Genomic DNA, 55859 nt, shown 5'->3' with positions numbered 1-55859 from the left:
CCGGCCTTCCAGGTCGTCGTACACAGCCAGTGTGCGTCGAACTCGCGGCCCGTTCCGTCGACGAGGACCGTCCGGTCACCGCGGCGATCCCTGCCGAACAACTCGTCGACTGTCGCGACACGCTCGGTCATACCCGTCACTGGGTCCCGCGATGAAAAAAGCGCGCCGAAACGAGCGGCCGAGCGAGCGCCGAGTCGCCGCTCAGAACGCGCGCTTGATCCGCTCGAAGAAGCCTTCGTTGACCTCGATTTCGTCCCCGCCCGCCTCGGCAAACGCCTCCAGGGCCTCGCGTTGCTCCTCGTTGAGCGAGTCCGGCGTGACGACTTGCACCTTCACGTAGAGATCGCCCTGTCCGCGCCGGCGAAGCCGCGGCATCCCCTTGCCCTGTATCCGGAACGTCTCCCCGCTCTGGGTGCCCCGCGGCACGTCGAACTCGACGGCCCCGTCGAGCGTCGGCACCTCGATCGTGTCGCCGAAGGTCGCTTGCGGGAACGAAATCGGCAACCGGTAGCGCAGGTCGTCCCCGTCGCGCTCGAACTCGTCGTGCTCGCGGATCGCAACGTCGATCAGCAGGTCGCCGTGGGGCCCGCCATCGGGACTGGGCGCACCCTCACCCTCCATCCGGAGCGTCTGGCCCTCCTGAATGCCAGCCGGCACCTCGACGGTGAGCGTCGCTTCGTTGCGGACGTAGCCCTCGCCTCGACAGGAGTCGCAGGTTTCCGAGTAGAGGGTCCCCTCGCCCTCACACTGCGGGCAGGTCGTCGTCTGCTGGACGCGGCCGAGCGGCGTCTGCTGGACCTGCGTCACCTGCCCGCGACCCTGACACTCCGGACAGGTTCGAGACTCAGCGTCCGGCGGGTGGCCCTCGCCGCCGCAGTCATCGCACTCCTCGGGGCGCTCGACGGAGAACTGCTTCTCGACGCCCTCGAAGGCCTCCTCGAGTTCAATATCGAGTTCGGTGCGCAGGTCGCGGCCCTTCTGCGGTCGACGGCGACCCCGACCGCCGCCGCGGCCGCCGCCCCCGAAGACTTGCTCGAAGATGTCGCCGAGACCGCCGCCACCCATGCCGCCACCGCCCATGCCGCCACCGCCCATGCCGCCGAACGGGCCGCCGCCCATACCGCCACCCATACCGCCCTCGCTGGCGTCGAAGCCGTGTTTCTCGGCCTGTTCGTAGCGGTCGTGGCCCATGCGGTCGTAGGCCTGACGCTTTTCCTCGTCGGTCAGAACCTGTTTTGCCTTCTGGATCTTCTTGAACTTCTCCTCGGCGTCCGGGTCGTCGCTGACGTCCGGATGGTACTCCGTGGCCTTCTTCCGGTACGCCTGTTTGATCTCCTCGGTGTCCGCGTCCGGACTCACACCGAGTACGTCGTAGAAGTCCTCGCTCATTCGTTGTTCTACCGATACTCGGTTGAGCCACTTGAAACGACCGTTCCCCGAAAACGATCGACCGTGTCTCGTCTCCGGCCGGTACGCCCCGTCAACTGATCGGACACCCGGCGGCTGAACTCGGGACACTCCGTGCTGGGAGACGATCCGCCGCTGACTCTTTCCTGTCTGGATAGTCACGATCACAAGACACAATACGTAAGTGTATAGGTCGGGCCATCAGCGATAGTATGGCTCCCCAATCGGAGACACGAACGGTGATCGTAACGGGTTCGACGAGAGGGCTCGGACAACGGATTGCAGAACGGTTCGCGGAAACCGGCGATAACGTCGTTATCTGCTCGCGCTCGCTTTCTGATTGTAAACGGGTCGTCGACGAGTTCGAGGAGAACGACTACGACGGCACGGCTCACGCGGTCGAAGTCGACGTGAGCGAGAAGTCGTCCGTCGAAAATTTGATCGACGAAACCGTCGACCGGTTCGGTCGTCTCGACGTGCTGGTAAACAACGCGGGAATCAACATCCGCGGTCCGGCAGAGGAGATGTCGGCCGCGGACTGGCAGCGGGTCGTCGACGTGAATCTCACGGGCGTTTTCTTCTGTGCACAGGCGGCGGGCACCCAAATGATCGACCAGGGGGACGGCGGCCACATCGTCAATATTTCGAGCATGATGGGAAAGATGGGACAACAGGATCGAACGCCCTACAATACGACGAAAGGCGGTGTGAACAATCTCACCCGGTGTCTCGCCGTCGAATGGGCGGAACACGATATCCACGTAAACGCTCTCGCACCGGGATACATCATGACCGAGATGGTCGAGCAAGCCCAGGACGATACCGGATTCGACCAACAGGATATCAGGGATCGGACGCCGCTCGACCGGTTCGGGACGCCGGACGAGGTCGCAAACTGCGTCGCGTTCCTCGCTTCCGACGAGACGTTCGTGACCGGCGAAGTGCTCACCGCTGATGGCGGCTGGACGGCGTTCGGCTGGGGTTGCAAAGACAACTGAAAACCGCCGCTTCCGCCCCGCCGAATCCCGGGAATCGAGCGGCGCGTTTACCGATCACAAGCGGGAGAACGCGGCAGGAAGTGGGCGAAATAGGGAGAAAGAGGTCCGTCTCCCTATCCCGAGTTCACGTCACTGTCAACGCCGTCGCTGTCGGCGGATCGGGAACAGAGTTTATTTCGGCTCCCGTGACAGCCGCGTTGGATTCAATCGCGCCGCTAGAGTATCACGAAGAAAACCGCTCGAAATCCAAGTTAGAGACCGTTACTCGTCGTCTTCGTCCTCGACTTCGAAGTCAACGTCCTCGAAGTCGGCGTCGACGAACTCTTCGTCGTCACCGCCGGCAGTGCCGCTCGGGCCCGGGTTGGGGCCGCCGCCCATGCCACCCATGCCGCCGGCACCGGCCGCACCAGCACCGCCCGCTGCGCCGGCACCGCCAGCGCCGCCAGCGCCGCCAGCGCCGGCTTCCTGATACATCTGCTTGCCGATCTCCTGCAGTTCGGTGCTCAGGTCCTCGGTCGCGGCCTCGATGTCCTCGGCCGTCGCCTCGTCGTCGTCGATCGTCGCTTCGAGTTCTTCGATAGCCGCCTCGATGTCGCCGCGCAGGCCGTCGTCGACCGCCTCCTCGTTCTCTTCGAGGAGGGTTTCGGCCCGCTGAATCGTCGCTTCGGCCGTGTTGCGGGCCTCGATGCGCTGGCGCTTCTTCTCGTCTTCTTCGGCGTGCTTTTCGGCTTCCTGCTGCATCTCGTCGATTTCGGCGTCGGAGAGGCCAGCGCCGCCCTCGATGGTGATCTCCTCGGTTTCGCCGCTGCCCTTGTCCTCGGCAGAGACGTTGACGATACCGTTTTCGTCGATACTGAAGGTGACCTCGATCTGTGGCGTTCCCGCGGGTGCCGGCGGGATGCCGGTCAGGTGGAACTCGCCGAGCAGTTCGTTCTTCTCCGCGAGTTCGCGTTCGCCCTGGAAGACTCGGACCTGGACCGTGGTCTGGTTGTCCGCGGCGGTGGTGAAGATCTTCGACTCCTCGGTCGGGATGGTCGTGTTCTTCTCGATGAGGCGTTCGAAGAGACCGCCCTTGACTTCGATACCCAGCGAGAGCGGCGTCACGTCCAGCAGGACGATGTCGTCGACCTCGCCGCCGAGGACGCCGCCCTGGATGGCCGCGCCGAGCGCGACGGCTTCGTCGGGGTTGACGTTCTTCTGGGGTTCCTGGCCGGCGAGTTCTTCGACCTTCTCGGCGACCTGGGGCATCCGCGTGGAACCGCCGACGAGGAGGACTTCGTCGATGTCGTCTTTCTCGTAGCCGGCGTCTTCGAGCGCCTGCTCGGTCGGCTCGACGGTGCGCTCGATGAGTTCCTGGGTCAGGGATTCGAACTTCGCGCGCGTGAGCGATTCTTCGAGGTGGATCGGGCCGTCGTCGGTGGCCGTGATAAAGGGCAGGTTGATCTCCGTCTCCTTTCGGGAGGAGAGTTCGATCTTGGCCTCCTCGGCGGCGTCCTTGAGCCGCTGGAGCGCCTGGCGGTCCTCGCGGAGATCGATGCCGTGGTCGGCCTCGAACTCGTCGGCGAGGTAGTCGATGATGGCTTCGTCCCAGTCGTCGCCGCCGAGGTCGTTGTCCCCGTTCGTCGCGACGACTTCGTAGACGCCGCCGCCGAGGTCGAGAATGGAAACGTCGAAGGTCCCGCCACCGAGGTCGTAGACGAGGACGGTCTGGTCGGCGTCGTCTTCGAGTCCGTAGGCCATCGAGGCGGCGGTGGGCTCGTTGATGATGCGCTCGACGTCGAAGCCGGCGATTTCGCCGGCGTCCTTGGTCGCCTGGCGCTGGCGGTCGGAGAAGTACGCGGGGACGGTGATGACGGCCTTCTCGACATCGTCGCCGAGGTACTCTTCGGCGTCGCGTTTGATCTTCTGGAGGATCATCGCCGAGATTTCCTCGGGGGTGTACTCTTCGCCCTCGATATCGACGGTGTAATCGTCGTCGCCGATGTGGCGCTTGATCGAGGCGATCGTCTTTTCGGGGTTCTGGATCGCCTGGTTCTTCGCGGGTTTGCCGACGAGCCGCTCGTCGTCGTCGGTGAACGCGACGACGGAGGGGGTCGTCCGTTCGCCTTCGGCGTTGACGATGATCTCCGGATCGCCGCCTTCCATGACGGCGAACGCGCTGTTCGTCGTACCGAGGTCGATTCCGAGAATCTTGTTGCTCGCCATTGTGGAGGGTATTGTGCGCACTTTGTTTTAAGCGTTACTAGCCAGACTCGTGAGCCGAATAAAATTCTGGACACGCCGTTGTCACTGTTCTGTCGGGCGATTTCGCAGACGAGTACGAATGGAAGCGGATAAGCCTGGTGGCCGATATTGCGTTATCAATCGGTGAGACGTGGAATTGTCGTCCGTCTAGTTATTCAGCGGTAGATCAGAGTCGCTACCGTCCAATAAGTAGAACGGAAGCCGCTAAACCGGCGTACAGTGTCCCGGCTGTTGAGACAGCCGAGACGTAGCTTCCAAGCTGATGGGGTTTGCAGCCACGGTTGGGTACATTCTCACGAGATAGAAGGAACGCGGCTGCAACCGAACGGTACGACAGCTAGTGCCCTGGATCGCGTCGTTGACATCCTCCTCCGGCTAAAGCCGGAGGAATCCCAAGCGTTGGGATATTAGGGTTTGCAGTCTCCCTGTTCTCTCGTGTTGAACGACCCGCTCTCGCGGTCGAACAGGAAGACTCCGGGCTGTGCCAACCAGCCGTTACTCATATCCCCCGTCGGGGGACTCTGAGTTATCCTTCTGCGGATATTCACCGCACCGTTCACATCCGCGTTCATCGTCGTCTCGCACGATGAACAGACGTACAGACCACGCTCCACGCGATTACTGTCTCGAATTTGCCCGCAACACGAACACGTCTTGCTCGTGTTCTCCTCGTCTACGCGGTCAACGAGGATACCGTGTTCCTCGGCCTTGTATTCGAGTAGACGGGCGAAGCGGTCAAATTCCCATCCGTGGAGTTTCTTGTTCCCAGACGTACCCCAGTTCCGCGAGTCACCGTTCTCATCTTCGCGGATGTCGCTGAGATTGCCAACCGCGATTTTCTTCACACCTTCCTCGACACACCGCTCAACGATGTGTTTTGAGAGGGTGTGGAGGAAGTGGTCTTTGCGCCGGGAGAGTTTCCGGCGAGCCTTCAACGCACGTTTCGACGGCCCGTTCTCTCCCTCGGTCTGGTACTCCTCGCGGGTGAAGTAGTGCTTGTCCTCTTTCAGCGTGTTCCCTGGATACAACTCAGAGGGGCCATCCTCGTGGTCGATGGCGAGATAGTTACTGATACCGAGGTCGATGCCCGCCGTCTTGTCGCCGGGCGCGTCCTCGACGGGAATCTCTTTCTTGCAGACGAGGTGGAGTTCCCAATGGTCGCCGTTCCAGACGGCACGAACCTGCTGGATGTTCTCCACCTGTACGTCGGGACGAGTTTCGTATTCGGCGAGGATGAAGTCAGACCGCGACTCTTTCAGGTTGAACCCTTTCGAGAGGCGGAGTTGACCGTGTTTGTCGTCGTGCTTGATAGCCCGCTGTTTCCACGTTACGGTGGAGCGTGGGTGTCGGTCGCCACGTTTCCGGTAGCCCGGTGGGTTGTTGCCGTCGTCGGAGTTGTACCAGCCAGTGAACGCTTCAGCAAGTTCTTCGAGAACTCGCTGACTTGACTGAGAATGCAGGTCACTGTAGCGTTCGTGGTCTTTCAACTCCGATTTCAGTTCGGCTTCGCCGGGTATCTCACCGTCTTCGTCCCACCGTTGTTGGATGTAGTAGCGCCCGACGTTCCACAGTTTGGATGCGGAGAACCCGCACTGGTCGAGATCGCCACGAACCTGTTGGTGGTTCGTGATGCGTGCGACGTAGGTGCGGGTCGTCTCCAGCATCGTACTGACTTCATAACGTATTATGAAAAGATAGCTATTAAAATCAACGACTGTGCGTGGAATATCTGGGTGAAGTGTCGTCGGTGGGTTGCTGGTCAGAGTGTCGGATTCATCCCGCGCCTAAAGGCGCGGGTATTCTCCTTGCTCTCTATAATGATTTCAATCGTGGAGGCTTCGCAGTTTAATACCCGTGTCCCTGCCCGGATCGCACAACCAAGAACGGCAGTACAGAGGTGGTTTTGCCGTCAGATTCGATCTGTGAGTTCGGCCGAGAGCGACACGAGTTCTCTCGCGGACGAACGCTCCTTCCCGCCGCCCAGCGGTAGATATAAGTCACTACCAGTCAACAATTAGGACGGAAGCCACAACGGACATGAAAATGTCCCGGATGAGCCACCATCCGAGACGTGGCTTCCAAGCGGTTAGCTTGCAGCCATGTTTGCGTACATTCTCACGGGATATAAACATCCCGCACGATTGATGAATCGACGGAGTCGACCAGTAGCAACGCGTTCTGCCGAACGAACGAGCGAATCGGGGTGCCGATCGGTATGACCGACGACGCGGACGCGAGCGATGCGGCTAGCGACGGCACCGCGAGCGACGTGGGTGACAACGGCACTGCACCCGACACGGCTAGCAACGGCACCGAGACGACGGGCGAGCCGGAGACCGTCAGCCTCCCCCGCTGTCCCCGCTGTGGGACGCCGATCGCACGGAGAACCATGATCGGCCCCGGCGAAGCCGTCGCCGGCCCCTGCGGCTGTCGCGTCGCCCCGCCGGACCCCAACCGGTCCGACTCGAATTCCGACGCCGAGTAAGCCGCGGCCACCGCCAACCGAGTTCACCTACACTCGGGTCGCGGCGGCCAGCCGAGTTGTCGGCCGGTGTGCGAGACCACCATCACTCTCACCACTGCAGTCATCGAACCCACACCGACACCCACCACAACCATCACCACCGCCACAACTCGGCCCGCAAACGCGACGCTCGAGTGAACTTCGGAGTCAAATTCACCGCCGCCAGCGCTCGGCGCTGAAACCGTCGTAGCGAATCCCGACAATCGACGAGCACCCCACTCCCGCTGAACGCTCGCCGGGCGGTGTTGATACAGCGCCCCTCAGCCAGTCCCGTCAGTCGGGACCGCTGACGAAGGATTTGATAATCCGCGCCTCACCCCGCCGCAAAATCGTACTCGCAGTCGACTTGTCGATCCCGAGTTCGTCCGCCACCACAGCGAGGGTACACGTCCGCGGAATCTCGAAATACCCCATCCGAATCGCCGTTTCGATCACTTCTCGCTGGCGCGTCGTCAACAAGCGGTCCGCGTCCGGCGACTGAATCAACGAGAGGAGTTCGTACTCGTAGGGTCCGCCTTCGAGCAGCTCCTGCACGCGGTCCAGTTCCTGACGCGTCCCCGTGAGATCGAACTCGTACCAGCCGTCTTGTACCGTGATCGGGAACTCGATCGTGAGCGACGACCGTTCGACGAACTCGTACAGGGCGGTGTCGGTCGTCTCGTATTTGACGAGCGCGCGCCGCGCGTCCGATTCCAGCAGTTCGGAGATCTCTATCGAGGGATGGTCGGCCATCGCCGCGACGACGGCCGCCGGTCGGTCGGTGATCGTTTCGCCGAGTTCCAGCGCCCGCTCTTCGGTCCGGTATCCCGAGAGGAGCCTGAACGTCGCCTGCGGGAACGCGGTGGAGAGCTGAGCTACCCAGAGGGCTTCCGAGAGTCGTATCCGGAACGTCGCGCTAATCATCCGCTCCGTCATCGCGGGCTAGTCCGTCTCGTGTCATCGTCCACCGTTTCCGTAGGGCGTCGTGTAACTGCCTAGTACACGCCGATCGATATTAGTCTCCGGTTCCGGTTGCAGGCCGCGTGACGTACCCGCTGCCTGCGAGAACCTACCGACTCGGTCACGCGACCAGCGGCGCAAGCGCCAGCGAAAACGCCAGGAGTAAGAGTCCCGCGTAGAGGCCCCCGACGAGCCAGACGACCTTTCGGGGTGCGGTAATCCGGCCCTGTTGTTCGGCGCGCGCAGCCACGTAGCCTGCTAGCGGAAGCACCTGCAACGCGTGGAGGCCGGCGAAGTGTGCCACCCGAAAATCCCCGGCGAGCGTCCAGCCGACCGCCGGCAGCGTGTAGCCGCTACCGACGGAGTTCGTATTCAACACGCCCATCACCTGCCCCTCGAACGCGCCGACGACGAACAGCCCGCCGCCGAGTGTAATCCCCAGCGCGAACGCCGGATGAACGTCGAACCCGTTTCGCGTCGCGCGAACGAACAGCCACGCGACCAGCAGCGTCATCGCGACGATCACCGCGCCCATCGTCACGTAGATGGCCGTGTCGACCGTCGTCGCGTAGTTGAAATGCGACCGGGTGCCACGAGCGGCTTGGCCGGCGATTGCGACGATTTCGATGCCCAGCGCACCCGCGATGGCCCACGAACTCGATCGTCGGAATCGCCGCGAAACCGTCAGGTGCGGTGTAAGCCAGGCGAGGGTCGCGGTAAACAGACAGATCGAGACGGCAAACTTCGTCGGTTTGAGCCACGCGGACTCCCCGTTGACGACGCTGGGGTCTACCGCGAGCCCGACGAGAAAACCCAGACACAGAACGGCGTTCCCCGTGGCGGTCCAGAACAGGATCGGGTTTCTTCCGTGGAGGTCTCGCGGGAGCGCTGTCAGTCTATGTACGGACGTTCCGTATCCGGCGGTAACAGATACGTCGTCGCTCCCGTTCATACGGAATCGACGGGCGTCGATCGCTTAGCTGCTTCACCAACATGTTGGGTTCCTCAGTGACGGTTGCGATCCGACGGCTCGACCGACGAGCGCGTTACGACTGCCGCGGACCGACGAGTTCAGCGACCGCCATCGTTACGACGACCCGACCGGTACTGTCCGGTTGCATGAACCCACCAGTCGAAGGGGAGACGCGAACGTTCGAGCGGACGTTCACGGTAGCTGATGTCAAGCAGTTTGCCGAACTCTCCGGGGACGCGCAGCCGCGTCACACTGACGCGGATGAAGACGGTCGGGTGATGGTCCAGGGGTTGTTGACGGCGACCATGCCCACGAAGATCGGCGGCGACAACGAGGTACTGGCGCGGACGATGGAGATCGAGTTCATCCGACCGGTCTACACCGGAGAACACATCACGTGTCGGTCAACATACGAGACAGTCGCAGAACGAGACGACCGCTACGAGTTCACGTCGGCCGTCGACTGCGAGAACGAGGGTGGCGAGACCGTGTTGCGGGCGACGATTGAGGGGCTTATTTGGAAGGATGCCTGACACCGACAGGAGGGGAGTTCCTCGGTCTACGACGACTCGTCGCGCAGCCGTTCGAGAACGTCTCGTGCGTTCTCCAGAGCCTGTTCTTTCTTCGCCGGGTAGGCTTCGACCTTCGCCCGGAACATGATGCCGTCGCCGACGCGGACGGTTCCCCCGAAGGCGGCCTGCTTGTCCAGGCGCACGAAGAGTTCGGTGTTTTCGGTCACGCGGTCGTTGAGTTCGTCGAGCAGGGTGTCGAACGACTCGAGTTCGGTGAGTTGCGAGAGGACGTGGCGAACGTCGTCGGCGTTTTCGACGCGCGCCGAGAGGATGAGGATGCGGTCGCCGTAGTGGCCCTCGGTTTCGGCACGATCGATTTCGAACTCTTCGGGGAGGAAGGTACGCAGGGCTTGCTCGACGCGCTTTTCGTCTTCGGTGGCGTAGCAGAACGTTCGGATGTCGACGTAGTGAAGCGGGATCTGTGGCATCGGTGTCGGTGTCGGTTTCGGTGTGGGTGCGGGTGTCGGCGTCGGTCTCGGTGTGAGTGTGGGCCTCAGAGTCGAGTTCGATTCGACGTCGGTGTCGGTGCCGATCGTAGTGGCAGTCTCGGTATCGCCGTCAGCGTCGGTTCGGTGTCGGTGACAAAACGGGACAGCGCGTGAAGGAGGTATTCACACGGCCAGCGGCTACACCCGACAAGAGAGGCAGTCGTGTGCCGAGCGTCGGGAGGCAGATACTGCCCGTGTATCGCGTTAGTTGTCGGTGTCTGCGTCTGTGTCGGTGTCGGTGTCTGCGTCCTCCTCGGCAGCCGCCTCCAGATCGTCCTCCGGAATCCCCGTCTCCTGGCCGTCCTCGAAGCTCACGGTGTAGGTTACATCGCCGAACATCGACTCCATCGTCTGGGTGATGGTGCCGGTGTCACCGTCGAACTCGCTGTGCTTGTCGTTCAGCACGACTCTGTCGTCTTCCTCGAAGCTCATAGTCGCAGTTCCCCGCCACCGCGTAAAAAGGGACTGATTCGCGTCACGATAGCTCGGTCGTGCCAGTGACGATCTGGTGACGATCTCGAGGCGGCTGCCGCGAAAGCGTCCTCACAGCCGGCGGCGTTGTTCGTCCGCTGACTTCGTGCCCTCCGGCTCGGTCCCGACCGACCGAACACGCAGCCACTCGCATCCGGCTCCGACACTGACTGCGAGGCCGTAACAGCTTCCGAGGAACGGAATCCAGTACACCCAGAACTCGAATCGGGGAGCGAGGGCGTTACCGATTGCGGTGCCGACGCTGTAGAGCACGTAGCCCGGCAGCGCAAGCGGTGAGAAGAGTTCAGTCTTGAGCCAGCCGAGGGCGAACGGGACGACGAGCAGGATGTAGGTCGCGATCGTGACCGGACTGGTAAGGGCTCGTCGGACGAGCAAGAAGGGGCTTGTACGCAGCTCCCTCTCCTGTGGGTGTGAGACGGGCTCCGCGTTCGGATCGGACGAAGCGGTCATGAGTCGGCCCTCGTTTCTGAACTCGTCTCGGTCGAGTCTGCGGCCGTCTTCGCTTGCGTATTCGACGGGGTCGAGTTCGCTGGAGCCTGCTCGAACTCGAGTAAGCCGTGTAACGCGAGGACGTGCGCTGTGACGAGCCGTGCTTGCTGGGTTCTGGTCGCCTGGTTGAGGAGGAACTCGGTGGTTTCAAAGAGGTAGGTGGCGGCGTCGAGTTCGTGGGCGGCCTTCTGGAAGAGCAACGGACCGCCGGCGGTGCTTTCCTGGGCGGTAAATCGGTGGAACGGCAGGTACCACGGGACGGCGTCGTCGTTGAGCGCATCGACGAGTGGCTTGCCACGGGCGGCGGCCGAGTGAAAGACGACCTGGCCGACGTACTCTCGATGGAGGCCGTAGATACCCAGCGAGCGGTGCAAGTCGAGGACGACATCCGGGTCGTACCGTTCGACGGCATCCCAGATGCCGGCTGCGAGTGATGTCGTCGGCGACTCGTCGCCGGGGAATTGGCGATTGAGATCGCCACTGGTCCCCCTTCGAGTATCGTTTTCGACGGCGACGCGATTGGTTTCGGGGACGACGACGATCGTTCCCGCGTCGGGGTGCCAGTCGGCGACCTCGTGGGCGACTCGAATGCCGCTTCGCTCATCCCCGTGGATGCCGCCGAACACCATCGCTGTCGGCCCGTCTCGGTGGCTCTCGATCGCATACAGCGGTGTTTCGTGAACCGTCCCGGGGAGCAGCCGTTCCGTGCTCGTGCTGGCCTCGCCCCCCTCTCCGGGAGTGCGCGCCACGGAGAGTAGGCGATCGTTTCCCGTCTGTGAACTCGTGAGCCCAGCAGTCGCTGTGCCTGCGAGTGCAGTGACGGCGGCCAGAGCGCGCCGACGCCTCATCGTATGGATGAAATAGATACTGCCTAAAGCCCCTTCTCATTGGCGATTCCAGTGTCAGCCACGAAATCAAAGGGAGCCAACTAGTCGGTCGTACGATCTACCCGGTCACCCGAGATCAGCGTTCGAGTTCACTCAGCAGCGTTTCGGCTGCCGCACTCGAAGAGCCGGGGCCGCGGGCGGTGAGCAGGTCGCCGTCGACGGTGACGCTCGTGTCCTGGTCGAGTTCGGCGTCCCAGTTGCCGCCGGCGGCGATAACTTCGTCTTCGACCCAGTAGGGAAGTTTGCGCCCGCTCGGCATCAGATCGTTCTCGTCGACGATGGTCGCTTCCCACTCGTTGGGGAAGCCGGTCACGTCGCGGCCGTCGACGATGAACTCGCCGTCGCCGTCGCGGGCGAACGCGAGCAGGCCGAGGGCGTGACAGACGACGAGTGCTTTGCCGTCGCCTTCGATGGTGTTTCGGAGCAGTCGGCGGGCATCGCTGTCCTGGTTGACGTCCCATTCGGTTCCGTGGCCGCCGGGGAAGACGACGGTGTCGTAGTCGGCGGCGTCGGCCTGTGCCGTCGGGATCGGATCGTTGAGCCGTTCGTCGTTTTCGTGGACATCGCGGACGTGTTCGGCGGTCTCTTCGCCGACCTCGTCGGGGTCGAGCGAGCGGTCGTCGATTTCTGGCGGACTGCCGGACGGCGTGGCGACTGTAATCTCGATCCCGGCGTTCGAGAGCGTTTCCAGCGGTTCGACACACTCCTCTCCCCAGTAACCTTCCTCGCTAACGACAAACAGTGCGCGTGTCATCGATCGCGGTAGGGTCGGCAGACTCAAAACCTCCGTCCCTGCCAATGATACTGCCGGTACCGACACAACCTCTATGACACATGTTCGCATACGAAACCCTCAATCGATCCTGAAGTGGCCTTTTTCGCCGCTGAGAACGTAGCTGAATGCGACTATGGCAGACAGACCAAGTCCCTTCGATGGCATCGATGAACTGCTCGACAGACTCAATCGCCAGCTCGAGACGGCCGCACGCTCGTGGGAGTCGGGGATGGAGGATCGAAGCCGGTTCGACCTCTCGATGGGGAGCTCAGCGACGAGCCTCGACATGACCGACGAGGGTGATGCGTTCGTTGTCACCGTCGACGTGCCCGGCTACGAGACCGATGACCTCGACATCCGCCTCTCGGGAAAGACGCTGTCCATTCAAGGAGAACGAAAGCGGGCGACGGAAGACGAGGAGAGTGATGAGGGAGACGAGGGCGGCGATGTCTACATTCGCCGCGAGCGCGAGGTTCAGTCGTTCAGTCGACAGGTATCGGTTCCGGAACCGGTCGACGCCGAGAACGCCGATGCGACGGTCAACAACGGTATCCTGACGGTAGAACTTCCCAAACGCGACCCGGACAGTGAGTCACACCAGATCGACATCCAGTGAATCGATCACGTCGATGGTGACGACTCGTCCAGGTTCAACGCGTCGAAGAACCGCTGGGCGATCCGTCCGCTGACGAACGCGAGGAGTTCGTTCGCGTCGCCCTGCTCGTCGGCAAAGATACCGAGTCCGATGTGGCCGCCGGCCATGTCGTGATGCCCGCCGACCGACCCGAGTTCACCGAAGCCCTCGGTGAGCGTCTCGCCCATGTTGATCCGCGGGTCGATCGACCGGCCGCTGATCCGAATCGCGTCGCCGACGATGCCGTAGACGAGGACGGTGTCGACGCCCTCCAGGTTGAGGAGGTAGTCCGCCGCCTGGGGCAGCGCATCGGTCTCGCCGGTTTTGCCGACGCTGGCGATCATCGAGGAGCCACGGCGATCCCGGGTCGCAATCGCTCGACCGATCGCGTCGAGCGTCCCCGGCGAGAACGCGCTACCGTAGAGCTGTTCGAGCACGTCGAGTTCAGCGTCGGGATAGACGGTGAGTGCGGCCTCGTACTCGCGGCGGGTCGGGTCGCGGACGAAGTCGAGGCGTTCGCGGTGGACCGCAAAGAGCAGCGCCGAGGCGAGGCGGTTGGTCAGATCGATATCGAGGCTGTCGAGGTATTCGACGAAGATCGTGGCCGTCGCGCCGTATTCGGTTCGCACGTCGACGAAGGGCGCTTCGACCGCCTCGCCGGGGTGGTGGTCGACGATGATGTCGGGTTCGATGTCCGGGTCAAGCGCCGTGTTGCTCCCCGGAACGGTGTGATCGACGAACGCGATGGTTGTGAATTCGTCAATATCGCCGTCGAGTTCCTCGATCGGTTGCACGTCGACGGCGAGCATATTGACGAACGCCCGGTTCTGCTGGTGTGAAATTTCCCCGCCATACGTGATGGTCACCTCGTCGACGTCGTGCTCCTCGGCGATCGCCTCGAGTGCGATAGCGCTGGCCAGACAATCGGGGTCCGGATTGTCGTGACAGACGATCGCGAGCGACGAGGTCGACTCGAGCACCGAAACGAGGTCGGCCGCACGGGACATAGGCTGAACTCGTCCTACGGGAAACAGGGGTTTGAACCCAGTGACGGTAACGGGGACCGTTCCGACGCCGTCGCGGCGAAACTCGCCGTTGACCGGCGTCGCCTGCGGGTACGGAGACCGTACGAAGATGCCGCCTTCGAGTAGGCAGATCCGACTCGAGAACGCCCGGCCTACGTGCGGGGCCGAGATGAGCAACGGCTCGATACAGCGCGTGCGAACCGTTGACGAAATCTATTTCATACCGGGACGACCGTTTTCGTGTATGCGAGACGCCTATCTCGTCGGTGCGGGACAGTCGGCCTACGGGGCCTTTCCCGAGGAGAGCTACCGCTCACTGTTTCGAACGGCGTTCGACGCGGCCGTAGACAGCGTTCCGGACGAGTTCGACGCGGACGAAATCGACGAGGCCTTCATCGGTACGCTCGGCGTCGGCGGCCGGCAACTCGGCCTCTCGGGGCCCGCCGTAACCGAACACGTCGGTCTCGACGGCGTTCCCTGTACGCGGGTCGAAAACGCCTGTGCGGCGAGCGGCTTCGCCGTCCGCCAGGCCGTCCAGGCGGTCAAATCCGGCATGGCAGATGTCGCCCTCGCGGGCGGCTTCGAGGTCATGACCGACATGAGTTCAGACGCGACGAAGTACTGGCTCGGCGTCTCCGGCGAAACCGAGTGGGAACGCCTCTCGGGAACCACCTTTTCCGGCGTCTACGCCCAGATGGCAAGCGCCCACATGAACGAGTACGGCACCACCCGCGAACAGCTCTCGCGGGTCGCCGTCAAGAACCACGCGAACGGCGCGAAGAATCCCCACGCCCAGCTCGGATTCGAGTGTTCGCTCGAGGACGCCCAGTCCGCCCCGGTCGTCGCGGACCCGCTCAACCTCTATCACTGCTGTCCGACCTCCGACGGCGCGGCCTGCGCCCTGATCGTCAGCGAGGACGTCGTCGACGACTACACTGACGATCCGATCCGCGTCGCCGGCGTCGGCGCGGGCAGCGACAGCGTGGGACTGTTCCAGCGCGACACCTACACCGGCGTCCCCGCGAGCCGGCGCGCCGCCGAGACGGCCTACGAGATGGCCGACATCGATCCCGCCGACCTCGACTTCGCGGAGGTCCACGACTGCTTCGCCATCGCCGAACTGCTCGCCTACGAGGATCTCGGCTTTTGCGAACCCGGCGAGGCCGGCGACCTCATCGAGTCCGGCGCGACCGAACTCGGCGGCGACCTCCCGGTCAACACCTCCGGCGGCCTCAAGTCCAAGGGTCACCCCATCGGCGCGACCGGTGCGGGACAGGTCGTCGAGGCGTTCAAACAGCTCTCCGGAAAGGCCGGCGAGCGACAGGTCGAAACCCCGACGCGCGGACTCACGCACAACGTCGGCGGCAGCGGCGGTGCTGCGGTCGTTCACGTATTTGAGAGGCAACAGGAGGTGAGCGCCCGATGACCGCCATCACTGCCGTCGGCGCGTACACCCCTCGATTCCGAATCTCCGCCGCGGCCTTCGAGGAGGCCTGGGGCCACTTCCGGGCCGCCGGCATCTCCGAAAAGACCGTCCCCGCCGCCGACGAGGACGCCCTGACAATGGGCTACGAGGCCGCAACCCGCGCACTCGAGGCGGCCGAACTCGCGGGTGGCGAGGTGGACTGGCTCGCGTTCGCCACCTCGACTCCGCCCGTCGCCGAGGCGGACCTGACCGCCCGTCTCGGCGCGATGCTCGCCGTCTCCGAGTCGGCCACCCGCCACGTCTTCACGGGCAGCACGCGGGCCGGAACGCGCGCGATCTCGGCCGGCATGGACGCAATCGACGCAAACGCTGCCGAGGCGACCGCCCTCGTCGTCACCGCCGACGCCCCGATGGGCCACCCGGACGGCGAACTCGACCACGCCGCCGGCGCGGGTGCCGCGGCGCTCGTCCTCGAACCCGACGGCCCCGCCCACATCACCGACCGCGCCGAGTTCGCCCAACCCTATCCCGGAACGCGCTTCCGAAACACCGGGGACGACGAGACGCAGGGACTCGGCGTCACGCAGTACGATCGCCGGGCGTTCACCCAAACGATCGGCGGTGCCGTCGCCGAACTCGAGCGCGAGCGCGACCCCGACGTAGCGGTGGTCCAGGCACCGGACGGCAAACTCCCCTACCGCGCCGCCGGCGCAGCGGGCGTCGACACCGACGCTATCCGGGCCGCTGCGACCGTTCACGAACTCGGCGACCTCGGTGCCGCGAGCGTCCCCGCCTCGCTCGCCGCTGCACTCGCCGCCGGCACCGAGTCGATCCTCGCCGTCTCCTACGGCAGCGGAGCCGGGGCTGACGCGTTCGCGCTCGAGACCGCCGGGGACGTGCCAGCGCGAATCGACCTCGACGGTGACGCCACCCTCTCGTACGCCGAGTACTTGCGCCAGCGCGGCGTCGTCACGACCGGCCCGCCATCGGGCGGCGGCGCGTACGTCAGCGTCCCCTCCTGGCAGCGTTCGATCCCCCAGCGGTACCGCCTCGAAGCCGGTCGCTGTCCCGACTGTGGCGCGCTCTCGTTCCCACCGGCCGGTGCCTGTAATGACTGCGGGACACTCGATGCCGCCGAGCCAGTTGAACTCGCCGGAACGGGGACCGTCGAAGCCGTCACGACGATTTCACAGGGCGGCGCTCCACCGGAGTTCGCCCCACACCAATCCCGGAGCGGCGACTACGCAGCGGCGATCGTTGCACTCGACGCAGCGGCAAACGACCGCAATGGAGACGGAGACGGCAACAGAAACGAAACTGCAGACGCAAACACGAACGCGGAGACAGCCACGCTTCGCACAGTCAGTGTCCCTGCAATGGGTACCGACGCTGCACCCGATGCCTTCGCTGTTGGTGATCGCGTCGAGACGACGATCCGCCGCATCTACACCCAGGAAGGGGTGACGCGATACGGATTCAAAATCCGACCGCAAACGCCATAGCGGTCGACGCACGACTCATCGCGCACTCGGCAGTGCATCGTTTTCGACCCAGCGTGCACCTTCACTTGAGAGGACAGAGCCCCGACAACGACGAACTCGGGCTAAGCTATAACGAGGGTGACTGGAAAGAGACGACTAGTCCGCGTTGAGCGGCGGCTTTGCGGATCTCGCTTCGTCCGAAACATCGGCAGGCGTATTGATGAACATTGCGTGGCCGATGATCGCCATCGCGGCGAACGCACCGATAGGAACGGCAGCGATCAACGAAAGGCCAACGGCCGTTAGGGCTGCAGTGATCCCGAGCAATGCGACTGGGATGAGGCCAAGAACAAGGTCGTAGTATCCAGTCATAATCTGTTCTATAGTACGCGAAATAAGTATATAAGTGTTTCCCATAATCGCTTGATATTGAACTGGTTTCTAATTCATATTCACTACGTCGGGTTTGTATAACTTATGAGTTTCTTATAGACCAAACACCACCATTAAATACATGAGTATATGTATGATATAACTAGTCGTAGAATCGCCGTAGCGGTGGATATCGAGCACACATTCCTCTCTCAGAAACTATGTTTTTAGCTGTCACTGTTGAAGGCGGATGCACAACCACCTCACGTATCTTATGCATCGCTATCGCTGTGTACAATCGTTCGATCCATGAGATAGAACTCGGCGCAGGCGAGCCAAAGGGAAGCTCAGCTTCGGCGCATGGCGACGTACCCGAGCCGCCAGCTGACCAGTGCGAGCAGTCCGAAGCCGGTGATCACGAAGCTGAACGTCCAGTGGAACCCACCCTCGAAATAGGGCGAGGAACGAAGCGCAAGCCCGACGTTCGCCGCTGCGATCCACGTCAGTGCCGTAATTCGAATCGTCTCGACGAGCGATCGAGTCGCGACTCTCGTGTAGAGACCTGCCAGCAACGCCATCGCAAACCAGCCGATCAAAAACGGCGCGACGCGTTCGAGCGTTGCGAGTGGGCCGCCGAGTGACCCGTGGTGAGACTGCCCAAACATGATCAGTCCCGTGAGCAGGATGACATCGACAACTGCAATCGCGATTGTCTCGCGGTCGACGGTCACTCCCTGATCATCAACCCGAACTGCGGTATCCATACGTGCTCATCGGACCTGAACCACTATTGGTGTCCCGATTCTCCCGCCGTTTCACTCGCTTCGAGTAGCGGACTCGCCGACCATCGCAAACCCTTCGGTTTGCTCACTCCCGACGGAGGTACCCGATCGTTCCCGGATCGAAATAATACTGCGACCCGCAGTTCGCACAGGTCGTCGAGAGCGTTTGGCCGTGTTGGTGGAGTTTCCAGAGTTTCGTCTGGCTGCGCTTGATCTCGAGTGTCACCGGGTGGTTGCAGTTCGAAACCGTACACGGGAATCGGACGTACCAGTTCGGGACCGAGAGCGCGCCAAGCGGCGCGAGTTCACTGCGGAGCCGACAGAGCAGGTTGAAGATGGTCACCGACGGATTCTCGCGGTCGATCGCGACTCCTTCGACGTCGGTGATGAAGCCGCCGCGATTCTCCTCGCTGTCGTACAGCGGGAGGACGGGAATGCCCTTTGCGAGCGCGTAGCCGGTCTCTTGATTGATCCACTGGCTGGTCGCCGCCCGCTCGGTCAACACAGCAACGACCACGTCGCTGTTGGCGAGTCGCCCCTCGAGGCGCGCCCGCGAGCGGCCGGATTCGATCTCTTCTAAGGCGATGTGGACGCCGAACGGGAAGTTCTTGACCGTCGAGAACAGGTCTTGGACGAGCTCGAGGTCACCGGGAGCGTGCGAGACGAATACCTGTTCTCCGGACATACAGCGGTCGTCGGTACCTTGGTGTGTGAATCATTATTAACGTATCTACTCGGGCTGACTCTCACTCGTTCCTGATAGTCAGTATTTCGGATCAATCAAGGGCCTCCTGGGTGATTGTCTCGAGAACGCGCTGGGAGAACTCGACCTGCGAGAGGTCCGCCGAGAGGCGGTCGAACCACTCGCGCTCTACGTGCCAGGTGCCACGGCGGTCGCCCTCGGGTGTCAGCGAGGTCACCTCGAGTCGACCGGGTTGCCACTCGCGTTCGTCGGCGATCGCGAGCAACGTTCGGAGGACGGCTCCAACTTCGTCGCTCGTGATCCCGGGGGTCTCCGAGACGGTTTCGTATTCGAGTTCGATTCGCGTGCCATCGTCGATAGCTGCATCCGCCGTTTCGGCCGTCGTGTTTCCGTCGCTTCCCGCCGTTTCGAACGCGGTGACGTAGATGCCGTGGCTCATGAGCCGGTTCTCGAGTGCGACACCGACGGGTCGCTGGTCGGTCATATGTGAGCCATTGGCGCGGCGAGAGAAAAGTCGTCGGGCTGGTAGTCGTTGTGTCGGGTCGGCTTTGCGTCGGGTCGCGTTAGAGTGGGTCGACGAGCGCTTCGAGTGCCGCCGTCGGATCGTCAGCCTTCGCGACGCCGCTTGCGAGCAGGACGCCCTCGGCACCGAGTTCACCCGCGGCGACCACGTCGTCGCCGGTGCTGATGCCGGCACCGCAGAGCACGGATACCTCGGAATCGACGCCGGCCGCGGCGTCGACGGCGTCCTCGACGACGTCGGGATCGGCCTGACTGACCGGCGTGCCGGTGCCGATGAGTTCTGGGGGCTCGACCGCGACGGCGTCGGGGCCGAGTGCTGCTGCAGCACCGATCTGGGCGGGATTGTTCGCGCAGACGACGGTTTCCAGGTCGGCCCGCCGTGCTGCCTGAACGGAGCCGTCGATATCTGCGAGTTTCATGCGCTGCTCGGAGTGGTTGATCAGCGTCCCGACCGCGCCCGCCTCGGCGACGGACTCGGCGAGTGCGTGTCCCGTGTTGCTCCCGTAGTCGATCGGATCGACGTGCTGGGCCCACGTCTCGACGCCGGTCTCGGCGACGCGTTCGAGGTGGGCCGCCTGGGGCGCAACGGCCAAGCGAGCGTCGGTAGTCTCGTTTACGTCGCGGACGGCCTCCGCAACGGCGACCGGATCACACGGATACGTCTTCAGGTTGACGAGGACGAACATAGCAGAGAGGCCCGTCCCGCGAAAGAAATAGCTTGCGAGTCGACGACCGACTTGCGGCAATACTCGCGGGAGACGGCGGGCTGTAACCGACTCGGTCTCTCACTGTCCTGCTCTCGCTGCGATCCGTGATCCGTGGCCCGTGATCCGCTATCTATTATCCCTGATCCGCGATCCGCTCTCAATCCTTCCGCTTGACGACATCCCCGAGCGTGTAACTGCCCGAAGAAGAGCCACCGGACCACTCGGAGTCCTCGCTCGACCCGCCCTCCGCGCTCAGATCGATGTCGAGGAAGCGCTCGAGTTTCGACTGGACGCGATCGCTCGGCAATGTATCACCCCGCTCGATCTTGTGGATGAGACTCGACTTCTCGTTGAGTTCGTTCGCCAGATCAGACTGGCTGAGGCCCTGCTCCTCGCGAGCCGAGCGAACGAGATCGTCGTAATCCGGCGCGAGTTCATCCATGTCGTCGAACATGTCCGACCGGCGCTGTGAACTCGAGGACGAGGACGACGAACTCGTCCCACTGGAGGCCGACCCACCGGACTGGCCGCCTGAACTCGAGGACGACCCGGTCGAGTACTTGGTGGACGTGTTCGAACTCGAGGGCTGTTTGACCTCGGTTCCGAAGTCGGTACAGTCCGCGCACACGTCTAACTTCGCGCCCTCGACCTTGATGGTCTTCGGAGACGACGTCTCGGCGCCACACATCTCGCACTGAACCATGAGTGAACCTATATCCCGGCGAGTCATAAACCATGCGGCGCGGCCCTGTCGCAGAGAAAACGGTCTCGTTGGAACCGAACTACCCGTCACGAGATGCTTTGTCTCCGAAATACGGATACCTGAAAACGGCCTCAATCCAGCGCAGACCAGGAGTAAAAGAACCGCTGGAGCGCGGTCAGGTGGCCGACGACGGCGAGGAAGACCAGCAGCCAGCCGACCAGCGTCAGTCCGCCGAGGTCACCAGGAACGGGAAAGGCGAGGACGCCGACGACGCCGATGATCGCGAGGCGGTCGGCGCGGCCGACGAGGCCGCCGTAGACGCGGTCGAGGCCGACGGCCTGGGCCTGGGTCCCGAGGTAGGAAGTCATGACGACGCCCGTGACGGCGAGGAAGCCGAGCAGGTAGTTGCCGATGCCGGCAGCGAGACCACCGATGATGACGATGTCGGCGTAGCGGTCGAGGACGTGATCGAGTAGATCGCCGCCCGCGGAGGCGACCTCCTGTTCGCGGGCGAGTGCGCCGTCGACGATGTCGAGCCAGCCGTTGACGAAGACGAGAACCGCAGCGACGAGATACCAGACCGGGTCCGCCCGCCCGCCGAGGAAGAACGCGCCAGCAGCCAGGACGGCCATGCCGAACGCGAGGACGCTCACCCCATTGGGCGTCATACCGACGCGGTCGAAGCCGGTGACGAACGGGTCCAGAAATCGCGAGACGTACGGTCTGAATCTATCGAGAGTCATGTCAGATACCCCATAAAGTCAACGTCTCCGGCACTCGGCTCCCGGTCGCCGGTTACGACGCGCTCGAGTTCGTCCGCGACCGTCTCGGGTGCTCGGTCGGTGGTGTCGATTTCGTAGACCGACTCGAGACCGTGTTCGTCGACGGCTTCCGAGAGGATCACGTCCAGCGCTTCGCTCTCTGCGTTCTCGCGAGCCTTGGCGTCGGTTTCCCCGCGCTCGCGCAGGCGCGTCTCGAGTTCAGCAGGCGCACACCGGAGGACAGCGACGCGGTCGGCGTCGAAGTGGTGTGCGAGGTGGGATTCGACGATACGATCCCCCTCGCGCGCTGCGAGCCACTCTGCTAGCGCGTCGAGGTCCGCGACCTTGCTCTCTCGATTGGCGTCGACCTCGGTGTAGAGGCCCCCGTCCTCGAGCACCTGATTGAGGTGGACGAGTTCGAACGCTTCTTCGGGTTCGCCGAGTCGGGAGTCGAGCAGCTGGGTCGCTGTCGTCTTCCCCGTTCCGGGCGTGCCGGTGATTGCGATTCTCACGTGTCGGCCACCTCCGGTTCCGACTCTGATTCCGACTTCGACTCCGACTCCGATTCCGATTCCGGTTCCGGTTCCGGTTCCGGTTCCGGTTCGTAGTCGAGTGTCGCGAGCACGTCGGAAAGCGTCTCGATCGCGCGCTCGGTTTCGGCCTCGGTACCGCAGGTGATTCGGATGCACTCCGGGAGGCCAAAACTCGTACAATCGCGGACGATGACGCCGCGCTCTTGCATCGCGTCGGCGACTGCGGTCGCATCACCCACGTCGACGAGGACGAAGTTCCCCGCACTCTCCCAGACGTGTGCGTCGATTTCCTCGCGCATGGCGGCGCGGGACTTGCGGACCGTCTCGACGGTTCGCTCGACGTGATCGCCGTCTTCGAGGGCGGCGAGGCCGGCCCGACAGGCGAGTTCACTCGCGGCGAAGGGTGTGTTCACGCGGGCGTAGGCGTCGGCCCACGCCGCGGGGACGACGGCATAGCCGAGGCGAAGCCCGGCGAGGCCGTAGACCTTCGAGAACGTCCGTAAGACGGCGATATCGTCGCGAGCGTCGAAGCCGTTCCGCCCCTCGACGAGCGAGAGGGCGCTGTCGGTCTCGGCGAACTCGCCGTAGGCCTCGTCGACGACGACGAGCGTCTCCGCGTCGGTTTCGTCGGCGAGCCGTTCGATCTCCGCGAGTTCGATCGTCGACCCCGACGGGTTGTGTGGACTGGTGAGGTAGACGATGCGCTCGCCCTCGTATTCGCTGAGGACGGTGTCTGCGGTCTGGGTGAACTCGTCCTCGCGGTCGAGCGCGTACTCGCGGACGTCGCCGTGGTGGAATCGCGCGCTCATCCCGTAGTAGGCGAAGCCGGGCGTCGGGACGAGGACGTCGTCGCCGGGTTCGAGCATGGCCCGCGAGAGGTAATCGAGCGCGCCGTCGCCGCCGTTTGCCAGCCAGACCTGGGCGGGGGAGACGCCCCAGCGGTCGGCGACGGCGTCGGTAAGGTCGGTGTGGGCGGACTTCGGGTACGAACTGACGTTCGAGGCGGCCTCGCGGATGGCCTCGGCGGCCGCCGGCGAGGGCCCGAGCGGGTTCTCGTTCGAGGCGAGTTTGACGAACTCCGAGGGGTCGCGCCCGAGTTCACGGGCGACCTCCTCGATGCCTCGACCCGCCTCGTAGGCGACGTGATCGGACAGGTCGCGCGGTTGCATACGCGAATTCTGTTCGTCGTGGCTCTTAAGGGTGCTCACCTGTGTCGACGGTCTCGCACGGAACGGTAGTGACTAGCGTTCACACGCGACAGTCATGCATATTCGATAGTCGCCGAAAACTATTCGGAAAATTGAACTCCCGGAAAACGACGAACTCGGGCCGCTCGAGACGCTGTCCTGACGGCCTACTGCAGGTTCCGGAGGCGCTCGAGCGTGTCCGCTTCCTCGGGATCTTTGTCGTACCGAACGCCCACAAATCGCGGGAACCGAAGCGCATAGCCAGACGAGTACGTCGGCGAGGCCTGAATCTCCTCGTAGCCGACCTCGAAGACGACCGCGGGTTCGAGTTCAACGTTCTGCCCCTCCTCGGCGGCGATGTGGGGGTCGAGTAGTTCGGTCAGCTCTTCCAGTTTCTCGTCCGTGATCCCGGTTGCGACCTTCCCGACCGTCTCCAGTTCGTCGCCGTCGCGCACGGAGAGTTCGAACGTGCCGAGGAAGGTCGCCCGGCGACCCTCGCCCCACTCCGCGCCGGTGACGACGCAGTCGAGGGTGTCCACGTCGGGCTTGCGTTTCCGCCAGTTCTTTCCGCGCCGACCCGGCGAGTACGCCGAGTCGGGGTTCTTGAGCATGATGCCCTCGTGGCCGGCCGCGAGCGCGTCGGCGTCGATGGCCTCGATCTCGCCCGGGTCGTCGGTGAGCCACAGCAGCGAGAGACCGTCGACTTCGGCGGGGTCCTGATCCCGATCCGGCCCCGCGGCGAGCACCGACTCGAGGCGCTCGTGCCTGCTCGTCAGCGGCACTTCGAGCAGGTCCTCGCCCCCAGCGTGGAGGCAATCGAAGAAGACCGGACGGACCGACACGTCCTCGCGAGCCTTCGCCACGTCGTGCTTGCGCCGGAAGCGCTTGAGCACCTCCTGAAACGGTAGCGGGCTCCCGTCCTCATCGATCGCGACGACTTCGCCGTCCAGGATGACTGGCTCGTCGAGCGTTTCCGCGGCGAACTCGACGACCTCCGGCAGCGCGTCGGTCACTTCCTCCATGTTCCGGGAGAAGACGCGCGTCTGGCCGCCCGGATCGTGGTGTAACTGGATGCGAGCCCCGTCGTACTTCCACTCGACGCCGGCCTCGTCCCACTCCTCGAGGGCGTCCGTGACGGTCCCCGCCTGGGCGAGCATCGCCTGAACCGGCCGGCCGAGTTCGAGTTCAATACCGTCGAGTCCCGACACGCCCTCGTCGCGGGCAACTTGCGCGACCTGTCCGTAATCGTTCGAAACCTGCAGGGCGCGCTCGACGCGGTCCTCGGGGACTTCGAACGCTTCGGCGATCGCGTCCCGGACCGTCCCCTCGCCGACGCCGATGCGCATCTCCGAGAGAACGAGGCGGGCGAGGTAGCGTGCTTCTGAACTCGAACAGCGGTTGAACAGCCCGAAGAGGAGATCGACCTTTCGGTCCTGGCTGCCCGCGCCCTCGGCGGCCGCGAGTTCGGTGAGCGTGTCGTCGACTTCGCGGACGGTGAGGTCGTCGCCGCTGCCGGTGCTATCGCCACCGCCGCCGGTGAACGCGCCCAGTCCCTGCTGGCCGCCGAAGTCGTAACTCGCCGCCACGTCGCCGATTTCGCCGCGTTCCGCGAGGCGCTCCTCGACGTCGTCCGCCGCGACGTTCGTCCCCGCCGCGCGGGCGATGGCCTCGTAGCACGTGTTCGGGCCGATATCGAGCGTGGTCGAGTCCCAGGCGGGAAAGACGCGGCCCTGGACGAATCGAGCGACGACGGGGAGGTCGTCGCCGGCGTCTTCGAACAGATCGCGAACGTGGGCGACGATTTCGAGGTCCGCGGATTCGGCGTCGATCGCGGCGACACGGTCGGCGAACGTGGCGAACTCCATCGGCGGTGTCTATCGCCGGGGTGCCTAAAACGGTTCTGAGACCGGTCGGCTGCCGGTGACAATCTCAACTTGCTAGCGGAGAGCGTTCAAACGTATCCGCCGTGGTCTCGGCCCCCGAGCGGTCGCGACGGCAATCCGCGCATGCGGCATCGAGGACGACCTTTAAACCGGTCGCGCTCGCACAGGGAGGTATGCCAACAGCGGACCTCGCGGCGCGGGTCGCGGACGTGTTGTCGGTCGAAGCCGACGGCTTTCGCGAGCGAGCCGAAGCCGACGCCGAGGTAATCAAAGAGGAAGTCGAGGACGGCGTCTTCGACAACCCCCAGGCGATCGTCGGCCTCGAGTACGAGTTCTACGCGATCAAGGACGACGACTGCGCGCTGCGGCGAGTGCCCCGTCGCCTGCTCGAACTCATCGGCTTCGAGAAAGAACTCGGACTCCACAACGCCGAGATGACGACGAGTCCACAGCCGTTGAACGCCCACGGACTCGCCGCTCAGGAGTCCGAGGTCAAAGCGCGCTTGAAGACGGCGCTGAAGGTGACCAAGTCCGACCGGATGCGGCTGGTCAGCGACGGCCTCTGGACGATTCCGCCGGAAGGCGAGGATGCGACGACGTACCTCACCGACAGCGTCGAGCGCACCGTCGATAGTGCGGACGGCGACGCGCGGTCGATCCGTGCGGCGACGAACATGAGCGACTCCGCGCGCTACCACGCGATGGCCAACACGGACCGAGCCGACGCGGCCGGCATGCGCATCGACGCGCCGCACGTCTCGTTGCAGGCCGATACGGTCATGCCCGAGAGCCTCATCACGTCGATCCAGCCCCACTACCAGGTGCCCCACGCGCCCGACCTCCCCGCGTACTTCAACTACGCCGTCCGGACCGCCGGCCCGCTGCTCGCGCTCGGCGTGAACTCGCCGTTTTTCCCCGCGGACCTCTACGACGACGGGGCGACCGCCGCGGACATCCTCGACGACGGCTGGATGGAACACCGCATCAGCGTCTTCGAGACCGTGTTGAACGATCCGAACACGGGCGAGGGGAAGGTGCGATTCCCCCACGACCTCGAGTCGGTCGACGAGGCGATCGACCGGGTCGCCAGCGACGACACGATGGTGCCGATGCCCGTCGAGGCCGGCGAGCGCTTCGACGACCAGTTCCCCCACTTCCGGCGCAAGCACGGCACCTACTGGCGCTGGGTGCGCCCCGTCTTCGGCGGCCCAACGCGCTCGGCCGCGAACGCGCGTATCGAGTTCAGACCGATCCCCGCTCAGCCGACGGTTCGAGACTCCATTTCTTTCCTGGCCGCCTTCGCCGGCCTGCTCGAGAGTCTGGTCCAGCTCGAGCACCCCGTCCACGAACTCGACTGGCAGACTGCCCGGGAGAACTTCTACGCCGCGATGCGCGACGGACTCGATGCCGACCTGGTCTGGATCACGAACGACGGCAAGGAGACGACGGACACGCTGGCGCTCTACGACGACCTGCTCGCACACGCCGAGGACGGCCTGACAACCCGCGGACTGACCGACGAGCAGGCAGCGAAGTACCTTTATCCGCTGCGCCGGCGCGTCCGTCAGCAGGTGACGCCGGCCCGGTGGAAACGCGAGCAGGTTCGCGCGGCGGTGACAGAGGGTGCGGATCTCGAGACGGCGATCGAAACGATGCAACGGCGGTACGTCGACCGGCAGCGCGAGACGCTGCTCGAGGGCAGTTTCGCGGACTGGATCGGCGACTGACGTCCGTTCTCGTTCTCGTTCTCGTTTTCGCTCCCGTTCCCGTTCTCGTTTCCATTTCTGTTTTCGTTCCCATTTGCCGGTTCCCCCACGCCCGAGTACGACCTCGGCGTACAGTCGAACGTGTCCATTCACATACAACTTCCACAGCCGGGGTTCGGCACGTCCGGCCACGACGGCGAGAGCTGTACTGACGCTGTCGTCACGGCACTCGAAACGGGCTACCGGCACGTCGACACTGCCCAGATGTACGACAACGAACGGGCCGTCGGTCGTGCCCTCGAGCAAACCGATGTCGACCGCGACGAGATCTTCCTCGCGACGAAGGTCCACCCTTCGAACCTGGCCGGCGAGGACGTTCTCGAGACGACCCGCGAGAGCCTCGACCGTCTCGGCGTCGAGACCGTCGACCTGCTGTACGTTCACTGGCCGACCGGCGCTTACGACCCAGCGGATACCCTCCCCGCGTTCGACGAGGCCCGAACGCAGGGGCTGACCCGCCACGTCGGCGTGAGCAACTTCACCCCGAACCTCCTCCGTGAGGCCGCCGACACCCTCGACTCGCCGCTTCTCGCCCACCAGATCGAACTCCACCCGTGGCTCCAGCAGGACGAACTCGTCTCCCTCGCTCGGGAACGAGAGATACAGACGGTCGCGTACTGCCCGATCGCCCGCGGCGAACTCGCCGAGAGCGAGACGCTCCAGGAGATCGCGGCCGCCCACGATTCCGATCCGATCCAGATCGCGCTCGCCTGGCACTGCCAGCGCGACGGCGTCGTCCCGATCCCAAAAGCGACCGGCGACCACATCCGCGAGAACTACGCGGCGCGCGAGATCGATCTCGGCGAGGACGAGTTCGGCGAGATCAACGAACTCGATCGCGGTGAGCGGGTGGTCGATCCCGACGAAGCGCCCTGGAATCGATAGCCGTCTTCGCCGCCTCGTCGGTACGATCCGTGAGCAATGGTACCACGGCCGTGGCCACAAGTGATTAAGTACTCACAGGCGAGAGTCTGGGATATGGTTACCTTCCTCTCCGGGGGCACCGGAACGCCGAAATTGTTGGACGGTGCCGGCGTCGCGTTCTCACCGGAGGAGACGACGATCGTCGCCAACACGGGCGACGACATCGAACTCGGCGGACTGTTCGTCTCGCCGGACGTCGATACGTTGCTCTTTCAGGGCGGCGGGATCCTCGATCGGGAGCAGTGGTGGGGCATCGACGACGACACGCATCGAACCAATTCGGCGCTGATGGACATCGCCTCGGCCGCCGACCTTCCCGAGGGACCGCAGTACCTTCCGACGGAGAAACAGACCGCCGGGCGTGAACTCGCGAACTGGCGGCGCTTTTCCGGGGTCGCCGAGTTCATGACGATCGGCGACCGGGACCGGGCGGTCCACATCACGCGAACGAGTCTGATCGATCAGGGTCACACGCTGAGCGAGGCGACCGCACGACTCGCCGACGCGTTCGGACTCGACGTCGACCTCCTGCCGATGAGCGACGATCCCGTCGCGAGTCTTATCCACACGCCGGAGGGAATGATGCACTTCCAGGAGTACTGGGTCGGTCGTCGGGGCGAGCCGTCAGTCGACACCGTCGAGTTCCGCGGTTCGTCCACGGCGGAGCCAGCGCCGGGCGTGCTCGACGCGCTCGATGATACCGTCGTGATCGGCCCGTCGAATCCGGTGACGAGTATCGGGCCGATGCTCGCGCTGCCCGGGTTTGCGGACGCACTCGCTCAGACGACGGTCGTCGTCGTCTCCCCGTTCCTCGGCGACGACGCCTTCTCCGGGCCGGCCGGCGAGTTGATGCAGGCGGTCAACGCAGAACCGAGTACGTCCGGACTCGCGACCGCCTATCCGTTCGCCGACGCGTACGTGATCGACACGGACGACGACGCCGAGTTCGACCGCCCGACGATTCAGACGGACATCCGAATCGACTCCCAAGCGGATGCCAGACGAGTTATCCGTGCGGTCGCCGAAGCGATCGACATCGTCAGTTGAGTCACGATGTTCACGCCTCCGCTCGCACTCGCCAGCCTCAGCGGCGAATCGAACGCCGACTGGGCACGCGCTGGCTCCGAATACGCCGGGGCCGCGTTCCTCGGCGGCATCGCCCTCGACGCAGACGCCAGAGCAGCGGCGCGAGAACTCGTCGCCCGCGACCGCACCGAGTTCATCCCGGACGATCCGCTCGCCTTCATCGACCGCGAACTCGAGGCCCTGGCGGACGCGCCGATCCAGCCCGCGTTTAACGTTCGCAGTACGACGCCGGGCCCGATCGTCGAGGCGGCCCGCATCTGCGACGGCCACGACGCCTTCCTCGAGATCAACGCCCACTGCAGACAGGACGAACTCTGCGCCGTCGGCTGCGGCGAGACGCTCCTGGCCGACCGCGAGCGCCTCGCCGGCTACGTCGAGGCGGCCGCAGCCACCGGTGTCACCGTCGGCGCGAAAGTCCGCGCGGAGGTTCCCGGCGTCGAACTGCCGGCGCTCGCTCGTGAACTCGAACGCGCAGGGGCCGCGTTCGTCCACGTCGACGCGATGGACACCGAGTCGGTCATCGCCGACATCACCGCCTCGACGGACCTGTTCGTCGTCGCCAACAACGGCGTCCGCGACGACGAAACCGTTCGCGAGTACGCCGAATACGGGGCCGACGCGGTGAGCGTCGGCCGGCCGAGCGACAACCCCGTCGTGCTCGAACGCGTTCACGATGCTGCAACGCGCCGACTCGGCGAGCGAGCGAACGTCGACTCGAGTTCGTAACGCGGCCACCCGCCGACTCGCTGCCGACGACACCACGAAAAGATTTTCCAGCGGGCACACCTCCACCCCCTATGAGCCTCGACGACNTGACAACCCCGTCGTGCTCGAACGCGTTCACGATGCTGCAACGCGCCGACTCGGCGAGCGAGCGAACGTCGACTCGAGTTCGTAACGCGGCCCCCCGCCGACTCGCTGCCGACGACACCACGAAAAGATTTTCCAGCGGGCACACCTCCACCCCCTATGAGCCTCGACGACCTCTCCGCGGCAATGCAAGACTCCTACAGCGCGTTCGACGACGACCTCACCGTCTCGCTCGACCGCGAAACCCGAAACGAACTCGCGATGCTCGAAACGGCGCTCGAACCCGACGAAACGGACGAACTCGTTCGGCGCGCGATCCACATGCTCTTTCAGTCGAGCGTCGAGACCGGATCGCTCGATTTCCACCTGCGTTCGGGCTTCGACGTCACGTACGACGAGTACCTCTCTGGGATGACCTTCGACGAGATGACCGGCGCGGACCAGTATCCGACGATGGACGACGAGCGACGGTACCAGTTCTAGAGACTCGGCGCTTCCCGGCTTGCGAACTCGATCCACCAGTGGGACCGTCCGACATTCCGCTCGGTAGCGAATAACGTATGTGTTTTAATGTCACTTGAGAATTCAGTCTCCATAATAGGTGCGCTTATTGGTGCTGATCACTCGACTCCAACCATGGCAATCACCCAACGCGATACCGACACGACGTACCGCTGTCCATCCTGCGCCGGTGAACTCGCGGTCAGCTACGACTCCTTCGAGTGCGTAGACTGCGGATTCACGCCCCGTCACGGATCGGACTGAGAGAAGGAGAGAAATCAGCGTTTTACGGCCGCTATTCTGGGACGAGTTCTTGAACGACAAGCCGCAGGAAATCGGACCGCCGGATGACCGGAGTTAGTCGTCGTCGATCGGCGCTGCGCTCGAGAGCGCCTCGTCGATCTCTGCTTCTTCCATCTTCTCGACCAGCGCGTCGATGACGTCCTCGCGTTTGCCTTTGACGAACTTGATCGAGCCGACGACGAGGTGGCCGCCGCCGGAGACGCCGCCGCCCGGTACTTCGTCTTCGAGTTCGGAGACCATCTGCGGGATGTCGAGGCGGACGCCGTCCGAGCGCAGGACGGCGAAGTCGGGGCCGTAGCCGACCGTGATGACGGGATCGCCGGTTTCCTCGATCTTGCGGTCGTGAATTTCGCCGGTGGTCTTACCCGGTGCGGGGTAGGTAAAGCGGTGGGCGTAGTTTTCGACGTCGATCCGGTAGAGGTGAGCACCGTTGTCCAGGTCCTCGTGTTCGAGGTGGGACATGGCGGCGTCGAGTTGTTCGTCGACTTCTTCGCGGGCGCGGTTGGCGAAGAACGAGATGAGTTCGCGGTGGCGCTGCTCGTCGTCGCTGTCGATCTGGAGCAGGTCCTGGATCAGTTGGTCGCCGGAGTTATAGCGCAGCCAGAAGGCGGCGTAGTCGAGGGCTTCGCTGACGTCTTGCAGCCGATCCTCGTCGTAGCCTTCGTCGGCAGCGAGTTCGATGTAGTCGTCCAGCGCGTCGGCTTTCGAGCGGTCCGAGAGACCGGCGACAGCGGGGACGTGGCGGAGTTCGTCCGTGATGTCCGGGTAGATCATCCGGGCGAGTTCGACGCAGAGCATGCCCGTGGTGATCCGGTAGTCCTCGTCGTGGAGGTAGGGGTTGACGTGGGCGTCGAGGAGGTCGCCGACGGCGTCGGGATCGGGGTGGTGGTGATCGATCGCGACGATCGGAATGTCGTAGTGGGTCAGCGCCTCGTAGGCCGGCACGTCCTCGGCCGTCGAGCCGTTATCGAGCATCAGGAGCAGCGGGAGCTGCTGGCCGTGTTTTTCGCGGTCTTCGAGCGCGAAGTTCAAGTCCCGCGTGGCGTCTTCCATCTCGTAGAACGGGGCCTTCGCGGGCAGACGCTTGATGAGGTGCTGGGGCGCGTTTTCATCCTCGTGAACGTCGGCGATGAACCGCTCGAGTGCGATCTGAACGGGGACGGCAGCGCACATCCCGTCGCCGTCTGCGTGGTGGCGCACGCGGATCGGGCGGCCCTCGAGTACCGTCCGACGAAGCAACGTCGCGACCTCCTCTAGGTTCGGTCGCAGCTTTTCGAACGCGGGCCAGTCGATCAGCGAGTCCACATCGTGTGGCTCGGCGCGCTCTTCGAGTGCGGTATCGAGTCGCTCGCGGGCTTCCTCGGCGATTTCTCCCTCGAGTTTCGAGAGCCCGTCGACTTCGATCTGGACCGATCCCTCGCGGTGTTCGGGCGTCCCCGTAACGCGGACCACGTCGCCGACTTCGACCTGCGGATAGGCGCGAACGCCGGCCTCTTCGAATGCCGCACAGGGGACGACGCCGAACTCGTCGGTGATGTGGAAGATGGTCGGGCCGCCGGTCTGTTTGACCTGTACGACCTCGCCCTCGACGTGGATCTGTTCGCCGATCGAACTCTCGAGGCGGTTGGTTCCGGTCAGCGTGTAGTCGTGAGAGATACCTTCGACGGTATACTCGTCACCCTCGACATCGATATCGGCGGGTTCGAAGGCAAGATCGCCGTTATCCCGGACGGTTTCGAGTTCGACGACGAGTTCGTCGCCGACGGCGTAGGTGCCTTCGAGAACGGACTCGTGGACGAGTCCGGAGACGCTTTCGGAGAGATCGACGAAGACGCCGTAGTCGACAATGCCGTTGATTTCGGCGAGATAGGGCTGGTTTCGTTCGACATCGTCTGCGGTACAATCAGCATCGAGATCGTAGACGACGGAATCCCCGTCGTCGTCGCCGGGGACCCCGGCGGCCTCACGTGTCATCTTGAATGTCGGGTTAGTGACGGCCGCGTATAACCCTTGTCAAGCAGCGACGACAGCCTCGGACTGCCAGCAGGGCCGCAGAAGACGGCGTTCATCGGTTCTATCGGTTGTAGCGAGTAGTAACAGCGGCGGCGAGTGACTGCCGGACGGTCTTCGGGGTGTGGAGCGGGAACGAATCGTACTGGAGTCGGGAGGAGCCGCTGCATCGGAACGTTTAGCAACCGCAAGGCCGCAGGAGGTGATATGGGGCTGCTCGACGCGCTGTTTCGCTCGAACGAGATCCTCGGTATTGCCGAGGAAACCCTCGAGTTCGCCATGGAGTCTTCGGAGGCGTCCCATCCGAACGAGTATATGGGATTCCTGCGGGGAACCGAAGCGGAACGACTGGGGTTGGAGCGGGACGGGCTCGTCATCACGGACGTTCTCGTGGTGCCGGGGACCGAATCCAACAGCGTGAGCGCGACGGTCAAGACGAGCCAAATTCCGAACGACGTGAAGGCACTCGGAAGCGTTCACTCCCACCCGAACGGCGTTATCAGCCCGAGCAGTGCGGATCTACAGACCTTCGGTCGCGGCAGCGTCCACATCATTATCGGCGCGCCGTACCGCCAACACGACTGGAAGGCGTTCGACTCGCAGGGGAAGCGAACGACCCTGAACGTGATCGACGTCGACTTGCCCGAGACCGAGGACTTCTTCGATTTCACGCAGGCGGATATCGACGAGGAACTCCGGTGACAGCCGATGGCTGAAGGCGACGAGCACCGACGAAACGACGGCGGACGACCGCGACAGACCACGCACGACAAACGGCAACGAGCCGAGCAAGCTACGGACGTATGACAGACTCAGCATCTCAGTCGGACGAGCGGCGAGCACATTCACGATCGGATACGGACGCAGACGCGGACGGGAGTACGGATACGGACGGGGGAACGAACACGAACGGAGACACCGACAGAAACAGCCGCTCGAACACAGAGCCGAGTTCTCGAACGGTCATCGCTCAGGGGACCTTCGATATCCTCCATCCGGGTCACGTCCACTATCTCGAAGAGGCCGCCGCGATGGGCGAGGAACTGTACGTGATCGTCGCCCGCAAGGCAAACGTCGATCACAAGGAAGCGCCGATCTGCTCGGCGGCCCAGCGACGCGATGTCGTCGACGCACTCGAACCCGTCGACGAGGCCCTCCTCGGGCACGAAGAAGACATCTTCGTCCCGATCGAACGGATCGACCCGGACGTCATCGTCCTCGGCCACGACCAACACCACGACCCGGCGGCGATCCAGGCTGAACTCGACCGGCGGGAGATCGACTGTACGGTCGAGCGGGCGAGCGGGCGAGACCCCGCCCACGAGGATGAACTCCTTTCGACGCGGCTGATTATCGAGCGAATTCTCGACCGTCGCGGGTAAGCGGTACGCAGTCAGCCGTAAGCAATCAGCAGTTAGCCACCCGCCCGATCGCTGCTCGCTGAGAGCGGGCGGCCGCGGTGGTAGTGCACAACGTACAACGCCCACCGAGGGAAGCCAGCCGCGTCAATTTCTGCGCACGACTGGCGGTGGCAAGCGGAGTGAATCGACAGTGTGTCCCGTTTCGACGAAGTGCTCGATTGCGCGTTTCGAAATCTCGGCCTCGGTGTGGTCGCCCGCCGTATCGAACTGCCAGTCACACTCGAGACAGTACTTGTACATCTACTCGACCCTCGGTGATAGTTCGGGGAAAATCTCGTGCAGGAAATAGAAGGGGGAGCGGCCGGTAGACGGTGCTTACGCTCCGTCTAGGTCTGATTTAAGCCCCGGATTCGTCACCGCTCCGTTCGACGCCGAGCCGAAATCCCGACCGAACTTCGCTAACACGCCGTTGTCGTAGGCCGGATCCGGCTGGTCCCACTCCTCGCGGCGCGTCGCGAGTTCATCTTCTTCAACGTCGACATCGAGCGTCCGGTCGGGAATGTCGACCGTGATCTCGTCGCCGTCTTCGAGCAGGCCGATGGGGCCGCCGACGAACGCCTCGGGGGCGACGTGGCCGATCATCGGGCCGCGGGTGCCGCCGGAGAAGCGGCCGTCCGTGATGAGCGCCACGTCGTCCTCGTGGCCCGCGCCGACGACGGCCGCGGTGACGCCGAGCATCTCGCGCATGCCGGGCCCGCCCTTGGGTCCCTCGTTACGAATGACGATCACGTCGCCGCTCTCGATGTGACCTTCCTGGACGTACTCCATGGCAGCCTCCTCGTCCTCGAAGATCCGAGCCGGCCCCTGGTGGTAGAACTCGTCGTCGCCGGTGACCTTGAGCACCGCGCCGTCGGGGGCGAGGTTGCCCGAGAGGATCTTGATTGCGCCCTCGACCTCCTTGGGATCGTCGACGGGGTAGAGGAAGTCCGCGGAAACGTCGTCGTCGGCCGGCAGGTCGAGTCGGTCGAGTTCCTCCGCGACGGTCCGCCCGGTCACGGTCATCGCGTCGCCGTGGAACAGGTCGGCGTCGAGCAGGCGGCGGATGACGATCGGCACGCCGCCGATCTCGTGGAGATCGTTCATCACGCGGTCGCCGCCGGGCGCGAGGTCGGCGATCTTCGGCGTCCGGCGCGATATCTCGTCGAAGTCCTCGATGTCGAGGTCGACGCCGGCTTCGCGGGCGAGCGCGAGCAGGTGGAGGACGCCGTTCGTGGAGCCGCCGACAGCGGTCTGGAGCGCGATGGCGTTTTCGAAGGACTCGCGCGTGAGGATATCGGAGGGACGGCGGTCTTCTTCGACGACTTCGACGGCGAGTTCACCCGCGCGGCGGGCGACCTCGTAGCGCTCCTCGTCCTCGGCGGGCGGGGACGCGCTTCCCAGGGGTGCGAGGCCGAGGGCCTCCGAGAGGGAAGCCATCGTGTTCGCGGTGTACATCCCGCCGCACGAGCCCGCGCCGGGGCAGGCGTTGCGCTCGAGGCCGTCGAGTTCATCGGCGTCCATCTCGCCGGCGGCGTAGGTGCCGACCCCCTCGAAGACGTTGACGACGGTCACGTCCCGGCCCTCGTGCTGGCCCGGCATGATCGACCCGCCGTAGAGGAAGACGGAGGGAAGGTCCGTCCGGATCGCGGCCATCATCATTCCGGGCAGGTTCTTGTCGCAGCCCGCGACGGTGACGAGCCCGTCGATGCGCTCGCCGAACGTGACGAGTTCGACACTGTCGGCGATGAGTTCCCGCGAGATGAGCGACGCTTTCATCCCCTCGGTCCCCATCGAAATCGCGTCCGAGATCGTGATCGTGCCGAACTCGATGGGCATGCCGCCGGCCTCGTCGGCAGCGTCGAGGGCTGATTCGGCGACGTCGTCCAAGTGGACGTTACACGGCGTGATGTCCGCCGCCGGGTTCGGAACGCCGATCATCGGCGAGGAGAGATCCTCGCCGTCGAACCCCATCGCACGGAACATCGCTCGGTGGGGTGCCTTGTCAGGACCTTCGGTGACCTCGCGGCTCCGAAGGCGCTCGTCTTTGCCGTAGTCGAACTCGTCGCTGCTCATGCTCGGACCTTGTGGCAGGGAACCATAAGTCACCGTTTCTCGGACGTTCTTTCCAGCGGTGAGTGCATGGATCGCCGGACGGCGAAGCGGCGGATCGGACGAATGAAGTCGTCTACGCCTGATGGTCACGGATTTTGATCGATTCCGGAGGAAGAAAGCTTATATCCCGGCGTTTAGCTCATCGAAGCATGGCACGCGACGATCCGGTATCACAGGATACGAGCGTACAATCAGCTGAACAGCTTCCGAACCTCGTTACGATCGTAGGACGCGGCGTCCCCTCGACGTTCGAGATCGCCGTCGACGGCGAGATCGAGATGCTCGCGGACGACCCGGTCGCGGAGGCGACGATCGTCTCCGAAAAGGTCGCCGAGGGAACGATCGACGTCGGTGTCCAGCGGTTCCGATTCGCCGGCGAGATGGCGAACATCCACGTCGTCGATTGGAACGGCGTTCCGGCGTCCGAATCGCCGAGTACGCCGACCGTTCACGTCGAGTATGGATCGCCGAAACGATAGCGACCGCGTTTGCCGCGGATCCGACTGATCTGGGGTCCTTCTCTCGAAGTCCGACTCACCGGCAGTGAGATCGCTGGGCGCTGTTTACGGCCACAGAACGCTCGACGGCAGCCGCGCCCGTCTCCGGTCTCTCTCGTCGCTTCGAACTGCCGTCAGGCGTTGCCAGCGTCGAAACCCCCTTGCCGGAACCATCCGTACAACGGACACGACTTCCATGCGGCACTCGAGCGACCCGGCCACAACGCCAGCGCCATCGTCGTCAGCGGCGGGCACGGACAGGGTGACCGTCAGCGCCGGCGCTCGACTCCACGTCGGCTTTCAGAACCTCTCGCTCGCCCGCGAGCGCCTCTACGGCGGTATCGGTATCGGCCTCGCGGAACCCCGCGTCACCGTCGTCGCCACCCGCGCAACCGACGTCGTCGCCGACGATCCGCTCGTTCGGCGGTACGCGAGCCGCGCCGTCGATATCCTCGGCGTTCCCGGCGTTTCGCTGACTGTCGACGAGCAACTCCCCCGTCACGTCGGCCTCGGCAGCGGCACGCAACTTGCCCTCTCGATCCTCGCGGCGACGGCTCGAGTTCACGATCACGACCTCGACCCCGACCCCGACCACGATCACAATTACGACCCACAAATCCGTTCCCGCGCACCCGCCATGGGCCGCGGTGGTCGCAGCGGCGTCGGCGTCGCAACCTTCGAAAACGGCGGCTTCGTCGTCGACGCCGGCCACCCGACGAATCGATTCACGACCGCCCCGCCGGCGGAGGGCGACTGGACCGTTCCCCCGGTCGTCGCCCGCCACAACCTGCCCGACGACTGGCGCTTTCTCGTCGTCGTTCCCGACGCCGAACCCGGCCGCAGCGGCGAGGACGAGGACGCCAGCATGCGCGCCGTCGTCGAACGCGCCGACCCCGCGATCGCGGACGAACTCGCCGGCGTCGTCACCCGGAAACTACTGCCCGCGGCCGCCGCCGGCCGACTCGAAGCCTTCGGCGAAGCCGTCCGCGAGATCGGCCACAAGAACGGCGCGTGGTACGCCGACGCCCAGGGCGGCGTCTTCCGCCCGCCCGCCGGCGAACTCGTCGAAGAACTCGAGGGCTGTCCGGTGCTCTCCGGCGTCGGCCAGTCCTCGTGGGGACCGGTCGTCTACGGCGTCACCGACCGCGAGCACGCCGACGAGGCGGTGACTGCGGCCGAGAACGCACTCGCGGATCGTGAACTCGGCGGTTCGGTCATGCTTTCGCGTGCCGCCCCGTCGGGAGCGGGTGCCAGAATACGAGTCGACTGATCGAAACGCCGAGTGACGGACTGCGGGGAGGCGAGGGGCTTTTGCCGTGCGCGTTCGTACGCGACGGTATGCAGTTTTGCGACGATTGCGGCTCGATGATGAAGGCGGACGGCGATCGCATGGTCTGTGCGAACTGCGGTGCGACGAGCGAGCGGGACCGCGAGCGCGAAGACGAGTTCGTCACGACCGAAGCCCAGACCGACGACGACGTCATCGAGTCCGACGAGAACGCGAATTTCGAGGGCAAACCGAAGGCGACCGACATCGTCTGTGACGAGTGTGGGAACCAAGAAGCCTGGTACACACTGAAGCAGACGGCCTCGGCCGACGAGCCGCCGACGCGATTCTTCAAGTGTACCGAGTGTGGCCACCGCTGGCGCGGTTACAACTGAGCCGGAACCAACCGACGAACAACCAGCGGCGGACGCAACGTTCACAACTCCCCGCTCCTACCACTATACGAATACACGAATGCCTGATGGGCCGCAACTGCCCGGTGTCGAGGCCGCGGAGACGACCGACCGCATCGTTCTCCACGTCGACGCCGACTGCTTTTACGCCTCCTGTGAGCGCCTGCGCGAGCCCGAGTTACAGGAGTCGCCCGTCGTCGTCGGCATGGGGTACGAACCCGGCGAGACGGTCGGGGCCGTCGCGACGGCGAGCTACGAGGCCCGCGAGTTCGGCGTCGAAAGCGCACAGGCGATCTCGACCGCGCTCGAGCACCTGCCGCGCCGCGCCACACTCGATCCCGAGGCGGACGACCACGATCCCGAACTCGAACGCGAGGAGACCGGCTACTACCGCCCCGTCGACATGGACTACTACGAGTCCGTCGCCGCCGACGTGCGAACGATCCTCCACGACTGCGCGGAGACCGTCCGTGAAGTGAGCATCGACGAGGCCTACCTCGACGTGACGGAGCGAACCGCCTGGGAGGTCGCGGACGGCTTCGCTCGCCACATCAAGGATCGCATTCGACGCGAGGTCGGCATCGACGTTAGCATCGGCGTCGCGCCGACGATGAGCGCCGCCAAGATCGCAAGCGACTTCGACAAACCCGACGGATTGACCGTCGTCCGGCCCGGCGAGGTCCGGGAGTTTCTGGCCCCGCTCGACGTCGAGTTGCTTCACGGCGTCGGTCCCGTCACGGCGCGTGAACTCCGAGCGATGGGACTCGAAACGGCCGCCGACGTCGCCGCAGCGGACCCCGACCCGCTCGTCGACCGCTTCGGCGAACGCGGCCGCGAACTGTACGACCGCGCGCGCGGCGAGGACGACCGCCGCGTGGAACCGAAGGGCGATCCGAAGAGCTTCTCCCGCGAATCGGCCTTCGCCGATCCCGTCTCCGATCCGGACCCGAAATACGAACAGATCGAAACACTCGCCGCAGCCGTCGCCGACCGCGCGCAACGGGAGGGCGCGCTGTACAGAACCGTCGGCGTCAAGGCCGTCCTCCCGCCGTTCGACGTCAACACCAGGGCCCGGTCGCTCCCCGGCCCCGTCGACGACCCCGAACTCGTCGACCGGATCGCGCGCGAACTCTTCACCGAGTTCGACGCGGAACCCGTCCGGAAACTCGGCGTTCGCGTGGCCAACCTCGAGTTCGCGACGGCTGATCAGACGAGTCTCGACGGGTGGGAGGGTGCTGTCGCCTCCGCTGACCGGGACCGTCCTGCGGTGGACGACGGTGACGATAGTGACGATAGTGACGATAGTGACGACGGTGACGACGGTGGGCAAGACGACGAGACACCGTCACCATCCCCGTCGAAATCAGCGCGGAAATCGGAACCCGAAGCGGTTGCCGAGACGACTGATATGCATCACGAAACCGGTCCGCAGGACGAAGCCCACCCATCCGATAGCAGTGAGTCTCCCGCAGACGCGTCTGTACCCGGAGGCCAGACCCTTTTGAGCGACTTCCTGTAGTTCGGCATCGTTCCAGCATATGTTTGAAACAACACACTATTGGTAAGAAAAAGCGAACAACGAGAACACTGATATTATAACAGTTCACGAATAACGCCACTCTAGACAGTACGCTCTCGATCGTTTATGACTGAGGATTTCTACGACCTTCTCGAACTCTCTGCCGACGCCTCCCAAGATGAACTCAAGGAGGCCTACCGCGAGCAGGTCCGCGTCTATCACCCGGATCTGAACGACGACGATCGCGCGCAGGCGCAGTTCGTCGCCGTCAAGAAAGCCTACGAAATCCTCAGCGACCCGGTCGAGCGCCAGGCCTACGACCGGCTCGGACACAAGGATTACGTCGCAAAGCGGACGAGCGGCATTCCCTCGCCCGATATCTGGGCCGATACTGATACCGATGCCGACGACACGAGTTCAGCGACTGCATCGAGCGGGAACTCGAGCGGTAAAACGAGGAGTGGCTCGTCGCGGACGAACACGGGATCGAAGCAAAAACGAACGCAGCGAACGAAGACGAAAACGGGGGCGAGTAGCAGCGATGGCAACCGCCGCAGTAACCGGACGACGAGCAACCGCAGTTCTGGCACCAGTTCGCGGTCCGGCGCTACGTCGAGTTCGAGCACTCGTTCGTCGTCCACTGGCTCCTCGAGCACGACTGGCCGCTCGACCGGTCGTTCCTCGAACTCGAGTCAGTCGACATCGCGGTCGCAGGCGAGTTCGTCGAACGCAGCGAGTTCGGCACGTTCGTCCGGGTCGAGTACCGGTTCGAGTTCAGGGTCGTCGCGTTCGAATACGACGCAGAATGCGGGGGCGAGCGCATCGCGAACTGGGGGGAGTACGGGCTCAAAGACAGGCGGGTCAAGTACCGGAACCCGTCAGTCGTCAGGTGGAACGACGAGTTCGGCGTCGACTGGGACCGGGACTGGGACGGGGGCGAACCAGCGCCGGAAGCGGCGTCGGTCCTCGTCCTCAGGGACTGGGACCGAGACCCGTTCAGAAACCGCTCGAGCCGACGCCAGGACGGAAATGGACGCGGGCACAGACTCGAATGCTGACGAACAAACGACCCGATTCCGGCGGCTCCGAAACAACGCCGTCGCCCGTTGGTGGCGTCGCCAACGATTCGGGCTCACGCTGCTCTGGCTCTCCGTGCTCATCTACGCGCTCGGCCTCGGCGACTTCGCGCTCGGCAACCGAACCGCACTCGAAACGCTCCGGGCAGACCTGCTCGCTATCGGTCCCGATCCGAACGGCCTCTGGACGGCCATCACGAGCGGTCGCTACGGCATCGATACTGGAACCGAGTTCATCGTCAGATCCGAACTCGTCGCGCCGCCGGTCGAGCCGGTGCAGTGGTACGCCGCATTGACCGGCCTCGTCGGCGTCGTGCTCCTCGCGCTGCTGGCCGTGCGTCTCGGCTGGCGCGAGGAGTCCTGGGACCCGGTGTCGATCGACGAGACGATCCTGCTCTCGATCGCACTCGCCATCTCGACGACGCTCGTCGGCGGCCCGCTGCTCGCCGGCGCGGTGCTGATGCCGTTCCTGTTCACCGTTATCGTCGGCCACACGAGGCGCGGGCCGGGCTGGACGCCCTCGTACCTGTACGTCCTGCCCGTCCTGGCCCCGCTCTGTGGCTTCGCTCTCGGGGCTACCGGCTCCGCGACGCTACCGATTGAACTCGTCACCTTCGTCGTGCTGCCGGTCGTCGGCGGACTCGGATTGCCGCTGCGAGCGACGATCAGAAAGCATTTCGGCCGCTAACGGCCTATCCGACCCGCGTCGCGACGCCTTTGGTCTGCCGGTAGTCGCTCTCGAGAACGGCGGTCAGTTTGTCCACGAGCGCCGCCTGATCGCCGTCCTCCCACTCCACGGGGTTCCTGATCGGAATGACCATGAATCCGCGACCGCGGAGGTCGCTGGCGTGAAGCGCCGGCATATCGAGATCGACGCGCCGGCGCTGTGTCGTGTACTCCCGAAGGACGTGATCGGTCGCTCGTTCGCCGACCGGCAGCAGGATGTGCGCATTGATCGCCCGTAATTCGGCATCGAAGTATCGCTCGAGATCCGCGTATTCCTGTTCGGTCGGCCGGTGACCATCCGGTACACAGCACATGTGCAGATAGCTCCAGTAGCAGTTGTCGAGTTCAGGCTGCTCCCGTGGCCCCGTCGCGAAATCACGGTCGACGTCGCGGAGGGCGGTCTGGATTGCGAGACCGGCCTCGGTTTCGGTGAACGGGACGCCGGTTCGTTTCCCGCCGTGGACGCCGGGATAGTCGCCGATAACGTGGAAATCGGCGTTGGCGTCACCGTAGCCGAAGACGGCCGTTCGGTCGTCTGCGCCGGTGCGGTCGAACGGTGGTCTGAGTCCGAACGGGTTACTCGTCCTGTCGGTGACGGTTTGCACGGATAGAGAAAGGAGACTGAGTCCCATAACGGCCGCGATTGTGGCTGCGGGCTGGCCGTGACCGGCGTCTCCGGCCCTGCAGCCGGCGTTCAGTTCGCCCGTAGTCGCGTTCAGTCCGTCCCGTTTCGGCTTTCGGGTCGATCCGTAGTCGGTTCGGGTTCGGTTTGGCTGCCATCGTGGGTTCCGTCACCGTCGGCGGACGGCACTGTCTCGTCATATCGATACTCGGACCCGCCATCCAGCGGCCGGGCAGTGTGCAGCGTCGGGTCGACACTCGATTGCTGGCAGGACTGAGACTGCGTCGATTGGTGTGGCTCGATAGCGAGCGTCGACCCGATGAGCGTCGAGAGCCCACGCCGAAGCCGCTGTGAAACCGCCGAGTCGGAAATTCCGAGTTCGGCACCGAGTTCGACGAGCGTCGTCTCGCGTGGCACGTCGAAGTAGCCCGCCTCGTAGGCGGCGACGATGAGGCTCCGCTGTGGCTGGGTCAGCCCGAATCGGTCGTCGCCGGTCGGGCCGACGGCCTCGTGGAGACGGACGAGTTCGATCGGGATCTCGCAGTCGACACAGTCCCTGTAGAACTGCGAGAGCGCATCGTAGGACGGGAACCAGAGTCGGAACGTCCAGCGATCTGCGGTGCCGACGGCATCCGTCACCAGCGCATCGCTCTCTCGAATCGAGGCGAGAATCCCGTTGCTGTCGTCGGTCCACTCGATTTCCACGAGGACCGTCTCGATGAACTCGTCGAGGACGGAGACGTCGGTGACGACTGACCGCGTCTCGAGCGTGGCGACGACGGTGTCGGCGATAGCGGCGGGGACCCAGAGATAGGGGATGAGACCGTCACCGGTCGGAATCGTCGTTTCGATAGAAACCGTCGCCTCGGGGGCGGACGCGGTGTCGAGAAGCGATCCGAGTGGGAACGCCGTTGCGGGGACGGCGACGGTTGCGATGAGACTCATTACTAAATTATTCGCACGCATACATTCACGTGGACTTACAAGAAGGGTTCCGTTAGGTATCGAAGTTATTTATAAGAGAGAGGCGACGTCGAACGGCAATAGTGCCGCAGTGACGGCGACAGGAGCGGACTACTGTCCACTGCGGTAGATTCCTGCGGCGAACGCGAGCAACAGCGCGGTGGCGAGGACGACGTAGAACTGATCGAGCACTGGGCTGTACGTCATGACTGCGCGGCGACCGAGGTAGGCGACGGCGAGCGCGAGGACGGTCGTTCCGGTGAGCAGTCCGACTAGCGTGCGGTCATCGTATCGCCAGCGCCCGGTCATGGTAGCGACGATGCTTGCGGCGATCAGCGTCAGCGTCACGCCGTACTGGAGGAGTTGCATCGTCGGCGTGTACTCGGTCACCATCCCGAGATCGGTCGGACTCAGAGCGACATGTGCCGGGAGGGCGAGCAACCCGATGCCGAGTGCGCCGCGGACGTGGGTTGTAGACAGTGAGTTCTTCCAGACGAGCGTCGTCGCGACGACGAACATCGTAAAGATCAGGATTGCGGTCCAGAAGTGCAGGGAGAGGATGTCCATCGTATACTGGGTGACGGTCGCCCGACCGAGGTAGACCTGGACCGGCGTAAGAACCATCCCGAGAACGACCAGTGCTGCGACTCGGCGGTCGACAGTCGGGCTGCGCCAGGCAGCAATCGCGGAGCCGATGATGGCGAATCCGGCGAACATGGCGACGAACCGGTGGAACCACTCGTAGAAACTGGGCAGGTTCGCCGGCAGCAGGTTGTACGGCCCGGCATCGCACTGCGGCCAGTTCTGCTGGCAGGCGAGTCCCGAACCCGTCGCCTTCGCAGCGATCCCGAGGAGAATCGTCCCCGCAACGAGTGCGAGCGTCGCCGCGAGCAGGTGTCGAAAGCCGAACCGAGCGATCAGCGAGCGAGGTCTCACGTCGGAGGTCTGACTGTCGGACGACACGGATAGCGGGAGTTAGGACCAGCCGTACTTACATTGCCCGAGTCGGACGTAGTCAAAGTCGCCCGAACACGTACCCGTCGAGTTCCGTTTCGATAGTAACGACTGAAACGGTTTCCAACGAATCGCACGATAGCTGTGCGAGTAGGTGTAGACTGACGTTCAGTGACTACTCTAGTGTCTGCCTTCTGCATATCGCTTCGCTCCGGGCGATCGTCTCCACGTGTCGATGCTCGCACCCGCGTACGCTCCTCGTACACGAGACGCGGTCTCTGTCGCCCGCCGAAAGGGTCCGCCGCATTCAAGGCCCCGCCACGCCAGCACCCCGCATGGACAAACGCGAGCGACTTGACACCTACCTCAAGACCCACGAGTTCGACTCGGTGTGGTTCGCCGAACCGAACTCGTTCGCCTGGCTGACGGGCGGCGATAGCGTCATCGACCGCGAGGCACCGACCGGCGTTGCCGCGGTGGGTTACGACGGAACGGCGCTGCGGGTCGTCACGGCGAACAACGAAGCGAATCGGATCGCAGCGGAGGAACTTCCCGACCTCGACACGGATACAGTCTCCGTCGAGCAGTTCGACTGGTACGCCGGTTCGCTCGCCGATGCGATCGTCGCCCGCGTCGGGACCGGGGAGGACGCTGCTGCCGATATCGACGTTCCCGGCCTGGAGCAAATCGACCCGACGCCGTTGCGCCAACCGCTGACCGAACGCGACCGCGAGCGCTACCGGCGGCTCGGCGAGGAGACGGCAGCCGCCGTCGAATCCGTCTGTCGGGAACTGCGCGCCGACGACAGCGAGCGCGAGGTTGCGTCGGCGCTGCGAGTTGCGCTGTCTGCCCGCGACATCGAGGCCCCGGTCGTCCTCGTCGGCGGCGCAACGCGCGCCCAACAGTATCGCCACTACACGCCGACCGATGCCGTCCTCGGCGATTACGTCCTCGTCTCGGTGACGGCACAGCGGGACGGCCTCCACGCGAGCTGTACCCGGACCGTCGCATTCGACCCCCCGTCGTGGCTCGCGGATCGCCACGAGGCAGCCGCCCGCGTCGAGGCCACGGCGCTCGCGGCGACGCAGGAGGTGGCCAACGCCGGTGGGACGGCCGGCGCTGTCTTCGAATCGATCCAACACGCCTACGAGGCGGTCGGTCACGCGGGCGAGTGGGAGCACCACCACCAAGGCGGCGCTGCCGGCTTCGCCGGCCGAGAGTGGATCGCCACGCCGGACCACGAGGCACCGGTTGAAGAGCCGATGGCCTACGCCTGGAACCCAACCGTCCAGGGCGCGAAAAGCGAAGACACCGTACTCGTCACCGCCGACGAGTGCAGCGTGCTGACGACGACCGACACCTGGCCGACGACGACGGTCCGGGCCGTCGATCGTGACCGCGAGTTCGAGCGGCCGGCCGTGCTTGAACTCGAGAATGAGGCGTAGCGGGTGTTCTGCTGACGACGCGAGTCGCGTCTGTACGCATCTTACTCGGAGGAGTTGTGATCGTGGTTCTGGTTGTAGTCGTGGTCGTCGTCGGTCGACTCGTTTGTCCGTTCGTCTCCGGGGGCCGTTGGCTCCTGTTCGTCGTCATTGTCGACTGTGATCGTGACAGGTTCGGAATCGTCGATAGTCTCGTCGTCGCCCTCGGTCGATCGGTCGAGGACGCGATCGAGCGTGAAAATCGTGTTCAGTTCCTGCTGGACCTGGTCGACGACGCCACCGACGAGTTCACTCGGCTGGATGGCGGTGTATTCGTAGGGGTTGTTGCCCGCACCCTCGCTGGCTCGTTTCTGTCGGGTGACGCGGTCTTCCGCGTGGAGTTCTGCGAGGGCTTCGCGGACGGTGCTCGGGTAGAGGCCGGTCCCTTTGGCGACTTCTTCGGAGGTGCTGGCCGGGTTTGCGAGCAGGTGGACGTAGATCTTCGCGCGGGTTTCGGTGTCGAGGATCCACGAGAGTAGGTCGACGATGCGCTGGTCGACTTCCTCGGCAGCCGTGGCGCGCAGTTCGTCGTCGCTGTTGTCGGCTGGGCGTGAGTTCGTCCCGTCCGTGCTGACACCGGTGTCGTTCTCTCCGTGTGGTCGTCCGGTGCCCTCGTCGACCCGGTGCTCGTCGGTGTCGTCTGAATCCATGGCTCCTCTCGTCCAAGATACAGTCTCGCTCGCGGTTAAACCTTTGTAAGGTGAAAGACACCATCACGAACCTGATGGTCAGGTACTGGCGGCCGTGGAGACGACCGAGTTCGAATTGCCAAGCGAGCAAATTGAGCCCGTGTGAACAGTCGGCCGAAATCACACAGACCGGCATCACTTTCACTCCGGTTGCACACACCTTTTAGCCTCCCCGTTAGTACAGGGTGATGATGACGTCGTTCCAGTCGACACTCGGTGATGAGCCGGGGATCGCCGAGGAGCTGGCAGAGAGCCAGCAGGCGATCTCCATCGCCGAGTTCTTCGAGAAGAACAAGCACATGCTCGGCTTCGACAGCGGCGCTCGGGGCCTCGTGACGGCCGTCAAGGAGGCCGTCGACAACGCCTTAGACGCCGCCGAGGAAGCCGGTATTCTCCCGGACATCTACGTCGAGATTCAGGAGGACGGCGACTATTACCGCCTGATCGTCGAGGACAACGGACCCGGGCTCACCAAGGAATCGTTGCCGAAGGTCTTCGGGAAGCTTCTCTACGGATCTCGCTTCCACGCCCGCGAACAGTCCCGCGGCCAGCAGGGGATCGGGATCTCCGCCGCCGTCCTCTACTCGCAACTGACGAGCGGCAAGCCCGCGAAGATCACCAGCCGAACCGAGGGTGCAAGCGACGCACAGTACTTCGAACTCATCGTCGATACCGACGACAACGAACCCGAGATCAGCGTCGAGGAGACGACGACGTGGGATCGTCCCCACGGCACGCGCATCGAACTCGAGATGGAGGCGAACATGCGCGCTCGCCAGCAACTCCACGACTACATCCAGCACACCGCGGTCGTCAACCCGCACGCGCGACTCGAACTCCGCGAACCGAGTTCACACTTCAAGTTCGAGCGCGCGACGGATCAGTTACCGGAGGAGACCGAGGAGATCCGTCCCCACCCCCACGGCGTCGAACTCGGCACCGTGATCAAGATGCTCGCCGCGACGGACTCCCAGACGGTCTCCGGGTTCCTGCAGGAGGAGTTCACCCGCGTCGGGAAGAAGACCGCCGAGTCGGTGATCGATGCGTTCCGCGACCGCCACTACGGCCGGGAGATGCGCTGGCGGCCGCCTGCGAACCACGAAGCGATCGATCTCGAAGCGGCCGTCACGGACGCCACTGCGAACAAGGGCCCCGATGCGACGGCCGCCTTCGCCGAGGCCGTCCAGAGCGAGGTCGCGAGCCGCGAGCGGCTCGCCCACCACGAACTACTCGATATCGTCGATTCGGTCGCCGACACCGTCGAAGACGACCACGGAACGACTTTCGGCGATACCGTCCGCGAGAACGCCGTCGAGGCCGTCTGGCTCGCGCTCATCGACGCCGCACCGACCGACGACTCCGTCGCAGACGCGTCCGGGGCCGACGCGTCCGGAACCGACGCGGACGAGTCGCGACTCGTCGCCGACCTCTACGATCTCGCCGACGACGCCACGAGCACCCGCAAGGACGACGAAATCGTGCAAGCCTTCGCGGTCCGTCTCGCCGGCACCTTCGAGGACGAAACCGACGACGATCCGCGCCACCGGCTCACCCACCGGACGCTCCGCGAGTACGTCGACCGCGCCGCCGAACTCACCGAGGAGTACGACGACGTCGCCTTCGGCGACACGGCTCGCGAGAACGTCACCGATGCGATCTGGGACGTGATGGTGACCGTCCCCGACGACCCGCCGCTCGTGCGCGAACTGGAGGGCGACCGCGACGCGACCAGCGATCTCGTCGACGGAATGCGCGCGACCGACATCATGGCACCGCCGACGCGGTGTCTCTCGCCCATCTCCGCCGACCTCATCGAGGCCGGCCTCGAGAAGGAGTTCGACGCCGACTTCTACGCTTCGGCGACGCGAGACGCCGAGGTCCACGGCGGCGACCCCTTCATCGTCGAGGCCGGCATCGCCTACGGCGACGACCTGCCCGCCGAGGGCAGCGCGAACGTAATGCGCTTTGCAAACCGCGTCCCGCTGGTCTACCAGCGCGGCGCGTGCGCCACGACCGACGTGGTCAAATCTATCGGCTGGCGCAACTACGGGTTAGACCAGCCCGGCGGCTCGGGCCTGCCGAACGGCCCCGTCGTCATCATGGTTCACGTCGCCTCGACGAACGTCCCCTTCACGAGCGAGTCGAAAGACGCCGTCGCGAACGTCCCCGAAATCGAGGACGAAATCGAACTCGCGATCCGCGAGGCCGCTCGCGACTTGAAGAGCTTCCTCAACAAGCGCCGGTCGATGCAAAAGCGCCGGAAGAAACAGAACGTCCTCGGCACCATCCTGCCGGAGATGGCCGAAAAGGTCGCCGAGGTCACCGAGCGCGACGAACCGAACATCGACGACGCCATCGCCCGCATCATGAACAACGTCCTCGTCGAGCGCGAGGTCAAGCCAAACGGCGACGGCAAGGCCGTCTCCGTCGTCGTCGAGAACAACTCGGGAACGAACGAGACCCTCGAAATCACCGAGATCGTCTCGGCCGAGCCGACCGACCTCTCGGACGGCGCGACCGTCGTCGAGATGGACGGCGAGTGGTTCGTCAAGTGGGAAGCCGAGGTATCCAGCGACGACGAGGCCGCCCTAGAGTACGTCGCCCCTGATGACGCGAGCTTCGATCTAGACGTGAAAGGCGTCGAAAGCGAGAAACTCACGGTGAAACAATGAGCGCAGACAACGACCAGCAGGCCAGAGAACAGTTGATCGATCTCGCCGCGCAGTTTTACGACCAGTTCGAACTCGGCGAAATCCCGCACATGTCCGTCCCGACGCGGACGAAGAACAACATCGAGTACGACGAGGACAAGGACGTCTGGGTCTACGGCGACCGCGAGTCGACCCGGTCGGCGAACTCCGTCCGCGGCGCGAGAAAGCTCTTAAAGGCCGTCTACACCATCGAGTTCCTCGCGGACCAACTCGAGGAAGACCGTTCCTCGACACTGCGTGAACTCTACTACCTCTCGGAAAGCTGGGACAACGACAACGCGCAGTTCACCAGCCAGGACGAGTCGAACAGCCTGGTCGAGGACTTAGAGATCGTCTCGGGAGTCACCCGCGAGGACTTTCACATGCGCCCGGAGGAATCCGGTGCGAAGGTGATGGGACCGCTCCACATCCGCGAGCAAACCAAACGCGGCGATCGCGACATCCACTGCCAGCTCGACGTGGGCCAGGGCGGGTACCAGATCCCGAACAACCCGGACATGATCGAGTTCCTCGACAACGACGCCGACTTCGTCCTCTGCGTGGAGACCGGCGGGATGCGCGACCGACTCGTCGAGAACGGCTTCGACGAGGAGTACGACGCGATCGTCGTCCACCTCGGCGGCCAGCCCGCGCGGGCCACGCGCCGACTGACGAAGCGCTTCCACGACGAACTCGGCCTTCCAGTGGTGGTCTTTACCGACGGCGACCCCTGGTCCTACCGCATCTACGGCTCCGTCGCCTACGGCTCGATCAAGTCGGCCCACCTCTCCGAGTACCTCGCAACCCCCGAAGCCGACTACATCGGCATCCAGCCCGCCGACATCGTCGAGTACGATCTGCCGACCGATCCGCTCAGCGACTCGGACATCAACGCCCTGGAAAGTGAACTCGAGGACCCGCGCTTCCAGACCGATTACTGGGAGGAGCAGATCGAGCTACAACTCGAGATCGGGAAGAAGTCAGAACAGCAGTCGCTGGCCTCTCACGGCCTCGATTTCGTGACGGATACGTATCTGCCGGAACGGCTCGACGCGATGGGTGTTATCTAACCAACTGCGTGCCTGGCGGCTGAACTTCAGTTCACCCGCTCGAGGACGATGCCGTCCTCGAATCCGCCCCGCGAGTTCGCCTTTCGTTCCCTGCGCTCGGCGAGTTCTTGCGGGGAGAGACCTTCGACGTGCCCGAGCGCGTGAACGACCTCCAAGATGTCCGCCAGTTCGTCCGCGTCTCGGTCGGCGAGGTACTCCGCGACTTCCTCCTGCAGTTTGTCGCGCAGATACGATTCGTACTCGTCACCGGAGACCGTCCGGGTGACCGGGACCTCCCCGTTGTCTTCGATGATCGCCGGAATGGCATCGCGAACGAGTTTGTCGTACTCCCGTTCCATGGCCGATTGCTCTCGTCCAGCCGAGATAAAGGTGGATGAGACGGGTCCAGAAGAGCGAACCGGGGCCCGAGTTCAGACGTAGCCGAACTCGGATGCCGCGCCCATGATGCCGAACGCGAGAACGACGACGAGACTGACGGCGTAGTAGGCGACCCACGCGCGGGATGGCTGGAACCGTTCGGGGAGGTTCTCCCGGACGACGTACCAGTTTGCGGGGTAAAAGAGGATCTCCGTGACCGCGAGGATCGCCGAGATCCAGATGAGGAAGGTGACCGGGACGGTACCGAGCGTGACGACGACGCCGCAGCTGACGGCGACGATGCCGACGACGACGAGTTTGCGGATCCGCTCGCTATCGAGTTCGGGTCGGTCGAGTGCCATCGGAAGGACGTCGCCGGTGGCTCGGGCGGCCCCGTCGAGCAGCGTGATGACGGTCGAGTAGAGGGCTGCGAACGCGCCGAGGACCATCGCGTAGTAGGACCACTCGCCGAAGGAGTCGCTCAGGATCGACCCGATGGTGACGGCGAGATTGGCGTCTTCGGGCGGGGTGGGGTAGAGGACGTTCGAGGCGAGGATCACCATCGCAACGATCAGCGTGAAGCTGAAGGCGTAGCCGATGTTGAAGTCGCGGCGACCGGTTCGGATCCAGGCGCGGATGTAGTCGTGATACCGGTCGTCGTTCGGATCGAGGTTTCGGGCCCGGAGTTCGCTCGCGCCCTCGCCTTTGGCGGTGCTCCAGCTACCGATGAGGACGCTGGTACTGAATCCGGTCGGCGCGAATCCGGCGGCGGCGGCGAACAGGCCGATGAACAGCGGCCCGGTGAGATCCGGCGCGGTGAAGGTCGTGGCCGCGACGACTTCACCCGACGGGGGACCGACGAGGACGCCGAGAACGATGAGGACGCCAAGCGCGACCGTAAAGCCGATCAGGATCTTCTCGAGGAGACTGTAGCGGGTGAACAGGACGAGGACGCCCGCCAGACCGACGAAGACGACGAACGCCTGCTGGAACGACAGCGGGGTCAATGCTTCGACGAACGCGGCCGTACTCATTCCGACTGCGGCGGTGATTCCCGTGTAGATGATCGTAAAGACGCCGACGGTGAACCACTGCATCCAGTTTTTCGGGCCGGGGAGCTGATCGTAGGCTTCGACGGGGTTGCCGCCGACGCCGTAGTTGTAGCGGATGCCGAGTTCCCAGCCGCCGTACTTTGCGAGGTAGATGAGTGCGAACATCCAGATGGCAAAGAGCCCGAACGTCCCCCCGAGCGTCGGCGCGAGGACGATGTGGCTGCCGCCGATGCTGATCAGCGCCCAGAGCATCGACGGGCCGAAGTGATTCGTGAAAAAACCTCGCCAACTGCTGGCCGGGTAGGAGAGATCCGCCTCGATGTCGGTTTCGGAACCGGTGTTAGTTCCCACGCGGCTCACCTCTCGAGTCACGCCCCGCTTGCCATCCGGACCCGGGTGCCATCGTCATCCGGTGGAGAAATATATGATTGTCAATATCCATCACAGTATCACGTGCGAGGATTAGCGAGTTGTGACTTATAGGTACGGGTCTATCGCCATGTGTACGGGCGAACGCTACCGGTCCAAGACCACCGGAATGCCGCGGGTAGCAACGTCGACGACGAACGCCTCGTCGTCGGTGCGAGCGTCGGTCGGTTCGTACCGGACCGGCAGCACGAGATCCGGGTCAAGTCGCGTCGCCAGGGCGGCAGCCTCGTGTCGATCCATCGTGGGGCCACCGCCGATTGGAGCCAAGAAGAGATCCACGGCGAGTTCGTCGTGGGACGACAGCGGCTCCGTGTTGCCGGGCCAGAACGCCGTGATGCCATCGATGGTGACGAGAAAGCCGCAGCCCTCGTCGGACGCGCCACCGGGTTGGCTTCGTTCATCGGCGCGGGGGCCGTCCGGTTCGGTCTCGGTCGGCGTCGTCGAGAGGTCGAGCGGGCCGAGGATGAACGACTCGTTTTCCTGGACACGAGCGACTTCGAAGGGGAGAGCGTCGGGTTGCTCGGCGGCCCGGTCGATCGTCTCGGCGTCGATCGATTCGTGGACGACGACGATCGAGTTCTCGTGGGCGAGACGGCGGATCGAGTCGGGATCGTAGTGAGCGCCGTGTGAGACGAGAATGAGGTCGCCGTCGTGGGGGGCTTGACCGTCGACTCTGCTATCCGTCTCGGGGCCGGGATCGGCGTAGATGACGGTCCCCGTCTCTCCTTCGAGTCAGACGGTTGCCCGGCCGAGCCAATCGACAGTGATCGCGCCGAATCGAACGGTCATAGGAACTCGTTACCGGCGGAGTTCGAAAAAGATTCGACCCGTAGTACGTGATTAGCGCGGGCCGACCTGCACAGTCCGATAGCGAGGGTCGCTTCGAGTGTGATTTATTGCTCGATTATCACCGCCGATCCGAGCAAGATATGGAACACGATTAATAAGCATATATCCGAAACACATATACAAGAAAACGCGTTTCTTTATAAGAAAGGCGAAAGCTTTATATGACTTACGGCCTAACTCTATGTTAGCTGAAGGCGACCGGGTTTCTTCTGGTTACCCCACCCGGGAGCCCCGAGTAACCAACCCGATACACCATGACAGATACGAACATCCGAACCTACTCGAACGAACGAACCGAGGAGCAGACCGAGACCGAAACGGAGGAGACAACGCGCTCCGAGGAGCGAGAGCGCTGTCCGGAGTGTGGTGGTCGGCTCATCGCGGACGACGAACATGCCGAGACCGTCTGTGAGGACTGCGGACTCGTCGTCGAAGAGGACGAGATCGACCGCGGTCCGGAGTGGCGGGCGTTCGACGCCGCAGAGAAGGACGAAAAGTCCCGCGTCGGTGCCCCGACGACGAACATGATGCACGACCAGGGGCTCTCGACCAACATCGGCTGGCAGGACAAAGACGCCTACGGCAAGTCCCTCTCGAGCCGCCAGCGCCAGAAGATGCAGCGCCTGCGCACCTGGAACGAGCGCTTCCGCACCCGCGACTCGAAAGAGCGCAACCTCAAGCAGGCACTCGGCGAGATCGACCGCATGGCAAGCGCGCTCGGCCTCCCCGAGAACGTCCGCGAGACCGCAAGCGTGATCTACCGACGCGCGCTCGAGGAGGACCTGCTTCCCGGCCGCTCGATCGAGGGCGTCGCCACGTCCTCGCTGTACGCCGCCGCCCGTCAGGCCGGCACGCCGCGCAGCCTCGACGAGATTTCGGCCGTCAGCCGCGTCGACAAGATGGAACTCACGCGGACCTACCGCTACATCATTCGTGAACTCGGCCTGGAGGTCAAGCCCGCCGATCCGGAACACTACGTCCCGCGATTCGTCAGCGACCTCGACCTCTCAGACGAAACTGAGCGGATGGCCCGCGAACTGCTCGAGTCGGCCCGTCAGGAGGGCGTCCACAGCGGCAAGTCGCCGGTCGGCCTCGCGGCTGCCGGCGTCTACGCTGCGGCGCTCTTGACCAACGAGAAGGTGACCCAGAACGAGGTCAGCGAAGTTGCAAGCATCTCCGAGGTCACCATCCGAAACCGCTACAAGGAACTCCTCGAAGCCTCGGACACGGCAGCACCGGCATAACGAGTTCAGCGCCGTTTCGAATCCTAGCTGAATACCCCGACGCTGCCGATCTCCGTTTGCTTCGGTGTACACGACTGTGCTGAGACAAGGTTTTTCACCCGTGGTGTGTAATGGCCTGCCATGGTCGAGACGACCGTCCAACTATTGTGTCCGGAGTGTACGAAGGATTGGCAAACGGAACCGGGTGAGTTACCGACATCGACCGAAATGTTTCATTGCCCGAACTGTCATGCCTCCCGGCGGACCGCCGAGTTCATGCGGACCGACCGCGACCTCCAGACGTTGAAGCAACTCGGATAGGAGAGGCCGTTTCAGGCAGAATCACTAGCTCGAATGAGGGGCGCTGTGGACGATATCACTCGGATTTATGGGAGGTCTATGACTGAACTAACAGTAGCTTGGAGACTGTTTCACGCAACTAGACCCCCTCTTCGAACGGTTGTTTTTTCTGACTATCTCTCACCCTGATACAGGTTGCATGGTAACGCGACTCAAGATAATAATATAACCCTGCAGTGGATAGCATTGCATGGTTATGAAGAAGCAGGAGCTCATTCACCTTCACGGCCTTCTCGCGGAAGTATCGAACCAGTGTGCGGAGTGGGACAACTGCCAAATCGACCTGGAGGAGTACGATTCTCTCGGTATTCGACCGACATCGATCCACAAATCGAAGACCGATCACAAAGCCGCTGTTTTTGCACTCGCCGGCGGAATCACGATGAACATGCGCGAGGACGAACAGGAAGCAGTCGCCGCCACCGCAGACTGAAGCACTCGGAGCATCCTTCAGGTACTATCGTCTCCTACTGGTAAGAGTGCTCAGACTCGTCTGGCTCGTCTCCACACAGGGTTCGAACGCCGTGCTCCTGCCGCCGTCCACGTTCTGCTCGATCTCGCGATACCCGTGACTACCCCGAAATGACTCCGTTTCCCATCCGATAAAAACGCAGCAATTCGACTGAAGGGCCCGCAAGTGAGCCGGTAAGCAGCGCTTACTCGACTAAATCCTCGAACTCGGGAAGAATTTCGTCGTCGTCAGATTGTGCGTCCTCGTCTTGGTCGTCCGTCACAGCAGCGTCGGTTGACTCGTCATCAGCCATCTCGTCTTCATCCGTCTCGTCGTCTTCGTCGGTCCCCTCGTCTTCCTCCTCGATGACCTCGACTTGCTCGACCTCGAGCGGGATGTTCTCGAGTCGCTGCCCGATCTCCTTGCGGGCGATCCGCGAGGCGTGTTCCTCTCGCTCGACGTTGAACACGGTCATCTCGAGTTCGAGTGCGACGAGCGCCTCGTCGGCGGCGATAAACGCAGGCGGGAGCTCCTCTCCTTCGGGAGAGGTTCGCTCGCTCATGTTGATCTCGACGTAATTTAAGTCAGGGTTCAGCATCTCGCCCGTCTTCGAGATGGCGATCCGAATCGCCTCGTCTGCTGTTTCGACGTCGAATACCGGCACCGCGGCCTCGACGACAACCCTGCAGTTCATACAGAGCCATTGTATCGCCTGCAGTATGAAGGTTCGCCTCAGCGACACGCAGCGCGAG

At 63.9% G+C, this 55859-nt stretch carries 57 protein-coding genes and 1 pseudogene (1 of these 58 running past the window's edge); 25 read left to right on the top strand and 33 right to left on the bottom strand.

Features of this window, described 5'->3' with window-relative positions:
• Nucleotides 1-131, bottom strand: the start of a protein-coding gene (locus C480_RS14600; RefSeq protein ID WP_006666389.1) for a hypothetical protein. 634 nt of this gene lie to the left of the window's left edge; the window shows 131 of its 765 coding nt (coding positions 1-131); the start codon lies at nucleotides 129-131; its stop codon lies beyond the left edge, outside the window.
• A 70-nt stretch (nucleotides 132-201) separates the two neighbouring features.
• A complete protein-coding gene (gene dnaJ, locus C480_RS14595; protein ID WP_006666388.1) occupies nucleotides 202-1389 on the bottom strand; it encodes a molecular chaperone DnaJ in 1188 nt (395 codons plus the stop codon).
• A gap of 230 nt (nucleotides 1390-1619) precedes the next feature.
• On the opposite strand from dnaJ, the gene C480_RS14590 reads away from it, so the two are divergent.
• Nucleotides 1620-2405: an SDR family NAD(P)-dependent oxidoreductase gene (locus C480_RS14590; protein ID WP_049903737.1), complete on the top strand. Its 786-nt coding sequence runs from the start codon at nucleotides 1620-1622 to the stop codon at nucleotides 2403-2405.
• Between the two features lie 261 nt (nucleotides 2406-2666).
• Here the strand turns inward: C480_RS14590 and dnaK are convergent, their stop codons facing one another.
• Nucleotides 2667-4610, bottom strand: a complete 1944-nt coding sequence (gene dnaK / locus C480_RS14585) for a molecular chaperone DnaK (protein WP_006666385.1) — start codon at nucleotides 4608-4610, stop codon at nucleotides 2667-2669.
• A gap of 446 nt (nucleotides 4611-5056) precedes the next feature.
• A complete protein-coding gene (locus C480_RS14580; protein ID WP_006666384.1) occupies nucleotides 5057-6313 on the bottom strand; it encodes an RNA-guided endonuclease InsQ/TnpB family protein in 1257 nt (418 codons plus the stop codon).
• Nucleotides 6314-6864: 551 nt separating this feature from the next.
• Between C480_RS14580 and C480_RS14575 the strand changes: the two genes are divergently transcribed.
• On the top strand, nucleotides 6865-7134 hold the full coding sequence (locus C480_RS14575; RefSeq protein WP_006666383.1) for a hypothetical protein: 270 nt from the start codon (nucleotides 6865-6867) through the stop codon (nucleotides 7132-7134).
• A gap of 312 nt (nucleotides 7135-7446) precedes the next feature.
• Here C480_RS14575 and C480_RS14570 read toward each other — a convergent pair whose 3' ends face one another.
• Nucleotides 7447-8088, bottom strand: a complete 642-nt coding sequence (locus C480_RS14570; RefSeq protein ID WP_006666382.1) for a helix-turn-helix domain-containing protein — start codon at nucleotides 8086-8088, stop codon at nucleotides 7447-7449.
• 145 nt (nucleotides 8089-8233) lie between these two features.
• A complete protein-coding gene (locus C480_RS14565; RefSeq protein WP_006666381.1) occupies nucleotides 8234-9064 on the bottom strand; it encodes a hypothetical protein in 831 nt (276 codons plus the stop codon).
• Nucleotides 9065-9231: 167 nt separating this feature from the next.
• Here C480_RS14565 and C480_RS14560 point away from each other — a divergent pair, with 167 nt between their 5' ends.
• On the top strand, nucleotides 9232-9618 hold the full coding sequence (locus C480_RS14560; RefSeq protein ID WP_006666380.1) for a hotdog family protein: 387 nt from the start codon (nucleotides 9232-9234) through the stop codon (nucleotides 9616-9618).
• 26 nt (nucleotides 9619-9644) lie between these two features.
• On the opposite strand, the gene C480_RS14555 is transcribed toward C480_RS14560, so the two are convergent.
• The 5 genes from C480_RS14555 to C480_RS14535 form a co-directional block, all read right to left on the bottom strand.
• Nucleotides 9645-10085, bottom strand: a complete 441-nt coding sequence (locus C480_RS14555) for an RNA-binding protein (RefSeq protein WP_006666379.1) — start codon at nucleotides 10083-10085, stop codon at nucleotides 9645-9647.
• A 264-nt stretch (nucleotides 10086-10349) separates the two neighbouring features.
• Nucleotides 10350-10577, bottom strand: a complete 228-nt coding sequence (locus tag C480_RS14550) for a hypothetical protein (RefSeq protein WP_006666378.1) — start codon at nucleotides 10575-10577, stop codon at nucleotides 10350-10352.
• A gap of 111 nt (nucleotides 10578-10688) precedes the next feature.
• A complete protein-coding gene (locus C480_RS14545; protein WP_006666377.1) occupies nucleotides 10689-11087 on the bottom strand; it encodes a hypothetical protein in 399 nt (132 codons plus the stop codon).
• Nucleotides 11084-11974, bottom strand: coding sequence for a succinylglutamate desuccinylase/aspartoacylase family protein (locus C480_RS14540; RefSeq protein WP_049903735.1), 891 nt, complete (start codon nucleotides 11972-11974; stop codon nucleotides 11084-11086). Before C480_RS14540 ends, C480_RS14545 begins: the two co-directional genes overlap by 4 nt.
• 115 nt (nucleotides 11975-12089) lie before the next feature.
• Entirely contained in the window at nucleotides 12090-12767 is a 678-nt protein-coding gene (locus tag C480_RS14535; RefSeq protein WP_006666375.1) for a type 1 glutamine amidotransferase domain-containing protein, read from the bottom strand.
• 154 nt (nucleotides 12768-12921) lie between these two features.
• On the opposite strand from C480_RS14535, the gene C480_RS14530 reads away from it, so the two are divergent.
• A complete protein-coding gene (locus C480_RS14530; protein WP_006666374.1) occupies nucleotides 12922-13404 on the top strand; it encodes an Hsp20/alpha crystallin family protein in 483 nt (160 codons plus the stop codon).
• 5 nt (nucleotides 13405-13409) lie between these two features.
• On the opposite strand, the gene C480_RS14525 is transcribed toward C480_RS14530, so the two are convergent.
• A complete protein-coding gene (locus C480_RS14525) occupies nucleotides 13410-14429 on the bottom strand; it encodes a DHH family phosphoesterase (RefSeq protein WP_049903780.1) in 1020 nt (339 codons plus the stop codon).
• Between the two features lie 262 nt (nucleotides 14430-14691).
• On the opposite strand from C480_RS14525, the gene C480_RS14520 reads away from it, so the two are divergent.
• Together C480_RS14520 and C480_RS14515 are read left to right on the top strand one after the other, a co-directional pair.
• Nucleotides 14692-15873: a thiolase domain-containing protein gene (locus C480_RS14520; RefSeq protein ID WP_049903778.1), complete on the top strand. Its 1182-nt coding sequence runs from the start codon at nucleotides 14692-14694 to the stop codon at nucleotides 15871-15873.
• On the top strand, nucleotides 15870-17375 hold the full coding sequence (locus C480_RS14515; RefSeq protein ID WP_006666371.1) for a zinc ribbon domain-containing protein: 1506 nt from the start codon (nucleotides 15870-15872) through the stop codon (nucleotides 17373-17375). Before C480_RS14520 ends, C480_RS14515 begins: the two co-directional genes overlap by 4 nt.
• A gap of 135 nt (nucleotides 17376-17510) precedes the next feature.
• Here C480_RS14515 and C480_RS14510 read toward each other — a convergent pair whose 3' ends face one another.
• The 10 genes from C480_RS14510 to ligA all read right to left on the bottom strand — a co-directional run bounded on the left by C480_RS14510 (nucleotide 17511) and on the right by ligA (nucleotide 25489).
• Entirely contained in the window at nucleotides 17511-17726 is a 216-nt protein-coding gene (locus tag C480_RS14510; RefSeq protein ID WP_006824531.1) for a hypothetical protein, read from the bottom strand.
• 347 nt (nucleotides 17727-18073) lie between these two features.
• The gene (locus C480_RS14505; protein ID WP_006666369.1) at nucleotides 18074-18490 is read right to left on the bottom strand and encodes a DUF3054 domain-containing protein; all 417 of its coding nucleotides are present in this window, start codon (nucleotides 18488-18490) and stop codon (nucleotides 18074-18076) included.
• A gap of 103 nt (nucleotides 18491-18593) precedes the next feature.
• Entirely contained in the window at nucleotides 18594-19193 is a 600-nt protein-coding gene (locus tag C480_RS14500) for a toll/interleukin-1 receptor domain-containing protein (protein ID WP_006666368.1), read from the bottom strand.
• A gap of 91 nt (nucleotides 19194-19284) precedes the next feature.
• A complete protein-coding gene (locus tag C480_RS14495) occupies nucleotides 19285-19695 on the bottom strand; it encodes a hypothetical protein (RefSeq protein ID WP_006666367.1) in 411 nt (136 codons plus the stop codon).
• Between the two features lie 79 nt (nucleotides 19696-19774).
• A complete protein-coding gene (gene tpiA / locus C480_RS14490; RefSeq protein ID WP_006666366.1) occupies nucleotides 19775-20419 on the bottom strand; it encodes a triose-phosphate isomerase in 645 nt (214 codons plus the stop codon).
• Nucleotides 20420-20597: 178 nt separating this feature from the next.
• A complete protein-coding gene (locus C480_RS22275) occupies nucleotides 20598-21143 on the bottom strand; it encodes a multiprotein bridging factor aMBF1 (protein WP_083873388.1) in 546 nt (181 codons plus the stop codon).
• Nucleotides 21144-21274: 131 nt separating this feature from the next.
• Nucleotides 21275-21886, bottom strand: a complete 612-nt coding sequence (locus C480_RS14475) for a CDP-alcohol phosphatidyltransferase family protein (protein ID WP_006666363.1) — start codon at nucleotides 21884-21886, stop codon at nucleotides 21275-21277.
• Complete coding sequence (locus C480_RS14470) at nucleotides 21883-22416, bottom strand: adenylate kinase family protein (RefSeq protein WP_006666362.1); 534 nt, start codon at nucleotides 22414-22416, stop codon at nucleotides 21883-21885. The genes C480_RS14475 and C480_RS14470 overlap by 4 nt, the downstream gene beginning before the upstream one ends.
• Complete coding sequence (hisC, locus tag C480_RS14465; protein WP_006666361.1) at nucleotides 22413-23606, bottom strand: histidinol-phosphate transaminase; 1194 nt, start codon at nucleotides 23604-23606, stop codon at nucleotides 22413-22415. The genes C480_RS14470 and hisC overlap by 4 nt, the downstream gene beginning before the upstream one ends.
• A gap of 185 nt (nucleotides 23607-23791) precedes the next feature.
• Nucleotides 23792-25489 carry an ATP-dependent DNA ligase LigA gene (ligA, locus tag C480_RS14460; protein ID WP_006666360.1) on the bottom strand — a complete coding sequence of 566 codons (1698 nt, stop codon included), beginning with the start codon at nucleotides 25487-25489 and terminating at the stop codon, nucleotides 23792-23794.
• A gap of 191 nt (nucleotides 25490-25680) precedes the next feature.
• Here ligA and C480_RS14455 point away from each other — a divergent pair, with 191 nt between their 5' ends.
• The 6 genes from C480_RS14455 (at nucleotide 25681) to C480_RS24560 (ending at nucleotide 30858) form a co-directional block, all read left to right on the top strand.
• Nucleotides 25681-27234, top strand: coding sequence for a hypothetical protein (locus C480_RS14455; RefSeq protein WP_006666359.1), 1554 nt, complete (start codon nucleotides 25681-25683; stop codon nucleotides 27232-27234).
• A 120-nt stretch (nucleotides 27235-27354) separates the two neighbouring features.
• Complete coding sequence (locus tag C480_RS14450) at nucleotides 27355-28158, top strand: aldo/keto reductase (RefSeq protein ID WP_006666358.1); 804 nt, start codon at nucleotides 27355-27357, stop codon at nucleotides 28156-28158.
• A gap of 93 nt (nucleotides 28159-28251) precedes the next feature.
• Nucleotides 28252-29244, top strand: coding sequence for a 2-phospho-L-lactate transferase (gene cofD, locus C480_RS14445; RefSeq protein WP_006666357.1), 993 nt, complete (start codon nucleotides 28252-28254; stop codon nucleotides 29242-29244).
• A gap of 6 nt (nucleotides 29245-29250) precedes the next feature.
• On the top strand, nucleotides 29251-30009 hold the full coding sequence (locus C480_RS14440) for a tRNA-dihydrouridine synthase (protein ID WP_006666356.1): 759 nt from the start codon (nucleotides 29251-29253) through the stop codon (nucleotides 30007-30009).
• Nucleotides 30010-30252: 243 nt separating this feature from the next.
• Entirely contained in the window at nucleotides 30253-30576 is a 324-nt protein-coding gene (locus C480_RS14435) for a hypothetical protein (RefSeq protein WP_006666355.1), read from the top strand.
• A gap of 153 nt (nucleotides 30577-30729) precedes the next feature.
• On the top strand, nucleotides 30730-30858 hold the full coding sequence (locus tag C480_RS24560; protein WP_006666354.1) for a hypothetical protein: 129 nt from the start codon (nucleotides 30730-30732) through the stop codon (nucleotides 30856-30858).
• A 93-nt stretch (nucleotides 30859-30951) separates the two neighbouring features.
• On the opposite strand, the gene C480_RS14430 is transcribed toward C480_RS24560, so the two are convergent.
• Nucleotides 30952-32871, bottom strand: a complete 1920-nt coding sequence (locus C480_RS14430; protein ID WP_006666353.1) for a DHH family phosphoesterase — start codon at nucleotides 32869-32871, stop codon at nucleotides 30952-30954.
• A 243-nt stretch (nucleotides 32872-33114) separates the two neighbouring features.
• Between C480_RS14430 and C480_RS14425 the strand changes: the two genes are divergently transcribed.
• A complete protein-coding gene (locus C480_RS14425; protein ID WP_006666352.1) occupies nucleotides 33115-33609 on the top strand; it encodes a Mov34/MPN/PAD-1 family protein in 495 nt (164 codons plus the stop codon).
• Between the two features lie 101 nt (nucleotides 33610-33710).
• The gene (locus tag C480_RS14420; protein ID WP_006666351.1) at nucleotides 33711-34289 is read left to right on the top strand and encodes an adenylyltransferase/cytidyltransferase family protein; all 579 of its coding nucleotides are present in this window, start codon (nucleotides 33711-33713) and stop codon (nucleotides 34287-34289) included.
• 123 nt (nucleotides 34290-34412) lie between these two features.
• On the opposite strand, the gene C480_RS23870 is transcribed toward C480_RS14420, so the two are convergent.
• Entirely contained in the window at nucleotides 34413-34568 is a 156-nt protein-coding gene (locus tag C480_RS23870) for a hypothetical protein (RefSeq protein ID WP_006666350.1), read from the bottom strand.
• A 75-nt stretch (nucleotides 34569-34643) separates the two neighbouring features.
• A complete protein-coding gene (gene ilvD / locus C480_RS14415) occupies nucleotides 34644-36380 on the bottom strand; it encodes a dihydroxy-acid dehydratase (protein WP_006666349.1) in 1737 nt (578 codons plus the stop codon).
• Between the two features lie 188 nt (nucleotides 36381-36568).
• On the opposite strand from ilvD, the gene C480_RS14410 reads away from it, so the two are divergent.
• The 5 genes from C480_RS14410 (at nucleotide 36569) to C480_RS23515 (ending at nucleotide 41879) form a co-directional block, all read left to right on the top strand.
• Nucleotides 36569-36898 carry a hypothetical protein gene (locus C480_RS14410; RefSeq protein WP_006666348.1) on the top strand — a complete coding sequence of 110 codons (330 nt, stop codon included), beginning with the start codon at nucleotides 36569-36571 and terminating at the stop codon, nucleotides 36896-36898.
• A 214-nt stretch (nucleotides 36899-37112) separates the two neighbouring features.
• A complete protein-coding gene (locus tag C480_RS14405) occupies nucleotides 37113-38186 on the top strand; it encodes a beta-ribofuranosylaminobenzene 5'-phosphate synthase family protein (RefSeq protein ID WP_049903733.1) in 1074 nt (357 codons plus the stop codon).
• Nucleotides 38187-38254: 68 nt separating this feature from the next.
• The gene (locus C480_RS14400; protein ID WP_006666346.1) at nucleotides 38255-38578 is read left to right on the top strand and encodes a transcription factor S; all 324 of its coding nucleotides are present in this window, start codon (nucleotides 38255-38257) and stop codon (nucleotides 38576-38578) included.
• A gap of 79 nt (nucleotides 38579-38657) precedes the next feature.
• Nucleotides 38658-40115, top strand: coding sequence for a DNA polymerase Y family protein (locus C480_RS14395; RefSeq protein WP_006666345.1), 1458 nt, complete (start codon nucleotides 38658-38660; stop codon nucleotides 40113-40115).
• 126 nt (nucleotides 40116-40241) lie between these two features.
• A complete protein-coding gene (locus C480_RS23515) occupies nucleotides 40242-41879 on the top strand; it encodes a J domain-containing protein (RefSeq protein WP_161607011.1) in 1638 nt (545 codons plus the stop codon).
• A gap of 4 nt (nucleotides 41880-41883) precedes the next feature.
• On the opposite strand, the gene C480_RS14375 is transcribed toward C480_RS23515, so the two are convergent.
• The 3 genes from C480_RS14375 to C480_RS14365 all read right to left on the bottom strand — a co-directional run bounded on the left by C480_RS14375 (nucleotide 41884) and on the right by C480_RS14365 (nucleotide 44465).
• Complete coding sequence (locus tag C480_RS14375; RefSeq protein WP_006666340.1) at nucleotides 41884-42549, bottom strand: uracil-DNA glycosylase family protein; 666 nt, start codon at nucleotides 42547-42549, stop codon at nucleotides 41884-41886.
• A gap of 83 nt (nucleotides 42550-42632) precedes the next feature.
• Nucleotides 42633-43484, bottom strand: coding sequence for a helix-turn-helix domain-containing protein (locus C480_RS14370; RefSeq protein WP_006666339.1), 852 nt, complete (start codon nucleotides 43482-43484; stop codon nucleotides 42633-42635).
• Between the two features lie 129 nt (nucleotides 43485-43613).
• Nucleotides 43614-44465, bottom strand: a complete 852-nt coding sequence (locus C480_RS14365) for a COX15/CtaA family protein (RefSeq protein WP_006666338.1) — start codon at nucleotides 44463-44465, stop codon at nucleotides 43614-43616.
• A 326-nt stretch (nucleotides 44466-44791) separates the two neighbouring features.
• Here C480_RS14365 and C480_RS14360 point away from each other — a divergent pair, with 326 nt between their 5' ends.
• Complete coding sequence (locus tag C480_RS14360) at nucleotides 44792-45901, top strand: M24 family metallopeptidase (RefSeq protein ID WP_006666337.1); 1110 nt, start codon at nucleotides 44792-44794, stop codon at nucleotides 45899-45901.
• Between the two features lie 41 nt (nucleotides 45902-45942).
• Here the strand turns inward: C480_RS14360 and C480_RS14355 are convergent, their stop codons facing one another.
• On the bottom strand, nucleotides 45943-46587 hold the full coding sequence (locus C480_RS14355) for a helix-turn-helix domain-containing protein (RefSeq protein WP_006666336.1): 645 nt from the start codon (nucleotides 46585-46587) through the stop codon (nucleotides 45943-45945).
• 230 nt (nucleotides 46588-46817) lie between these two features.
• Here C480_RS14355 and C480_RS14350 point away from each other — a divergent pair, with 230 nt between their 5' ends.
• Nucleotides 46818-49298 (top strand): DNA topoisomerase VI subunit B, encoded by a 2481-nt coding sequence (locus tag C480_RS14350; protein ID WP_006666335.1) that lies wholly within the window; start codon nucleotides 46818-46820, stop codon nucleotides 49296-49298.
• Nucleotides 49295-50386 carry a DNA topoisomerase IV subunit A gene (locus C480_RS14345; protein ID WP_006666334.1) on the top strand — a complete coding sequence of 364 codons (1092 nt, stop codon included), beginning with the start codon at nucleotides 49295-49297 and terminating at the stop codon, nucleotides 50384-50386. Before C480_RS14350 ends, C480_RS14345 begins: the two co-directional genes overlap by 4 nt.
• A 26-nt stretch (nucleotides 50387-50412) precedes the next feature.
• On the opposite strand, the gene C480_RS14340 is transcribed toward C480_RS14345, so the two are convergent.
• From C480_RS14340 to C480_RS22265, 3 genes and pseudogenes are all read right to left on the bottom strand, one after another.
• Nucleotides 50413-50724, bottom strand: coding sequence for a nucleoside triphosphate pyrophosphohydrolase (locus tag C480_RS14340; protein WP_006666333.1), 312 nt, complete (start codon nucleotides 50722-50724; stop codon nucleotides 50413-50415).
• A gap of 72 nt (nucleotides 50725-50796) precedes the next feature.
• Nucleotides 50797-52146 (bottom strand): Nramp family divalent metal transporter, encoded by a 1350-nt coding sequence (locus tag C480_RS14335; RefSeq protein WP_006666332.1) that lies wholly within the window; start codon nucleotides 52144-52146, stop codon nucleotides 50797-50799.
• Nucleotides 52147-52311: 165 nt separating this feature from the next.
• A pseudogene (locus C480_RS22265) lies at nucleotides 52312-53013 on the bottom strand (MBL fold metallo-hydrolase).
• 314 nt (nucleotides 53014-53327) lie between these two features.
• Here C480_RS22265 and C480_RS14325 point away from each other — a divergent pair.
• From C480_RS14325 to C480_RS14315, 3 genes are all read left to right on the top strand, one after another.
• Nucleotides 53328-54317, top strand: a complete 990-nt coding sequence (locus tag C480_RS14325) for a transcription initiation factor IIB (RefSeq protein WP_006666330.1) — start codon at nucleotides 53328-53330, stop codon at nucleotides 54315-54317.
• Nucleotides 54318-54437: 120 nt separating this feature from the next.
• Entirely contained in the window at nucleotides 54438-54617 is a 180-nt protein-coding gene (locus C480_RS14320) for a DUF7836 family putative zinc-binding protein (protein WP_006108603.1), read from the top strand.
• A 235-nt stretch (nucleotides 54618-54852) separates the two neighbouring features.
• The gene (locus C480_RS14315) at nucleotides 54853-55089 is read left to right on the top strand and encodes a UPF0058 family protein (protein ID WP_006108602.1); all 237 of its coding nucleotides are present in this window, start codon (nucleotides 54853-54855) and stop codon (nucleotides 55087-55089) included.
• Between the two features lie 223 nt (nucleotides 55090-55312).
• On the opposite strand, the gene C480_RS14310 is transcribed toward C480_RS14315, so the two are convergent.
• A complete protein-coding gene (locus C480_RS14310; RefSeq protein WP_006666329.1) occupies nucleotides 55313-55801 on the bottom strand; it encodes a DUF555 domain-containing protein in 489 nt (162 codons plus the stop codon).
• Nucleotides 55802-55859: the final 58 nt, after the last annotated feature.

The organism is Natrialba aegyptia DSM 13077 (genome assembly GCF_000337535.1).
Lineage (GTDB): Archaea > Halobacteriota > Halobacteria > Halobacteriales > Natrialbaceae > Natrialba > Natrialba aegyptia.
This window is presented reverse-complemented; position numbering and strand designations above follow the sequence as displayed.

Excerpts from the sequence above, each read along its gene's own strand:
- dnaJ (WP_006666388.1), bottom strand. The coding sequence starts at position 1,389 with ATGAGCGAGGACTTCTACGACGTACTCGGTGTGAGTCCGGACGCGGAC.
- C480_RS14590 (WP_049903737.1), top strand. The coding sequence starts at position 1,620 with ATGGCTCCCCAATCGGAGACACGAACGGTGATCGTAACGGGTTCGACG.
- dnaK (WP_006666385.1), bottom strand. The coding sequence starts at position 4,610 with ATGGCGAGCAACAAGATTCTCGGAATCGACCTCGGTACGACGAACAGC.
- C480_RS14580 (WP_006666384.1), bottom strand. The coding sequence starts at position 6,313 with ATGCTGGAGACGACCCGCACCTACGTCGCACGCATCACGAACCACCAA.
- C480_RS14575 (WP_006666383.1), top strand. The coding sequence starts at position 6,865 with ATGACCGACGACGCGGACGCGAGCGATGCGGCTAGCGACGGCACCGCG.
- C480_RS14570 (WP_006666382.1), bottom strand. The coding sequence starts at position 8,088 with ATGACGGAGCGGATGATTAGCGCGACGTTCCGGATACGACTCTCGGAA.
- C480_RS14565 (WP_006666381.1), bottom strand. The coding sequence starts at position 9,064 with ATGAACGGGAGCGACGACGTATCTGTTACCGCCGGATACGGAACGTCC.
- C480_RS14560 (WP_006666380.1), top strand. The coding sequence starts at position 9,232 with ATGAACCCACCAGTCGAAGGGGAGACGCGAACGTTCGAGCGGACGTTC.
- C480_RS14555 (WP_006666379.1), bottom strand. The coding sequence starts at position 10,085 with ATGCCACAGATCCCGCTTCACTACGTCGACATCCGAACGTTCTGCTAC.
- C480_RS14550 (WP_006666378.1), bottom strand. The coding sequence starts at position 10,577 with ATGAGCTTCGAGGAAGACGACAGAGTCGTGCTGAACGACAAGCACAGC.
- C480_RS14545 (WP_006666377.1), bottom strand. The coding sequence starts at position 11,087 with ATGACCGCTTCGTCCGATCCGAACGCGGAGCCCGTCTCACACCCACAG.
- C480_RS14540 (WP_049903735.1), bottom strand. The coding sequence starts at position 11,974 with ATGAGGCGTCGGCGCGCTCTGGCCGCCGTCACTGCACTCGCAGGCACA.
- C480_RS14535 (WP_006666375.1), bottom strand. The coding sequence starts at position 12,767 with ATGACACGCGCACTGTTTGTCGTTAGCGAGGAAGGTTACTGGGGAGAG.
- C480_RS14530 (WP_006666374.1), top strand. The coding sequence starts at position 12,922 with ATGGCAGACAGACCAAGTCCCTTCGATGGCATCGATGAACTGCTCGAC.
- C480_RS14525 (WP_049903780.1), bottom strand. The coding sequence starts at position 14,429 with ATGTCCCGTGCGGCCGACCTCGTTTCGGTGCTCGAGTCGACCTCGTCG.
- C480_RS14520 (WP_049903778.1), top strand. The coding sequence starts at position 14,692 with ATGCGAGACGCCTATCTCGTCGGTGCGGGACAGTCGGCCTACGGGGCC.
- C480_RS14515 (WP_006666371.1), top strand. The coding sequence starts at position 15,870 with ATGACCGCCATCACTGCCGTCGGCGCGTACACCCCTCGATTCCGAATC.
- C480_RS14510 (WP_006824531.1), bottom strand. The coding sequence starts at position 17,726 with ATGACTGGATACTACGACCTTGTTCTTGGCCTCATCCCAGTCGCATTG.
- C480_RS14505 (WP_006666369.1), bottom strand. The coding sequence starts at position 18,490 with ATGGATACCGCAGTTCGGGTTGATGATCAGGGAGTGACCGTCGACCGC.
- C480_RS14500 (WP_006666368.1), bottom strand. The coding sequence starts at position 19,193 with ATGTCCGGAGAACAGGTATTCGTCTCGCACGCTCCCGGTGACCTCGAG.
- C480_RS14495 (WP_006666367.1), bottom strand. The coding sequence starts at position 19,695 with ATGACCGACCAGCGACCCGTCGGTGTCGCACTCGAGAACCGGCTCATG.
- tpiA (WP_006666366.1), bottom strand. The coding sequence starts at position 20,419 with ATGTTCGTCCTCGTCAACCTGAAGACGTATCCGTGTGATCCGGTCGCC.
- C480_RS22275 (WP_083873388.1), bottom strand. The coding sequence starts at position 21,143 with ATGGTTCAGTGCGAGATGTGTGGCGCCGAGACGTCGTCTCCGAAGACC.
- C480_RS14475 (WP_006666363.1), bottom strand. The coding sequence starts at position 21,886 with ATGACTCTCGATAGATTCAGACCGTACGTCTCGCGATTTCTGGACCCG.
- hisC (WP_006666361.1), bottom strand. The coding sequence starts at position 23,606 with ATGCAACCGCGCGACCTGTCCGATCACGTCGCCTACGAGGCGGGTCGA.
- ligA (WP_006666360.1), bottom strand. The coding sequence starts at position 25,489 with ATGGAGTTCGCCACGTTCGCCGACCGTGTCGCCGCGATCGACGCCGAA.
- C480_RS14455 (WP_006666359.1), top strand. The coding sequence starts at position 25,681 with ATGCCAACAGCGGACCTCGCGGCGCGGGTCGCGGACGTGTTGTCGGTC.
- cofD (WP_006666357.1), top strand. The coding sequence starts at position 28,252 with ATGGTTACCTTCCTCTCCGGGGGCACCGGAACGCCGAAATTGTTGGAC.
- C480_RS14440 (WP_006666356.1), top strand. The coding sequence starts at position 29,251 with ATGTTCACGCCTCCGCTCGCACTCGCCAGCCTCAGCGGCGAATCGAAC.
- C480_RS14435 (WP_006666355.1), top strand. The coding sequence starts at position 30,253 with ATGAGCCTCGACGACCTCTCCGCGGCAATGCAAGACTCCTACAGCGCG.
- C480_RS24560 (WP_006666354.1), top strand. The coding sequence starts at position 30,730 with ATGGCAATCACCCAACGCGATACCGACACGACGTACCGCTGTCCATCC.
- C480_RS14430 (WP_006666353.1), bottom strand. The coding sequence starts at position 32,871 with ATGACACGTGAGGCCGCCGGGGTCCCCGGCGACGACGACGGGGATTCC.
- C480_RS14425 (WP_006666352.1), top strand. The coding sequence starts at position 33,115 with ATGGGGCTGCTCGACGCGCTGTTTCGCTCGAACGAGATCCTCGGTATT.
- C480_RS14420 (WP_006666351.1), top strand. The coding sequence starts at position 33,711 with ATGACAGACTCAGCATCTCAGTCGGACGAGCGGCGAGCACATTCACGA.
- C480_RS23870 (WP_006666350.1), bottom strand. The coding sequence starts at position 34,568 with ATGTACAAGTACTGTCTCGAGTGTGACTGGCAGTTCGATACGGCGGGC.
- ilvD (WP_006666349.1), bottom strand. The coding sequence starts at position 36,380 with ATGAGCAGCGACGAGTTCGACTACGGCAAAGACGAGCGCCTTCGGAGC.
- C480_RS14410 (WP_006666348.1), top strand. The coding sequence starts at position 36,569 with ATGGCACGCGACGATCCGGTATCACAGGATACGAGCGTACAATCAGCT.
- C480_RS14405 (WP_049903733.1), top strand. The coding sequence starts at position 37,113 with ATGCGGCACTCGAGCGACCCGGCCACAACGCCAGCGCCATCGTCGTCA.
- C480_RS14400 (WP_006666346.1), top strand. The coding sequence starts at position 38,255 with ATGCAGTTTTGCGACGATTGCGGCTCGATGATGAAGGCGGACGGCGAT.
- C480_RS14395 (WP_006666345.1), top strand. The coding sequence starts at position 38,658 with ATGCCTGATGGGCCGCAACTGCCCGGTGTCGAGGCCGCGGAGACGACC.
- C480_RS23515 (WP_161607011.1), top strand. The coding sequence starts at position 40,242 with ATGACTGAGGATTTCTACGACCTTCTCGAACTCTCTGCCGACGCCTCC.
- C480_RS14375 (WP_006666340.1), bottom strand. The coding sequence starts at position 42,549 with ATGGGACTCAGTCTCCTTTCTCTATCCGTGCAAACCGTCACCGACAGG.
- C480_RS14370 (WP_006666339.1), bottom strand. The coding sequence starts at position 43,484 with ATGAGTCTCATCGCAACCGTCGCCGTCCCCGCAACGGCGTTCCCACTC.
- C480_RS14360 (WP_006666337.1), top strand. The coding sequence starts at position 44,792 with ATGGACAAACGCGAGCGACTTGACACCTACCTCAAGACCCACGAGTTC.
- C480_RS14355 (WP_006666336.1), bottom strand. The coding sequence starts at position 46,587 with ATGGATTCAGACGACACCGACGAGCACCGGGTCGACGAGGGCACCGGA.
- C480_RS14350 (WP_006666335.1), top strand. The coding sequence starts at position 46,818 with ATGACGTCGTTCCAGTCGACACTCGGTGATGAGCCGGGGATCGCCGAG.
- C480_RS14345 (WP_006666334.1), top strand. The coding sequence starts at position 49,295 with ATGAGCGCAGACAACGACCAGCAGGCCAGAGAACAGTTGATCGATCTC.
- C480_RS14340 (WP_006666333.1), bottom strand. The coding sequence starts at position 50,724 with ATGGAACGGGAGTACGACAAACTCGTTCGCGATGCCATTCCGGCGATC.
- C480_RS14325 (WP_006666330.1), top strand. The coding sequence starts at position 53,328 with ATGACAGATACGAACATCCGAACCTACTCGAACGAACGAACCGAGGAG.
- C480_RS14320 (WP_006108603.1), top strand. The coding sequence starts at position 54,438 with ATGGTCGAGACGACCGTCCAACTATTGTGTCCGGAGTGTACGAAGGAT.
- C480_RS14315 (WP_006108602.1), top strand. The coding sequence starts at position 54,853 with ATGAAGAAGCAGGAGCTCATTCACCTTCACGGCCTTCTCGCGGAAGTA.
- C480_RS14310 (WP_006666329.1), bottom strand. The coding sequence starts at position 55,801 with ATGAACTGCAGGGTTGTCGTCGAGGCCGCGGTGCCGGTATTCGACGTC.